This is a genomic window from Acinetobacter sp. ACIN00229, assembly GCF_016106645.1.
GTDB lineage: Bacteria > Pseudomonadota > Gammaproteobacteria > Pseudomonadales > Moraxellaceae > Acinetobacter > Acinetobacter oleivorans.
In genome coordinates this window covers 1-57671 of record NZ_JADWOM010000004.1, presented here as the reverse complement: position 1 = coordinate 57671, position 57671 = coordinate 1, and the positions used below count along the sequence as shown (strand labels likewise).

Below are 57671 nucleotides of genomic sequence, written 5' to 3'. Positions count from 1 at the left end.
TCAGTTGAACCTTCATAGTAAGGATGATACGAAGGTTTAAAGAAATTTTTAGCTGTAGTCATAAACCAGACAGGACTTGGTACTAATTCTTGAGAACTTGCTTTAAACCATTGTTGCCAAAAACCAAAGCGAGCTAAGGTTTGTTGAGATTTAGGTAAACTACGATCTACTGCTGCAAGCTCTTGCGTGCCTTTAACCATTAAATAAGTGAAAATTGGTGCCACCATACTCATGATTGCAGCACGTAATGCATAATTGCCGCCTAAGTGCTCAAATAAATCGAAAGCAACCGTTCGATGCTCAACTTCTTCGGCACAGTGCCAAGTAAATAGATCACTTACTGCTGGGTCACAGCCTTTTTCTTCCCAGTGTGCTTTCGTCAAAGCGTATTGCCCTAATGCACACGTATAATGTTCAGCAGCAGCAACAATGCCTACACGAAACAATAACCAAGACTTTTGCATACGCTTTGGTAGAGCTTTTCTAAACGGCTTGTCTGCAAGCATGTAATCAAAAAGTTCAATTACGCGCTCATACTGTTCTTCAATATCAACGCCATAACGCTGTATATATTTTTCGATAGATTCTTTGTGCGCTTGAGCATGAATCGCCTCTTGGCGGATAAAAGTTTCTACATCTTTTTTTAATTTTTCATCGGTTACAAATGGCAATGCCTTATTAAAAATACGGCAGAAAAAGTACTCTCCTCGCACAAGTGTAAAACTGAAATGGTTTACAGCATGACTTCCTATTGGAGATTGTGGCATCCAGTGGAGTGGTGATTCATTCCAATTAAAAGCAACACGACGTGGAAATAAAGGCCATAAAGTTTTAGAAGCCATATCTTTGAATGTGTTTGGGTACATGTTCTTTTTCTCGTCCTCAAGATAGCTACACATTAAGTTCTAAAATGGAACTTGTTAATATCATTAAAGGACAATTCCGATGTCAGAACGGTCAAGAACTAATATTTAACGTTTTAAAATAAGGGTTAGCACAAAAAATTCAGAGTTAAAAAAGTTTAAAAGCCCCCATCTGGGAGCTTTTAAAAATAGTTGAGAACACTGTGATTTACAGCTAAAAACTTAACTTGGATTAATCTCTGTGGTTAATCTCTGCAAATCATGACCTGAAGGTGCTTGGTAAACACGTAAACCAAATTCAGGAAGAATCGCAATTAAGTGGTCAAAAATATCTGACTGAATTGCTTCATAAGAAACCCATGCAATCGTATTAGTAAATGCATAAATTTCTAAAGGCAAACCTTGGCTAGTCGGCTGTAATTGACGAACCATAATGGTTTGATTTTGGGCAATCCCCTTGTGTTGGCGCAAATAAAATTCAACATAGGCTCTAAATGTCCCAATATTGGTTAAACGGCGCTTGTTATAACGAGATTGATTGCTTAAATGCTTATTGAACTCTTCAATTTCAGAATTCTTTGCATCGAGATATTGATCTAATAATAAAAACTCTTTGAGCTTTTGTTGCTCTTCGTCACTCATAAAGTGAACACTGCTTTGATCGAGAAAGAGTGAGCGCTTCATTCGACGGCAACCCGAATTGCTCATGCCTCGCCAGTTTTTAAACGTATCGGTAACGAGTTTATTAGTTGGAATGGTGGTATAGGTTTTATCAAAATTTTGCACAGTTACCGTATGCAGCGAAATATCAATTACATCACCATCTGCATTAAGCGACGGCATCTCAATCCAGTCTCCAATCCGCACCATGTCGTAAGAGGCAATTTGTACACTCGCCACTAAAGACAAAATGGTGTTTTGGAAAACCAGCATTAATACCGCTGCCATCGCACCGAAACCAGCCAATAAAGTGAACACATCCTTTTTAAGGAATGTTCCCAAAATCATCAGGCCACACACAACAAATAAGATTAACTTAACCAGTTGTAGGTAACCTTTAATCGGCTTGTTTCTAGACTTCGGATTACGCTGATAAATAAGATTAAAGATATTTAACAGCTCGCTGACCGTAAGCGCGAGTGTAAGAAAGATAAATGCTTGCGCGCCCATTTCTACAAACGAAATGAACTTTGGAGTTAAATGAGGAACCGTTGCAATACCGTTCATAATCACAACAGCAGGAACAATATTTGCAAATTTCTTTATGACGCTATGCTGGGCAAAAATAGATTGATTGGGTGATTTTAGCTTGGTCACCAAGTGACGGACGCCCCGAACAATAATGCGTTTAGCAATAAAATTTGCTATTGCTGCAAATAAAATCAAAATGGTGAGTGAAACAAACATTTCTAGCCAAGGATAATGGCTTAACTGAACCCGAATATCGCGGAAAAAACTTAAAAAATCCAAACCTATACACCTTAAAACTTTCTTTTCTAGAATTTTAAGGGCTAAAGCATATGTTAATAAGACTTGTTTACATATGTAGGCATAAATACAACAACTAAGTTATATACCCTGCTATTTATCTCATTATTTTTGACGCTTAGCTATAAGGTTTTATCTGCTTATGTTTTAGATCACGTACATAAACTAGATCGAATAAATCTGTTCATCTAGAATAATACGTTAAACGAATAATTCTGGTTTTAGTGAGTGAAATTTTCTGATTTTTTGACTTTTATTGGAGTGGTTTGGTTCAGCTTATTCTTTGTCTATATTGCTTGGATCTTTTTTCTTAAAAGTCTGGTTCATAAATTTTTAATTTATAAACGAGGAATTACGACTTCTGCTGAGGTCGTATATTTTCAGGAATCATTGGCTAAGGTGCAATATCGCCCGTTATGTTATATAAAATTGAAATTTCAAACTGAGCAAGGCCAAATCATTACTGAAAACCTTAAGGTGCTTATTGCTAAACAAAATCACGATCAATATAAGGTCGGTAGCATCATCAAAATTAAATATGACCCTAAAAATTTAAAGAATATTTCGATATTGGGAGAGGTCATGGTTTAAGTCATTAGAGATTATTTAAAAAGTACGATAAACCCTGAGGCGCACGCCCGTTCAAGCGACTACTCGTTGTCACTCGAACCAGATTACTCCAAGTAATATTGCAACAATGCTTGATCAGTTTTTTGATTAAAGATACATCTTCATGACATGAAATAGGTTCAAAGCCACCTACCAAAAGATAGACCTCCGCACTAAAACTTAAATTCGCCCCATGAATATGCGCGTGATCCATCTGATCTTTATAATGCGCTAAATATTTTTGCTGTTTGGTTATAGAGAGATGACTAAAATCATCTAGCGTTACAGTGCCGCAAATTGCATCTGTGGGTTGGTGCTGGATTTGATAGCGCAGCCAATCAGGACTGACCACCGTATCTGCATCTGTACATGCAATCCATGTCACACCACGGCCAATTAAATGGCGAATTCCTAAATCTCGTGCTTGCCCAACACATGCGTAGTTACATTCAATCCAATTGATTTGATGGCTTTGTACAATTAACCGCGACTGATCTGTACAGTTATCCAATACCACAATCACTTCTACGTCATAACCGCTAATGTTATCTATAGCGACCTGAATAGATTGCAAACAGGCAGATAGATAGTGCTCTTCGTTATGCGCTGGAATGACGATACCTATTTTCATCTTAGTTTTTCCTGCTGTGCTAAAGAGGAAGTGTTCGCCGTCCATAGATCAATCATAAAATCTGGATCGTTTAAACTGAGATAGTGATGAAATGGAAAATGTTGCTGAAAGCCTTGATGGACTTTTTCTGCATTTAATTCAAAATCTTGAATTTCATGACGCCAATGACAACACAGAATCTCACCGTCATCATTTAAACTATGTTTTAACTTTTCAATAAACTGCTGCAACTCATCAGCAGATAAGTAATAGGCCATCTCACTAATTAAAATGAGGTCGAATTTTTGAATTGAGTAGTCTTCAGGTATTTTTCTATTTTCAACAACCACATGCTCAAATTCTTTTAAGCGCTCGGACGCTAAGCGAACAGCACTCCCAGAGACATCTATACACAGCAATTGCTCGGCTCTTTGCGCCAAATGAAAACTTAAATGTCCATTTGAACAGCCCACTTCTAACACTTTTGAGTAACGAGGTTTTGTCAACAGCGCGAGACAAATTTGTCTTTTGCGAGCTTCATACCAATGAGAGTCATAGCCCCACGGATCACTGTTATGACGATATAAATCTTCAAAGTACATGCGAGAATGAATCACTCAAATAAACCTCATAAGGCATTAAAAGACGTTTAATTGCACTTGAAGAAAGAACCGCAGCATTACCCGTGGTTTCATCTGCTTCAAGTTGGGTTTTAAACTGCAAAATTGCTTGATGTTTTTTAGTTAGCTGTTCTTCGGTTAAGTGATAGGCTTTTGCTCGGTACCAATCAATTCGTGAGTCTAACGGCTTTGCCCAATGCCAAGCCCAAATTAATACGTGTAAACATAGAAGTTGCTTAGCGGTTGCATAAGCTTGTACGGTTTTACCTACGGCTTCGTGGTCTGGGTGACCATCAAAGGCATAGCTACAAACTAGAATGTCATCGGGTTGAACGATCTGCTCTAAACTCTGCCACAGTTGATCGGTTTGTAAATGAATCTGACCATCTAACAAATTAAGCTCTACATGCTCGGTTGACTCGGCTACTCCTAAACACTTTAAGGCTGCCAAGCTTTCTTGCGGACGAAGAATATTGAGCTGATCTGGAGGATATTTTGTAGAGTTAGGATGGCTTTGTGTGCCGTTACTTACCGCTAAAATGAGAATCTTACAATTTAGCGCAATAAGTTGCTGCATTAAACCACCGCAACCAAGTACCTCATCATCAGGATGTGGAGCGACTATCACCACCCTTTTTGAGCGAAACAACTCAAGATCTAAAGCTGCTAAAGGTTGTTGTTGAAATGCATTTAACCATTGCTCTTTTGACGTACCCTCACCAAAAATAATGCGGTCTTCGACCAAAGGATGTTTTAAAGTTCCCATAGGCTTTGGTCCGATAAACAGAGTTCTGTAATTTGCTGGTAGTCAAAAGCAGCATGACTTTGTCTGATAAACACAGGCAAATCAGCCATGAGCTGTGCAAAAGTTGCATCTTCACAAAAAGGACGAGCACCTAATGCTTTGCCTACTCGCTCAACCACACTCAGACAGCATTGTTCTGTTTGGGCACGTAGTATTCGTATTTCCCGCTCATGATTTAGCATGGGTTTGCTGTCAATCAGTTCAGCAACATATTGAAAATATTGCTTAGTAATTTCTAATTGATGAGCGACCTCTCCCAAGTACAATTTTTTAAAAGGATTCGGACTGACCTGACAACTTTCTTGTAAAAAACCAGCTAAACCCACGGCGGCACCATACCAACAAGCCGCAACACCTGCTGCACCATGCCAAAAACCTGGGCGTTTTAAATAACTATTTGGATGACCTATCAATTTAACAGGTGTATTTTCAAAACTTACTCTTGCAGTCTTTGTCGCATTCATCCCGACTGCATGCCAGTGGCTTGAGTCCGTGCTAATAGAGGAATGACTTAAGTCAACAATACAAAGCTGCGCCTGCCCTTGTTGATTTTTATAACTCATCAAAACTTTTTGAATAAACTCTGCACCAGAGCACCAAGGCTTTATGCCATTACAAAGGTTATCTTTTACTTGCAATGGAGCTGGTCCACCATCTGCTGCCCAAACAGCCCAAAGTTGGTCATCTATTTCTGGGTGATAACCCAATTCACTTAAAATGCTTAAAGCATCGCAGTGTGATTCAAAAAGCTTCGCCAAACTTAAATCGACTCCAGCAATTTGAGCAAAAAGCTGCCAACGTTGATAGGTCTGACCCGAAGCTGGATGAGGCAAATTTTTCGCTAAATTTACCAATTGAGAGAGTAAATCTATACGAAGCTTGGTTTTATCTTCAGCTAAGGCAGATTCAAATTCACTCAAGGCACTTAATATCGTCACATTTATAGGTATTTTAATATTCATTGCAAATAATTATTTATAAGACTTGGTTTAACCTTATCTAAATACTTCTGTTTAAATAAACATGTAAATTGTAATAAAAAGATAAATATTATTAGTTTTATATCTAATTATTTCATTGTTACTCGAATATATTTATTAAGTGAACTTATAAACCCATCCTGTAAGGTTTATTAAAAACCCCTGATTTATCCAATTATTTAAAGTAATTTAAGTCTTACCGTTTTTCTATTTCTAAAGAAGAGGTCTAAAATGAGCACTTTAAATATTAATGATATTAAAAAACACGCAGACGTTATTGCTTCTTGTGGTACTAAAGTAGGTACAGTCGACCATCTAGATGGTGAAAACCAATTAAAGCTGACTCGAGACGAAAGCGGTCAACATCACCTTATTCCTACAGGATGGATTGGTGAAGTGAAAGAAAACCAAGTCATTCTGAATAAAAACTCAGAAGAAGTTAAAGATCAGTGGCAAGCGATCTAGACTTTTAAGCACGATACGTGACTTAACGTGAAATTTATAATAAAGCGATTTAGCTTAGAAAAATAAAGAGGCTTAGAAACTTTAAAGCCTAACTCCCCAAACTGAAGGCTCCTTTTCATAAGGAGCCTTTTTTATTGATATTTAGTTAGTTACAATGATAATAGAGTCTGATGTAACCTTAAAGACGATACGATTTTCATGATTAATACTGCCTTGACCAATATCCTGATAAGTCATGTTTTAGAGGTTCAAAACCAGCTTTTTGAAAACTAACTTAGCGGTTTTTATTCAAAAGAAATTTTACAATTTCATCGATAAATTGGCTTCTCCCCCGTTCAGGGCGGTCAAGATGAGCATAATGGGTCGCGTTGGCCAATGTAACCTCGCGAATACTTTTCGCATGCACCGCATCATGAATAAAGTTTTCAGTATCCTCAGGTCGACTCCAAAAATCGTGCTCGGAGCGGACTATAAGCACGGCAGCCTTAATGCTTCCAGCATCAAATAGATGTCGTCCTGTCGCTTGGTAAAAACTGTCCTCCATAGCACCTAAGGGCGCGCGGAATGCTGGAGGTTGATGCCTACTAGACTGTGGATCACTAGCTAGCGCTGCTCGCGTATAAGCTTCAACAACCAAAGGATCTCGCCACTCCGTCTTATTTTCAATTGGAATTGTTTTATCCCATGAGGGCAAAAGCGAAGCAGCCGTATTTAATGCATATCCCCCCATCGCAGGATTGAAGCGCCCCGAATTGTTAGGATCATCATTTGCTGAACCGAGACCGATCCCATCATGTTGTCGTGATCCACCATATAGCGCATTAAACATTATGAGTTCGCTGACACGTTCGGGCCAGAGCGACGAATAATAAGCTGCCCACATTCCCCCAGTTGCCCAGCCCAACAGAGCGACCTGCTCATTACCAGTATGTTGCCGTGCAAACGTTACAACAGCATCAATGTCACGTACAACTTCATAAGCACGCGAAAGCGGCTTAACTTTGTTTGGGGAGTGATCCATAGCTGTAGGACGATCCGATTGACCGTAACCCCGAGCATCAAGAATAAAGATTGTTCGCCCTGTTAACCGCGCAAGATCTGCTGCGAGTGATCCGTTTGACACATCCAAATCAAATGATCCAATACCAGGAACGCGTGCACCATGTACAAGAATGAGCGCAGGTCGTCCCTTAGTTCCATTCTCGCGAACCTCCCGAACATGTAACCCAACACCATCTGCCGTAAGGACTCTGAAATCCTTCCGAATAAGTTCCCCTTCACTCTGTTGCCGCGCCGCCGAAGCAATCGTACCTATCATCAATGTAGTTACGAGAACGAACATTATCGCGATTGGCACACTCTTGGGAACTTTTCTTCTTTCTCTTGTCACTCCACATCCTCCGCTAATGTACTATCAAGTTAATCCAATAACGTAAGTTTGATCTGGGTCAACTTGGCCTGATGCAATGAGCTAATAAGGGATTCAGCAGTTCTTTTCCCGAGGAACGACTGGACTAAATCTTTATTATAGCTTCTGAAACAACATCGAATATCTTCACATAGTTCCCACCACGTAAGATCCTCAGCTTAACAATACCCGACATATTGCTCATAAAATATACACGCATACGAAACGAGTACATTTTTTAAGCTATTACAGAATATTCAGGACTAAAAGTTTATCAATTCCATCAAAAGGTGAGCGCTTTTATCAATAATGAGTGGTACATAATATAAGAATGTGCATTTTTGTCCCTTAAGCACATGGTGATCGATTTTACTTAATGCTAAAAATTGTGCATTCGCATTAAATGAATAATTATGAATAGGGTGACGTATATGATCACAGGGAATCATCAGCTTAAAGCTCGAAAAGTACATTTTGATTTCGCGGAGTCGTCTGTGTGTTGGATGCCGAATGATCCGCTATGCTCACACGTAGCAAATGGTATTAATATGCTCTTGCCAGCTGGTGAATTTTGGTTTTGCCGCGTGTTTAATAAAACCCTTCCCTTGATTACCGATGAAACCTTAAAACAAGAAGTGATTGGCTTTGTTCGTCAAGAAGCAGCACATGCACGTGCCCATGAAAAGGCTCAGGACTTCTTACGCGAAAATGGCTACGACATTCAAGAAACACTCAACCGTGCCCATTTTGTGTTTAACATTTTATTAGGTGACAAACCTTTAGGTATGCCCTTTTTAAAAGGCGAAAAGCTCGATGAATATTGGTTACTTTTTCGAGTTGGTGTGATTGCTGCAATTGAGCACTTTACCGGAACCATTGGTCAGTGGACACTCGACAGTAAGTCTTGGGACAAAGCCGACCCTGCCATGGCAGACTTGTTCCGTTGGCATTTGGCTGAAGAAGTTGAGCATCGTTGTGTTGCCTACGACTTATTTGAGCACCTCTTAACAAACAAGTTTGGTTTTTATGTGTCGCGCCAAGTGATTATGGCAGCTGTTTTCCCGCTGTTTATTTATTTCCTTGCTGACTTTGCGCGTAGTCTAGGCAAGCAAGATTTAGAGCACGAAGACATTCAAAAATTGATGCGTCGTGGCTTCTTTAATTTCATTCGTGAATTTGAAAAAACGGCTACTCGCTCAGACAACCTACCGACCATTAAATATTTATGGAAAGCGACATTAAGATGGGTTTCTCCAAAATTTAACCCACTTCATGAAGGTGACACCGAGCAAGCTTTAGCTTATATGGCTCGTTCGCCTGCTGTTCAATATTTTGAAGGAATGGCTCAGACTGCAAAACCTGCAACATTAAGCTAAGCAGCTATTTTATTTAAAATGAAAGCCTCCTTGATTGGAGGCTTTTTCTTTAGTAAGTTTTGTCGCTTAAGCAAAATTTAAAAAGAAATAATCCAACAACCGATCTCTTTCATCGACCGCATTTTTATCTAAAAGCTGGACCATCGCCCCATCAATCATAAATAAAAACATGTAAGCATCTTGGATTGAAGCCGTCGTTTTTAAGGTTAAAAGCAACTTATGAATTTCGCCAATAAACCAGTTTCTATAATCAACTACAACCTTATAGGCAACAGGATAAAGCTTTTCAATTTCAAAAATTGCCTTAAATGGCAAATGATAAAAGCCATTTAAGTCGGCATGTAGAAAATAAATCTCCTTGAGTTTATCGAGCACCATTTGTTCACGGTAAGAATTAACGATGGAAAATACTTTTACTTTGAGCGCGTCTTTTTGAAAAGTAAGACACATCTCGATGAGTCGTGCTTTTGAGTGAAAGTCGTTGTAAAAAGTAGCCTTGGCAACTTTGGCTTCTGCAATAATTTGGTCGACCCCGACCTTATGAAACCCATATTGATTAAATAAGTCTTTTGCGATGTGAAGCACTCTGAGTGCTCTAAATGAAGATTCTAAATTTGGCATAGGAAGACCGTTTAAATAATTTTTTGTTGTATCTAAAAGAGATAGAAATGCCGTCACTCTTAAAATGAGTGCTAAAAAACAGGCATGCAAAAGCAGCACAAAAATGTGCCTAAGCTATCTCAGATTTTATTGTTGCTATGATTTTTTAGTCGTAACGAGCTAAGGTTGTAGAAAACCTAGAGTCGGTTAAACCGTTTTAAAGACCAGTTGGGCGGTATGGCTAGAGAGAGTTTGGCAAAGACCAATAAATGAGAAGAAATAGTACGCATGAGCGAACTCCTTGTGTGTAAAGAAGTTCTACCAGATCACTGTCAAATGATTATGGTGGTAGAACGAGAGAAGGTTGACAGACTGACACACAAGAATCAGCACGCACAAGGCGTCCCTCCCTCGCCCTACCGCTACGAAGGGGGACGAACGAGTTCGCCACCAAAAAGAGAACTTTTTGATGTCTTGTGTGTTAAATCGATCTGTCAAAATCGACTGGCAATGTGGCCAGCACGCAAAGCATAATCGGAGGGGTTTTAGGTGTCAATGTGATATTGGCTAGAAAATAATTGAATAAATATTATTTTTCATTGGATTAGAATATTTAATTACTTCATTAGAAATTGATTATTTAGTAAAAATAATAATAGAACGAGAAAGAGTTGACAGACTGAACCCAAAAGATCAGCACGCATTAAGCGTCCCTTTCTCATCCTGAAACGAAGAATAATAAGAGAGATTTTAAGTGTCAATGTAATATTAAGCGAATTATTAAAGTTTATTTTTTTATTTTAAATTATATGCTGTGATACACCGATAAAATGAATAAATAAATCCATTTTATCGGCTTGCTAGAAGAGGTTTTTAAAACCTTATTTTATTTTTTAATATAGTTTGGAAACTCTTTTAAAACCGTACTACATAATTGGCCTTTCATATCTCCTCTCTTGCGTGCTTCAAATTGGTCCATACCTAATCTCATAACTTCTCTACCATATTTTTCACCTAGTTCATGTTTAGTACATTTGTCAGATTCATGAACTAATTCTTGTGAAGTATAGTGATAATTACAATCAAGTTGAGCACGGCTTAAAAAACCATGTAGCTGTACTGTTCTCTCGCAAGTTGTTCGCTGTATATAAGTTTTGGGCTCTTGTTCAGCATAAACTGATGTTCCTACCAATAAAGTGAAAACTGTTACTAAAATATTACGCATTATTTCCCCGACAAAGTTATTAAAAGTATTAGTGATAATGTTGCGGGCGTATTAAATAATAATTACTTATAAGTGTCTATTAATAATAAGGAAATTAGATAAATCCCCTTATCTTTTGAATACTTAATCACCTTAAAAAAATTGTGTGATTAACTTTTATCAAATAAATGATATTAAATTTTTTCTAATCTTCTTTAATATAATCCAAGTTATTCAAGTAAAGAGTTTTAGTGATATTTCATAGATTTCTTATCGACTAAAACCCTTACTCATTAGCACTTTAAAACCCTAACTTCTTAAAGACAAAATAACCCACATGGCTTTCAAAGCTACCGTCATTTTGAATTTTGAAATACTTCTTAACGAGGTCAGATGAACCTTCCTGCAAATAGCGTAAAGTTTTAACTTGATCTTCAGGAGTTTTCATACGCTTTACCCAACTATCAAAGTCTAATGAAAGCGTTTGCTTGTCTAAAGCTACTAAGTCAAAGCCTGCATCTTCGATAAAATAAACCCACTCTTTCACACTATAGTTTCTTACGTGACTCGGGTCTCGAATCGTTTCGATCGTCTGTAAAAACGTATCTAATATAGGTGAGCTAGAACTAATAATGTCTACAAAAATAACAATGCCATCTGGCTTAAGAACACGATTTACTTCTTTCATTGCAGTCGGAACATGCTGCCAGTGATGAGCTGAATATCGGCTAATCACGACATCAAACTGCTGATCACTAAAAGGCATATCTTCAGCAATGCCCTGCTGCACAAAGATGTTTTTTAATTTGCGCTGGCTAGCGGCTTTAGAGACTGTGTCTAACATTTCATGAGATAAATCGTAGGCAAAGACTAGGTCAGCATGCGGAGCAACATTATAAGAGACATGACCACCACCACAGCCTAAATCTAGAACCACAGCCTTTTCATATTTCTGAATTTCATGAATAAATTTATTAAATTCAATTCCTTCAGAATGTGCTTGGCTATTCAAATAGTCTAAAGATTTATTTTGATATTGTTTTTGATTTATATCGTGCTGGGTGATCATAACCTTGCTTCCTACTTTGCAATGAAATCACCATAAAGCAAAAGTTAGATAAAAAATAATGATTAGTTTTTCTTCAATTGATAAATAAAAGTTATTATTTAATTTGTTTTAATACACAGTAAGCACAAAATTTTAAAATCCTTAAATCCAATAGACAGCTATACTGGCTTTATCTAAAAATTCTACAAAAACAGAAAATGCTAAAAGCTATTTTATTTGATTTAGATCAGACTCTACTTGACAGAAATACATCACTTAAAAAATTTGTTGAATGGCAAGTAAACTTTTTCCAATTGGTATCACAGAAGAATAAGCAAGACTTTATCACTCGATTTATTGAATTAGATAATAATGGAAATGTTTGGAAAGACTTGGTTTATACCCAATTGCTTAAAGAATTTAATATCAAAAATTTTAACGTCGAGACCTTGCTGAACTCCTACGTTAATGACTTTAATAAGTTTTCTTCTTCATTTGAAAGAGTTCCTGAAACAATTCAAAATCTTTATAACAAAGGATATAAATTAGGCTTAATTTCTAATGGGAAATCCCCTTTCCAAGAAAATAACTTTTATGCACTAGGTCTTAAGGAATTTTTTTCTACAATTATTGTTTCAGAAGCTATAGGCTTACGAAAACCCAATATACAAATATTTGAGCATGCATGTAAAGAGCTTGGCTTTATCCCTGATGAATGTATTTTTGTAGGTGATAATCCGAAGGCCGATATTGAAGGTGCTAACAAAGCTGGAATGAAAACGATCTTTTTCCATCCTGATCCTTCCATTGATTATCCTTTCGCAGATAAAAAGATTCACCATTATGATCAGCTAGAAATAGCAATTAACAAATTAGAGAATTCTATTCTTTAAAAATAGATTTAAGAACTTAGAAGAGATCCGCAAAGAGCACTGTTTAGTCACCCTTACTGAAACAGTGCTCTTTGCTCCATCACAACCCTTATCCAGAGAGTTCGATGCATAGAACTAGTGTATGTACCTTTAACTCAAAATGTTTCCTGTATTTTTTAATATTTTTAAATGTTCACAGCATAAAAATGAAGTATATTTAATTTTATCAGAAGATTCTTCTTTGGTTTATATTTTGAACAGAACAGAATACACACTAGATCGTATAGATCGGAAAATTTTATCTGCCTTACGGGGCAATGGCCGTTTAACTGTTGCTCAATTAGCAGAAGAAGTCGGTCTTTCATCTTCACCATGCTGGACACGACTGAAACGTCTGGAAACTTTAAAAATTATTGAAGGCTATACGGTAAACGTAAACCCAAAAGCGATCGGTATTCATGAAGTATTCTTCATAGAAATTACTTTAGAACGCCATGACGATGAAATGCTGGAAAATTTCAGCGAAGCATTAGCTGACATACCTGAAGTTGTAGAAGCTCATCTCGTCACAGGTGATTATGATTATTTGGTTAAAGTAGCAGTAAAAGATGCTGACCATTACGAACGTTTTTTACGAAAAAAACTCTATTCAATTAAAGGAATTCGACACACCCGTTCGACCTTTGCCCTACGCCCTCTTAAATCTGCCAATACCGCCGATTTAATGTTAATTGAATAAAAGGTGTAATGCCTATAGCGCATCGACGTAAACTATTGATTTTAAAATGCTTATTTAGTTAAGCGGCTTAAGCGATAACAGATTTAGGCTCTGTTATATTTTTTTTAAAAAATTCTGTATCTATGATTACAGCCTCCTCATCTCCATAATAAAATTAATCTGAATTGGAGGCATCGCCATGAACATTTTGAAGAAAAAAAATAAGGCCAGTTTTGTATTCTTTATTATTACTCTCTACTCTTTTATTGGGTTTGGCTTAGGTTTCATTATTTGGGAATACTTCTTAAAGGCCTAGTTTGCTAAAAAGCGTTAACGAGCCTCAGAAATAATTTCTGAAGTAATTTCTTTGCTACGATGATATGCGGCCCTCATTGCTAAACGTATATCATCAGACACATTGCCTAATTCAAACATTCGTAAAGCAGATTCGGTAATCCCATTTGCTAAAGTGACCTTTCCACATAACTCCGCTGGTGGAACATTACTTTTACGAATCATTTCGACTGCGCCAGTAGCCGCTTGAAGCGCAAGATCTAAGGCAAATTGTTTATCTAGCCCTAATGAAACACCTGTCTTAATCATGCTATCTAAAATATAGAAAAAGTAAGCTGGCCCTGAACCTGATAATGCAATAATGGCATCACTTTGTGTTTCAGACGGCGCCCAAAAAGTCTGGCCCGTTGCAGAATACAAGGTTTCAATTAAGTCTTTATCAAGCTGGTCCATTTGCTCTGAAGCAATCAGCACGTGAGTACCAACATGGGTCAGTACAGGCGGATTTGAAATCACACGAACGATTTTCTTTGAACCTGTAAAACTGGATAGGTGCGCAATATCAATCCCTGCCATCATAGAAACAATAATCTTATTTGCTAACCATTTTTTAAACGGCGCAAGTATCTCTTTTAATTGTTTTGGATCGAGTAACAACACAACAATATCAGCTTTTTTTAAACCATTTTCTTTTTGCTTCAAAGCATGTGTATCATTAATTTTTTTCTCTTCAATTAAGTGTATTTTTTCTTTGTTAAACCCTTTTAAAACCATTCCTCCGATTAAAGCCAAAGCTAAATTACTACTGCCAATAAAGCAAATATTAGGTTGTACTTCACTTAACATTTAAAATGTTTTCCTTTCTAAGCGAGGCTATAACAATAAATATTATCTATAGTTTAATTATGAATGTTGAATTAAAGATGACCGTCTGAATAAAGAGCCCACTTTAATAAAAGATTTTATTAAAGTGGGCTTTGTTTTATTTGCGCAATAAATAAAACAACTTTAGCTTACGCCTAATGTATAACTATATTTACCAAATTCCACTCACAAATTGTAATGGTCTGTAACTAATACTAAAATATTGTAAATACCATTTGAAGCTATAAAATAAAATCATTGTTTTTCAAAAATTAAAGTTTACTCATTAAATCTATTTCAATTAATTTAATAAGAAAATCTTTAAAATAATAGACAGTAGTAAAATTATTTTAATTTATTAGCTAAATATTTTCATTTTTCTTCTTTAAAATACTCTCGGCTCTTCTCATTGCTTGACTTAAATCAACCTCATCACACACCCAAAAGCTAAAAATTTGTCCAAACAAGTGGAAGTGTTGCCTAATATATTTAGAACTATTGTCTGAATAATGCTCTTCAACCTTAAAGAAATCATTATTATTTTCTATTTTCTGACCGTCAAAAATACCGCCAATACAAATATCCATTTTAATACCATACACCTAATTCGTTATATTTTAACATAAAAATTTAGAAGCACTTTGATAAGAGTATTTTTATACTTCTTTTTTTAAATATAAGTTGAATTAAAACTTATAAAAAACCCACAAGACTAAAGTGGGCTTTTTTAAACTCTAATAAAATGCTTTAGACTTAAATATATTTTATTTAAACAATATATTCAAATCAATTAAACGCTTTATTTATGAGTTTTGAAGAATCACAATATTTGAAGCTTGAGGGCCTTTTTTACCTTGTACTACGGTAAACTCAACACGTTGACCTTCTAATAGAACTTTAAAACCTTGTGTTTGAATATCAGTAAAATGAGCAAAAATATCTTTACCTTCATCAGTCACAATAAAACCAAAACCTTTAGTTTCATTGAACCATTTTACTGTACCAGTACTAGTAGACATATGTTATATCCTAAATCTTAAAATATTATAACTTATTATTGGGAAACCAATTTAACTAAAAAATAGATGTCAAAAATTAAATATCTGAAGAAACCCAAGGATTATAAATATAAAACTGCGCAAATAGAAATTTATTATGACAAGAATATTTTGTTAGTTATGCTCGATAATACACGCTTCATAAGCATTTGCAATCGATATTCAAAATAATTAAAGCAAGAAAAACTCTACCCACTCCCCGATTCATCTTTCATATTGATTTAATTAAGATTCCTTTCAATTAAAAGTCAAATTTTGTTTCATTTTAATCGAAAGAAGTCAAATATCAGTGCTATTTCTCCATAAAAACCATCAATAAAATTTCTTTTCGCCAGCAGGACGCGTCTTAAAGCGTCGATGGAACCACATGTATTGCGTAGGGGCAATACGAATTTGATTCTCAATAATCTTATTGACTCTTTCAGCATCACTCACTTCACATCCACTCGGAAAATTTTCTAATTTAGGTTCCACGAGTACATGATATTGAGGGTTTCTAATATCGCCACTTCTATAAAAGTATAAAGGTACTGCTGCTGCTTTTGAGATATCCATCAATCTACGGTGAGCGGTCACGGTAGCCGCCTGTATTCCGAAAAATGAGGCCATTACACCTTGTTTTAAGCCAAAGTCCTGATCTGGGCTATACCATATGGCATGACCATGTTTAAGGTTTTGGATAAGTCCACGCATGTTGTCTCGAGCAATCTGGTTTTTATAGACTCTTGCGCGGCTGCGATGAATTAGAAAATCTAAAAAGGGATTATTTTGAGGTCTGTAAACCACGTCCATATTAAAAAATAAGGTACAAGCTGCTCCACCAGCGTCTAAAAGCGTACTATGGGTGCCTAATAGTAGTACGCCATTTTCCTGATTATTTGTTAAATTCTCTAATCCATCTATGTGAACACGGCTTTTAAACCAGTTTGGACTGTACCAAGCATTTAAGGCTTCAAATACACCCGTGAGAGTATCTACAAAAACCTGTTTGGCTTTCACCTCAATTTGCATAGGTGTTTTTTCAGGAAAGCAGGCTTCTAAATTACGTAATGTTGTTTTTCGTCTTGAACCTAAAGATTTCCATGCTATTTTTGATAAAAGATCGGCAAGACGCCATTGAATTGCCCAAGGTAACATCGCAAAACACATCAGAATAAATGCTAAAAACCATATACCCCAATATTTAAACGATAAAAAGGAAAATCGAAATTCGCCAGATTTAAACTGCCGTTCTTTTTTCGTCATGCTGTATATTTCTTGAGGTATAGGTTTAGCATACTAACACCCCCTGCTGTTGGGGTTGTATGTTTATGTTGCTTTGAGTAATAAGCTTTTTATTACCCTACCTATTTATCGAAATGCATATTTTAAACATTTAATCTATTTAAGGCTTAAATATACATAACTGTCTGTATACATAACTTATTTTCTCATTTAAAGTAATCGCATAATCTTGTCTCATTGATAAATAGGATATATCAGCGTGAGCGGTCTTTTAGTCTTTATAACAATTGCATTTCTTACTCTCTTAAGCCCCGGACCTGGCGTTTTATTTACTGTCACAAATTCAATCAATTATGGTGTTAAAACTGCTCTATTCGGTATTAGCGGCTTAATCATTGGTATGTTTGTAATTGCTGTAATTTCCGCTAGTGGTGTAGGTCTTATTATTACCAGCAACCCAACTATTTTTACGGTTTTAAAATTTATTGGTGCATTTTATTTAATGTATCTTGGATATAAAAATTTCAGCAAAAAAACGCCATCGCAAGATTTAATCACTGATCAACAAAGCGATAAAAATGTAAGTAAATCGAGACTCTTTTATCAAGGCCTACTTGCATCTTTGCTTAATCCTAAAACAATCGTATTTTTTATTGCTCTATTCCCTCAATTTATTGATATCAAGAAAGAAATTTTAACTCAGTTTTTAGTTCTATCTTTAACCTTTTGTTTTATTGGATTTTTAATTCATTTGGTCTATGCAAATTTCTCTTCAATTTTTAAAGAAAAGATGTTGGCTGGAAATAATTTTTCTATACTCAATAAAATTAGCGGTGCTATTTTCTTTCTTCTTGCCGTTTTACTCATTGCACAATAAATCATTACTCGACATATGATTATTTGAAAAGCCTCAACTCATGGTTAGGCTTTTCAAGTCTTTTGTCTATTAACATATTTTTATCTAACTACAATTTTTACAACGCTACCCTGTTTAAGATCCATCCATAAAAGAAGTCTTCGTAATTTGGGTTCTTCTCTGTAATTTCGATATAGTGCTGCCCTTGCATAATATTTAAAACGCGTAGTAAGACCGTTTCTCCGTCTTTATTACGCCTGTTCAAATATGTACTCAGTGCTTGAATAGTGCGAGGTCCATATTGACCATCTAAGGTAAGATTTGGCCAGCCCTCCTCACCCTGCTTATTTAGCAGATTTAGAGCACGTTGTAATAAAGGTTTAGTAAAGTTGACTCCACAATTTATAGCCGTATCAAGTAACTCTTCTGCAATAGCAGGGCTAATTTTATTGATCTGGTCAAATTGGGGTTCAAACCAATATTGTTGTTTATAAATAGACTTGGCTACGCTTAATGGTAAATCTCTCATATCACCTTGATATCCGTTCGATCGAGCGACTGCCTCGGTAATGCCAAATTTGGTGGCATGCCCATGGTCTGATGGATGATTAATATATCCACCTTCTCTGTCTATGATTGCTTCTAAGTATTGGTCAATATTCATTTTATTTTACCTATATCATTGAAACTGTTTTAGCTATTTTGCAGATCATCTTTCGCTTTTTTTAAGTCTTTGATGACTTCCACAATCGTTTTCCCTTCTTGTTTATTGATGAAATTAAATATCCATCTCACAATCGCCCAGCCCGGCAAACCGCAAATGAAGAAGAATCCACATAGTGTGATCATTCCCCAAATATCCGATACCCATTCATGTAAATTCCATTTCATGATGATAAATGAGCCTCCAGTTAAGCTTGAAACGACTGTGCATATCAGCCCAACAATCCATTCTTGTGGTGAGCGAGGGAAACGCATCATCAACACGACTGCCACAACTAAGCTGACTGCTAAAGCCACCATAATTGCAATGCTATAAAAATCTAAAAATGTGGCTAAACCACCCGTTGGAACTGTTTTCATCATCTTGTCCTGCTTTAAAGGGTAAAACTTGAAAACTCGCTATTCTTAATCGCTTGTTGTTTTTCAGGTTTCATCAATACCCTTAGTTTTCTTTATTACAGCCAATAAAAAACACTAACGCTTTTTTTAACCGCGCTAAATTGCAAGACGAACTGATCCTTGACCCCATATTTCAGGGGTCCAAGAAAGAATGTTTGTATGCTAAAGCCTGTTAGTGTGCACTGTTTAAGGCTTGTTCAATCAACTCAATCACGGTGATTGCACCTATCGCTTTTTGCATTGAGACTTGATCATCGAATTCGAATGCATCATCTTCAAGCTCACTTGCAATTAGCTTTGCCTCTTCAAGCGCCCTTTTTATTTTTTGTACCTTGTATTTGTTTACGTCTTTTGCAATTGTCGGGACATATCCTCCACGTTTTGCATTTTTAAGTTGTTTAGCTCTGTTCTGCATTGCTGTAGTCATTCACTATCTCCAACTCACACGTTTAATAAGGCATCTTTATCGTTTGTTATTCTTGAAGTTTTGATCCATTCTTTGAGCAATATAGCTAAGCTATGACTACAAATGTGTGTTCAAAACGTTTCATCTGGTACAACAAACCTAAAGAACTAAACGGTATGCATTTAAAGTATTCATTTAAAAGTAGATATTCCTTTTTCTAAAATTGTAAAAAAGTATGAAAGCTCTTACGTTTATGTCTTTTTCAAACTTTAATTTTTTGACCAAAAAGTTCAAATAAGACTTTGCCGTATATCGGAAACTTTTGTTACGCCTCACAATCTTTGCTAAATTCTTCATGTTCTTGATACCCTTTATCGACGAACATTAAGCCTGATCCACGGAATCGGGCTTTTTTTTATTCTATTTTTTGTTTTGATAGCCTATCTGTAAATAATAATTGAGCTATCTCCCTTCTATTTTGCTTCCTCTAGAAACAAAATAAATTTAGCTTTCATCTCAACATGCTGATAATTCAATAAATAGTGGTTCAAATACGATTTAAACTTGATCTATTCATTTGAAGATATAACCGATATTATAACTATAGTTATTATTAGTCAATAACTATAGTTGTTTTACTCGATATAACTTTAGTTATATATTTGTTATAAGTTTGCTGGTGTAACCGTTATGGCTCTTAAAGACCGTTTAAAAGATTCTAGAATTAAAGCCAAAAAAACTCAGGCTGAAGTAGCAGAAGCAGTAAAAATGTCTCAGCCAGCCTATCAGGCTTTAGAGTCTGGGAAAAATTTAAAATCTGCGTTTCTTCCACTTATTGCCCAGTTTTTAGGTGTAGATGGTTATTGGTTAACGACTGGAAATACAGAAGATGCTTTTAGAGAAAGTGATGTATTTAGCCCTACAGTTGTGAGTGCTGAATCCACCGATCAATATGCTTGGATTGAAGTGGTAGAAGCTAGTTTTTCGTGTGGTACTGGTGAGTCTATTGAGTTCCACTTCGATGCAATTAATGGAAAAATTCCTTTCCCTGCTTCATTCTTTAAAGAAAAACGGGTTGCTCAAGAGTGCATGCGTATTATCAAAGCTAAAGGCGATAGTATGACAGACTACATTAAAGATGGAGATCTGGTCGGTATTGATATCTCTCAAACTGAAGTAATTGATGGCGAGATTTATGCGGTTTACTTTGCAGGCGAAGGAATGATTAAGCAAATTTTTAAAGAAGCTGATGGCTCTTTAATTTTGCATAGTTTGAATGAAAAATTTAGAGACCGCCGTGTAACCGAAGAAAATGGAAAGAACTTTAAGGTCATGGGGCGTCAATTCTGGCGAGCGGGTTAAGGTCGTTATAAATATAATTAAAATAATAATTTTATCAATTTAATACGTTTTTGTTTTTTATAACTTTAATTGTTTATTATCCATATAGATATAAAAAAACCTATCTCTTTTAAAGGAGATAGGTTTTTTAGCTTTAGAGCCAAGCATTTTATTAACAATACGTCGTTAAACGATAAAGCTGATTAAATCCAGCATAAAAGCTTTTACCATCTTGGTTTAATTCGATTTCTTCACCAGATTGAAGTTGAATTTTCTTACCAACTTCGACCCAACGATAACCATCTTGAGAGTTTTGCTTACGCACATGAGGAACGATCCTCACATTAATCTCATTGCCATTTACGGATGTAGCAATATGCCACTCATTTACTATATTCACAATCATTCACTCATCACTGAGCTCATGTGATTTAACGGTATTTAATTAGAACGCTAGATTTAAGGTATGGACAGTCAGTCTAGAATTTAATATTTAGCTTTATATAGGGTTATTTATAAGCTAATTGCTTTTCATAATTTTCGTATTATGAAAAGTGGTACATCACAGAGCATAATATTTTGGTTGCGGGGGCCGGATTTGAACCAACGACCTTCGGGTTATGAGCCCGACGAGCTACCAGACTGCTCCACCCCGCAATTGGAAGTAAGCTTTATACGCTCATATATTTCATAAAGCAAACTTTATTTTTTAATCAGTTGTAATTATTAAGAATTATCTTTTTATTAATTTTTCATTTTAACCGTTTGGTCTAAATAACCCTATCAATTTCCAATTTTTAATTCTTTAAATTGTTGTATTTATTTTAAATAGAACCCGATATTCATAGACAGCAATTGCCTTGGTTGGATGGCTTTTATACTATCTAGGTTGGTCCTTTAATGTTTAGTTCGTATGTCTGAACCTCAGTTTTCCCTTAGTGAATATCTCGGCACAGTTCAGGAAGTCATACGTTTGGCTTTTGATGAGCCAGTCTGGGTAAAAGCAGAGATTCGAAATTTAAATATTAAAGGCGGCCATTACTATTTAGAGCTTGCAGAAAAAGATGCAGAGACTGATAAAGTCATTGCCAGTTGTAAAGCTACGATCTGGAAGTTCTCAGCAAGTAAAATTGTTTTAAAGTTTGAACGTGAAACTGGTATTGAGATTTCAAGCGATTTAAATGTGCTCATCAAAATTAGAGCGCGTTTTGATCCTCAATATGGATTTTCGGTCAATATTGAAGAGATTGATTCAAGCTTTACCTTAGGTGAAATTGCTAAACGTTATCAGCAAATTATTGAACGCCTCACACAAGAAGGGTTAATTCATAAGAACAAACTCCTGCCTACTCCTTTTGACATTCAAAATGTTTTAGTCATTGCTCCTCAAAATGCTGCGGGCCTAGGTGACTTTAAAAAAGATGCCGATGCTCTAGAGAGAAATGGTGTTTGCCATTTTGTGTATCATACCGCTACGTTTCAAGGGAACACCGCTGCAACTAGCTTGATTGAATCTTTAGGTTCGGGTTTAAGACAATGGGCCAGCACATTTAAATTTCCACCAGACCTTATTGTAATTATTCGCGGTGGCGGATCTGTGAATGATTTGGCTTATTTAAATGATTATGAACTTGCAGCCCTGCTCTGCAAACGCACTGTACCGATTTGGGTTGGTATTGGTCATGAAAAAGACCGTACTATTCTTGATGAAATTGCCCATCGTTCATTCGACACGCCAAGTAAAGTGATTGCTGGCATCCGTAACCATATTGTTGAACGCGTACAAGAAGCCGTCGATAGTCTGCAAACCATTAAGCTTCTTTCGCAGCATCAAATCACGACTTATCAAAGCAAGAATGATCAGCTACTTCATCAGATTAAATCTTCGGTGCAAGGTCAACTTAACTCGGCACATCGCCTACTTGACCAAATGAAAGAGCGTATTCAGTTTAGTTCACAGCAACAGGTTAAATTTTCATTAACTCAAATCGAATCATTAATGAAAGAAGTCCTTTTACAAAATCCGAAACAAGTTCAAGCCAAAGGCTATGCAATTGTTAGATCCGAAGGAAAAGCGATTCGGTCTATACATCAAATTTCAAACCCTGCCATTGCGATTGAAATGCAAGATGGTGTGATTGAAGCCAACATTACACAGGTAATTCCAAATGAACAATGAAGAGTTAACGTTTAAAGACGGCCATGACATTTTGAAAAAAAATGCAGAACTACTTGAGTCTCAAGAAAGCCCAGATATTGATAATTTAATGAAGATTGTTGAAGAGTCGATTACTGCTTATAAAGCATGTAAATCCCGTATAGAAGCCGTTCAACAAGCTTTAGATGAAACATTTAAAGAATAATTTGCAATAAAAAAAGCCCATTCCTACTTCTCATTGAAGGAATGGGCTTAGTGAAAACCACTTAGTCCTGAAATGCAAAAATGTGGATTAGGTCACATTTTTGCAAAAGCATAGTCCCACAAGTATTGGGCATCTTCAATATTTTAATTGTGTCTATTACGTAGTTTGGCTTTATTTTCAGCACTTCTTAGCTAAAAGCTATTCCTCGCTGAATGCTCCAATCAATTGATAAATTTTACCGTCTTTAGGGTTTTCATAAAGCAAATCCATGTTTGGCAAAATAATATCGTCATCAATTTCAATATGTTCAACGCTTTTGTGAAGTTCAAGGGCGTGATCATTCATAGGTCGAACTTTTGCCAAAGCAATCGTTTCTTGGTTAAACTGATCCTTAATAATTACTTTTAATCTTTTCATAAAAATCTCCTGAAAATTAAATTTTTTAATATAAATAACGAGTTAAGTTTAAAATGAGCTAATCGCTGAATAGCCGATTGGCATAGCAAAAAAAGTTAAAATAAATGCAGCCGTACGTTGTAAATTACGTTGGTTTAACCAAGTTACTTTGTTTGAAATTAATACGGTTCCAAAAGCAATCCATAAAAAAGCAATGGGTGTAATTAATGATAAAAAAAACAGCAATATGAATAAAATATACGTGAAACACTTCCCATGCTGCATGTGGAAAAATAGCAGAAGCAAAGAGTAAAGCTTTAGGATTTAAAAGTGTCGCGACAAATAAAGCCTTAGGCGTAATCAGTGGATTGTCTAATTTGATGTCGTTTGTCGATGTTGTCCAAAGTTTAAATGCAAGGTAGAGGATAAAAGTTGCACTTATTAACTTTAATACAGGTGGAAGCCATGGAATAAAATGTGAAACGGACTCAAGTAAAATACCCCATGAAGTAATTGCAATGAGATAACCCATCACCTCAGCAGGAATAAGTTTCAGAGACTGCTTCACTCCTGCCTGTATTCCAGCAGAGGCTAACAATGTATTTGTTGGGCCTGGAGTCAACAAAATGGTGACCACAAGTCCAATGAACATAAATGACACCATAGGCAACGAACTCTTTAATTATGCTAGGCGAAATATGTCAAAAAGGTGCATCTATTGTCGACAAAATGGTTGTAACAAGAAATATTAAAACTTAATTATTTATTTTTAAAACAAATAATTAACTAAAACTGACCTTAAATTCACTTACGATTTAATCAATTTTAAATATGCAAAACCGATCACACAAATACGGAATAATGAGCTATTCTTTCTTGCCTACAAGGAATGAACTTGAAAATTTATTACTCAAAAAAATAAGCTTTTTTTTAATATTTTTGAGGGTATATAACTCAGTAAATAATAGCTTTCCGCCTCACTTGAAATTTGAAAATTGAACAATATATAAACAACTAGAAATCGTAATTTTACTGAATATGATGTCTCACTCCCCATCAATTCATTGATTGTCGCTTTCATCAAATAAATCAAATGATGGAGGATGCATGATGAATGCTTATGTTCGCCCTCATCCCGATGGTTTTAAATCTTATTTAGGTAAAAATCAAAAAACCGGACTCTATGCTGTGCGGCTTGGTTGGATGGTTTATGAAACAAATGGCAATGGCTCTGTTCTATACATTGTCAAGAATGAAGATAAGATTCCATTAGATGTAGATAAGTTTAAAACTGACCGACCCAAAATTTATGCTGCTCTTCTTAATGAAGTTCAGTTTCAACGCAAGAAACAACTGGCGATTGATCTCCAGCAATCAAATATCCCTTCTTATGACCGTAAAGCCTACAAAAAACGTCGTGGTTTTATACACTCTTAAACCTATCTATTTATAGTACACCTATAGAAAAAGCACCCTCGGGTGCTTTTTCTTTTAACGACCAGTTGTAATTAATACAAACATGCTCAGTATTAATGTGCTTAATGATCGTTTGCAATGGATGTGGACTTCATGCTCAGCTCCGTGAGCGTATTGATTAACGTTTTCCATTTCGTGTCCTTCAAAGTTCACATTCCTAATTTGCCTAATATTCACACAATAAGAAATTAGCCAAAAGTATTATATGCAATTAAATTTAACACAATCCTTAAATTTAAATCCCCTATCAATATCAAAAAATACGAGCATTTAAAGCTAAAAGCTGGATGTAACATTCTACTACGAGGTTAATTATGTATTAGCGATTTGTAGCCCTTTCATCTCAAACAGCCATGCCTTAAAAATCATCTTCTAAAATAGAAAATATAACGATATTCCATTTTTTAATAATAGTCTTCGATAGGAGAACTCTTATGGAAATTCAACAAGAAACAAACTCAGCTTTATTTTGTGACACCTCTACCTCAGTTCAAGCCTGTATTGAATGTATGATTGCTTGTAAAACGTGCGCAGCTGCATGCTTGCAAGAGGAACATGCCCATATGATGCGAGAGTGTATTAAGCATTGCATGACATGTGTAGAAACCTGCCAACTGTGTACATCTTTAGAGTTAAGAAATTCTGAGCTTGCTGAACAAGCCATGCAATTGTGCGCCAATGCCTGTCAACTCTGTGCAGCAGAATGCAGTAAACATGAACATGAGCACTGTCAGATCTGTGCTAAAGCATGTTTGGCTTGTGCTCAAGCGTGTTTGGCCTATCGCGCCTAAATTTTTAAACATGTAAAGCCTACGCAATCTTTAGATCGTAGGCTTATTAAAACTTAATAAATAACAGAAAATTATATGTTTTTTATTTAAATCGAGTTAATCGTCACTTTTCTATAGGCATAAAAAAAACCCGCATCTTGGGGAAGAATGCAGGCTCTTAGATCTCCCACAACGACCATGAGTCCATTATTAAACTTGAACTTTAAACCGTTAAGTAAATGTACCTATAAATAAATTAAATTGCAATACAGAATAGTCTGTATGTTTAAAAAATTTTATTATTTCTACATCTTTTTATTTGCTTAAGAACGAATGGTAAAAAAAGACGTCATAAAAAAACTTTATTTATAGTCTGATCATCCACTAAATAGCTTTTTACAGGCATTAAAAAAGCCCGTTTCACGGGCTTTTCTGCAACGGTGAGCAATCTAAGATTTGTGTCTATCCATCTCTTACATGCTCTTTGCTAGCTATATGTAAGGTCCTATCGTATCTTTTGCCCTGTCCCAAGTTTCCCTGTGGATCGAGGAGATATTACGATTACCTTAGGTACAGTTATAGCACATTATTTATTCATGGCTAGTCTTGTTCACGTTTTTTTACAAATGAATAAAATACGGTCTAACCTTAATATTTAAGGGTTTTCTACCCCATTTTGATATTGGCGAGCACTATCGCAAATTGGATACCAGTTCACTTTTGAAGACACAAAAGCATGAGAAATGACAGATGTCGATATTTCTTCATTAATCAGCCCTACCCTTAAACGCACCATTTCAGGCTTATCTAAACGTTCACTCCAGATCGGTGAACCACAGGTTTTACAGAACACTCTCTTTTTATTAGGCGATGCAAAATAGGCCTGTAACAGGTTTTCACCTTGCACAATATTTAAGTCATTTTTTTGTACTTGAGTAATGGCAGCGAAAGCAGCACCTTGGGCTTTTTGGCACTGCGTGCAATGACAAACCATGATGGGTTCTAATTCGGCATTAATGTGCAGTTGAATCCCATTACAAAGACAAGAAGCTGTATAAGCCATGATTTTTCCTTTTTTATTTTAATCAAACTTAGCTTACACCCACACCTTTTTCAATGTGATCTAAGATCGCACAAGAAGCTTGCTGGTTACCGCAGCAATCATCGGCTGAAGCCTGCAAAATATTGACCATTTCTTGGAGATGGGCAATTTTCTGTTTTAATTCGGCAATGTGTTTTACGGTTAAGGCTTTCACCTCTGCACTATGCCGATCTGTATTTTTCCAAAGCGAAATAAGCTCTTTCATTTGTTCAGATGAAAAACCTAACTCACGAGCATGCTTTAAGAAGTTTAAAGTTTTAAGGTCTGTTTCTGAATAAATGCGATAGCCAGAAGCAGAACGCTGAGCTGCTTCAAGTAGACCGATTTCTTCATAGTAGCGAATCATTTTCGCCGAAATGCCTGAATGTTTGGATGCCTGACCGATATTCATCTCACACCTCAAATATTAAATTTGGTTTAAGACCTGCTGTCATGATCTTAAACCAAAAGTTGATTTTCAGCACCCTTACTGTACGGGCGCATGAAAACGTTTTAAGCGTAATGCATTGCCTAAAACAAAAACCGAAGAAAGTGCCATCGAGCCTGCTGCAAACATCGGTGAAAGTAACACACCAAATGCTGGATAAAGTGCACCTGCTGCAATTGGAATTAGAGCAACGTTATATACAAATGCCCAGAACAGGTTTTGACGTATGTTTCGCATGGTTGCTTTACTTAATGCAATTGCGTTCGGTACGCCTTTTAAACTACCTGACATCAATACAACATCGGCAGCTTCAATGGCAACATCTGTTCCTGTACCAATGGCTAAGCCAACATCTGCTTGCGCCAAGGCTGGTGCATCATTAATACCATCGCCTACGAAAGCCAAACGACCATATTGTTTTTGTAGTTGGCGAACTGTATCAACTTTGCCTTCGGGTAAAACCTCTGCCACAACTTCATCAATATTCAGCTTTTTGGCAATTGCTTGCGCCGTATGACGGTTGTCTCCTGTAATCATGGCAACTTTGAGGCCTAATTGATGCAAGGCCTCAATCGCAGCATAGGTTGTCTCTTTAATGGGGTCTGCCACAGCAATGATTGCAGCTAGTTTCTGATCAATAGCGACATATAGCGGTGTTTTTCCTTCTTCACCTAACTGAGCAGCAATCGCTTGGAATGAGTTGGTATCTAAACCAAGTTGGTGCATATAACGGTCTGCGCCAATTTGTACTTTTTGGCCTGAAACTTCCGCTTCAATACCTGAACCTGTAATCGAGTTAAATGCTGTTACGGGTAATAAGTTTAAGCCTTCACTTTCTGCTGCTTGAACAATCGCGAGGGCAATTGGGTGTTCAGACTTGGCTTCGACCGAAGCAACTAAAGTCAGCACTTGTTCACGTTCAAAACCTGATTGCACATTAAAGTCTGTCAGTGTAGGTTTACCTTCGGTGAGTGTTCCGGTTTTATCAACTGCAACAACCTGTGCTTCTTGCAAAAGCTGCAAAGCTTCACCTTTACGGAACAAGACACCTAACTCAGCACCACGTCCAGTACCGACCATAATAGAAGTTGGCGTTGCAAGCCCCATCGCACAAGGACAAGCAATAATCAGTACCGCAACAGCATTCACCAAACCAAAAGTCAACGCAGGTTCTGGCCCAAAAATAAACCAAACCAAGAAAGTAATTGCAGCAATTAACATGACAGCCGGTACAAACCACATGGTGACTTTATCGACTAAACCCTGAATCGGAAGTTTAGAACCTTGGGCTTGTTCAACCATGCGAATAATTTGTGAAAGTACAGAAGAAGAACCAACGGCGGTTGCCCGAATGTTCAGTGTTCCGTTTTGATTGACCGTACCACCGACCACCTGCTCTCCTATTTTCTTTTCAACAGGAACAGGCTCACCCGTAATCATAGATTCATCAATGTAGCTGTGCCCTTCGACTACTTCACCATCGACTGGTACACGCTCACCCGGACGAATTTCTACAATAGTTCCACTGACCACTTCGGCAACTGCAACTTCCACTACTTGTCCATCACGCTGAATACGAGCAGTTTTAGGTTGCATTCCCACTAGGTGTTGAATAGCTTGCGAGGTTCGTCCTTTGGCTTTGGCTTCAAAATATCGCCCAAGCAAAATTAAACTGACAATAACGGCAGCCGCTTCAAAGTAAACATTGACTGTGCCTTGTGGTAAAACCTGTGGCATAAAGGTTGCCACAACTGAAAAGCTATAAGCAGCCAAAGTTCCAACAGCAACCAGCGAGTTCATATCTGGCGCTAAACGCCATAAGGCTGGAATCCCTTTTTGGTAAAAACGGCGGCCAGGGAAAACGAGAACTAATGTGGTCAAAACAAATTGTAAAAGCCAGCTATTGTATTGACCAATCGTATGCATGACCCACATGTGAAAAGCTGGAATGAGATGTGAACCCATTTCCAAAATAAACACAGGTAAAGCCAACACAATCGAAATGATCAAATCTTTTTTAAGCTGATCTAACTCTGACGCTTTTTTATCGAGCTGCTCATCTTGATTTTTTTCAGATGCTTTTGCATCGTAACCTGCTTTTTTAACAGCGCGAATTAAGTCTTCGACATTGACCGATGCATCTGCTTGTACCCAAGCCTGCTCTGTTGCTAAGTTGACTGTGGCTTCTTGAACGCCGTCTACCTTTTTAAGGGCTTTTTCAACACGTGCAACACAAGATGCACAAGTCATACCCTCAATAGACAACTCCACTGGCGTAGCTTTTGGAACATCATAACCTGCTCGTTCAACTGCTTTAACCAATGCTTCACGCTGAATCGGTTGATTTGAATAAACAACAGCTTTTTCTGTTGCCAAATTAACGTTAGCAATTTCTACATTTTCAACTTTCTTAAGTGCTTTTTCGACACGACCTACACACGAGGCACAGGTCATGCCTTCAATTGGAAGTGTTTCACTATATGCTGGCAATTTTGTGTTTTTTGAGTCCATCAAACACCTCTGCAAATTTGCAAAATTTAATATTCTGTATTGAGCATACAGATTCCCATCATGGGAAGGTCAAGCATATTTTTTTAAAAATTTGGTCTTGACCTTACAATGATGACAAGGTTTAGACTCAGTGTTATCCAAACAAACATCTCATTCTTGATGGAGTATGAACATGAAACTACTTATTGAAAATATGACTTGTGGTGGCTGCGCTCGTGGCGTGACTGCAACGATTCAAGATATCGACCCAAATGCAAAAGTAGATGTAGACTTAGCGACCAAAATCGTAACTGTTGAAAGCAGTGAAAGCGTCGATAAAATTACCGAAGCACTTGAAGAAGATGGTTTCCCTGCTCAAGTGCAATAATGAATAAGGCCTAACATTTAAAGTTAGGCCTTTATTTTTGAGCGTGTTGATATTGACTCAAAGCTGAAATTTTTTAATTCGATAATCCAGTGCTGCCCGAGTTAGCCCTAATAAACGTGCCGCTTCAGACACATTATGATTTGCCTTTTTTAAAGCCGTTAAAATTAACTGCTTTTCGTGCTCTTCTAAATTAAACTCTGCCTGTAATAATTGCTCAAAGTCAGTTTTAACAGCTACAGCCTGCTCTAGGTCATGCTTGATCTGTGGAAAAATGGCATTTAACTTAATCAGTTGCTGATCGTCCGTTAATAAAACCGCCCTTTCTAATAAGTTTTCCAACTCTCGAATATTTCCCGGCCATTCATATTGCTGCATAAAAACTTTGGTCTTTTCACTTACACCTTGAATGGTTTTGCCGTACATTTTTTCAAAGCGACGAAGAAAATGTTCAACCAGTAAAGGAATGTCTTCACGGCGCTCTCGCAAAGGCGGAATCTGCACTGGGAAAATATTTAAGCGATAATATAAATCTGCCCGAAATCGTCCTGTTTTCACCGCTTGCTCAAGATCTTCATTGGTTGCTGTAATTACACGAACATCTAAAATACGAGTTTGTGAGTCTCCAACTCGCTCAAATTCACCTTCTTGCAAAATGCGTAATAGTGCCGCTTGTGCACGAGGTGAAAGCTCAATCACTTCGTCTAAAAAAATCGTACCGCCATTGGCTCGTTCAAACTTACCCAAGCGAGATTGATGCGCTCCTGTATAGGCACCCTTTTCTACGCCGAATAATTCGGACTCAATTAATTCTGGTGGAATCGCTGCACAATTTACCGCAATAAAAGGATGGTCTTTTCTTTGGCTATTTTCATGAACCCCTCGTGCAAAAGCTTCTTTACCAACCCCTGTTTCGCCTTGTAGCAAAATAGAAACTTTCGAGCCTGCTGCTTTGGTTAATAATGCACAGACCTGTTTATAAGATGCTGACTTACCCACAGAACTAAATAATTGGTAATCGGCTTCACTGTCACTGTAAATTGATTTTTTAAGTTCAAAAAGTTCAGCCTGCAACGCAATCAGTTCTTTTTCTATGGGTTCGGGAGACATGAACTGAATCAGCTCATCAGCATTTTCCCACTCTTCTAAAGGCTTACCAATAATACGGCAATGCTCGTGGCCGCAAGCTTTACACTCTATTTCTTGATAAATAATGGTCATGCCCGTCGCAAAACTGCTGTATCCGCATGCATAACCCAGAAGCATCCAGCACGCAGGTTCATCACTTGGACCAAAATGCTCTAAATGCACATCAGCTTCAAAAGAGTTGAGCCAATTTAAATCGGCATAAAACTGTTTTTTATCGTGGCTTAAATTGAGCTGGTTGGCCTGTACTTGCACCATTCCACGAATCGCATGCATTTGTGGACCCGCCATAAAAGCATCGTGTTCATTTAAATCGGGACGCATTTTTGTTGTCACTTCTGCATCCTTTAACCCAGCTTGATACCCTAAACGAATAAAAAAACGCTTGGTTCGCTCAAGCCCAATCATGTGCGCTAAGTCTTTACGCAAATATCCCATAATGCTGGTGTGTAAAAGCAGCATCCGATATTCATCAAACCAGATTTGGCCGTGGGCCGTATCAAAGTGCAGTTTAGACAACAAATCATGAATTTCTTGCGGATGATCTGCGTATCGTCCCGTTGTATCGTATTTTACTCGAGCCATGAGTGATCTGTTTTAATCCATTAAACACATTTCGGTTTTATCTCATCTTATCGAAGAACAAGATAAATGTCCTAGTACCTTAAAGACATAACTTCATACTAAAAAAGTATTTCTAAATCTCTCCTTTTAAAGCTTCAAACAATCTAAAAAGAAATTTTTACGACCCCCTTCATCAAATCATGAATATCTCTATTTCACCATTCAAAAAAATTCATGAAATGGTGAATTTTAAAAATGCTGCACTTTTAATAAAAATACTAAGCAATTGTTTTTAATTATAAAAATAAAGTTGGCATAGCTTTTGTAAAGCTTATAGCGAGAGCAAGGAGCATTCATCAATTTCAAGACCATGTCTTGATGGAGTACAGCATGACGCAACCTCAAGTCGAAGCATTAACCAAATATATTCGGGTCACTGGCGACTTAAACGCAGAGTTTATCGAATTCGATTTTGCCATTCACGACCCCAGTCTATTTGTGGAACTGGTTTTGCCTAAACATGCATTTAATGATTTTTGTAAGACCAATCAAGTGGTTGAAATGACCCAAGAGCAGCAAGCTTTTAATGATGCTCAGGAAGAAAAATGGCGCTATGGCACTGAAGCCACCTTAGTCGGCACGCAACGTAATAGCAATGATCACGATGATCTGATGTAAAAAATATAAGGAGATAAAGCCATGACTTTAGAAATCAAAACGTCAAATGTCGAACCTATCCGCCAGAACTACGCCTATATCGAAAGACGATTTGGTACTAAGCCAGCAACTCGATATCAAGAAGTAAGTTTTGATGTACAGGCAGAAACTAACTTTCACTATCGTCCTTTGTGGAAACCTGAAAAGACCTTAAATGATAAAACCCATACTGCCCTGCAAATGCAAGACTGGTATGCATTTAAAGATCCACGTCAATTCTATTATGGAACTTATGTTCAACACCGTGCGCGTTTACAAGACACCGCCGAAAGTAATTTTGCTTTTTTTGAAAAACGTCAGCTTGCAGAACATTTGTCTGATGAAGTCAAAGCCAAGGTTATTGAGTGCCTATTGCCATTTCGCCACATTGAACAAACTGCAAACTTACACATGATGTCTGGCAGTGCCTATGGATATGGCACCGTACTTACCCAAGCTTGTATTTATGCCGCGATGGATCATTTAGGAATTGCGCAGTACATCTCACGCATTGGTCTAGCTTTAGATGGTAATAGCGGCGATTCATTACAACAGGCAAAACAGGCTTGGATGCAACATCCTGCGTGGCAAGGCTTACGACGTTTGTGTGAAGAAAGCCTCACCGAGCAAGATTACTTCAAACTTTTCTTATTACAGAACCTTGTGATTGACGGCTTTGTGACCGAGCTTGTCTATCAACAGTTTGATCAGTGGTTAGTGAGTCAAAATGCTCGCGACTTAGCCATGCTGACTGAGTTTATGAAAGACACTTTAGGTGATTTACGTAAGTGGTCAGACACCGTCATTAAAACTGCCGCAGCAGAGTCCGATCATAACAAACAGCTATTAAATGAATGGTTCACTCAGTCTTTAGCTCAAGTAAAAGCAGCTTTTACGCCGTGGGCAACAGCAGCCTTAACAGCAGAGGCAATTGATCAAGCAGAACAAGTTGTGATTGATCGCGCAAAAAAACTCGGTCTACAACCAGAACTGGCAAAAGCTTAAGGAGAAGCAACATGTCTAAAGTCTATCTCGCATTACAAGACAACGATACTTCACGCTACATCCTCGAAGCGATTGAAGAAGATAACCCTGAAGCTTCAATTCAGTATTTACCCGCCATGATTCGCATTGAAAGTGAAACTGACTTGGTGATTAAAGCTGAAACCGTATCTGAAAAGCTAGGCCAAGATTGGGACATCCAATCGTTACAACTCAACATGATTACGCTGGGCGGCAATGTCGAAGAAGATGACGATACTTTCCGCCTTCACTGGAATTAATCACAACATAGACGTTGTTTAACAAAAATTTAAGGATGATCAATCATGACAACTCAAACGAAAGAAACCAGCAAAAAGTTAAATGCTAAAGATCGTTACCGCGCATTAACCCGTGATCTGGACTGGGACTTTTCCTATGCTGACCGTAAAGACGCGTTCCCTTATGAAGAGTTTGAAGGCATCAAAATTACGGACTGGTCTAAATGGGAAGATCCTTTCCGTTTAACCATGGATGCTTACTGGAAATATCAGGCAGAAAAAGAGAAAAAACTTTATGCGATTTTTGATGCGTTTGCTCAAAACAATGGTCAGATGAATGTCAGCAATGAACGCTACTTAAATGCGATCAAACTCTTTTTAACGGCGGTTACGCCACTTGAATATCAGGCTTATCAAGGCTATGCCCACGTAGGCCGCCAGTTTAGTGGTATTGGAGCACGTATTGCTTCTCAGATGCAGTCGATTGATGAGCTGCGTCATGTACAGACTCAAATTCATGCCATGAGCCATTACAACAAGTTCTTTGATGGCTTTCAGGACTGGGCGCACATGCATGACCGCGTTTGGTATTTGTCTGTGCCTAAATCATTTTTTGAAGATGCCCGTTCTGCTGGCCCTTTCGAATTTTTATTAGCGATTAGTTTTGCTTTTGAATATGTACTTACCAACTTGCTATTTGTTCCGTTTATGTCGGGTGCAGCTTATAACGGCGATATGGCAACCGTAACCTTTGGTTTTAGTGCGCAGTCAGATGAAGCGCGCCACATGACGCTTGGTCTGGAAATCGTGAAATTCTTGCTCGAACAACATGAAGACAATGTACCTATTGTGCAGGAATGGATTGATAAATGGTTCTGGCGTGGGACGCGTTTACTTTCAATTGTGGGCATGATGATGGATTACATGCTGCCAAACAAAGTGATGTCTTGGAAAGAAGCTTGGGAAGTTTATTTTGAAAAAGCAGGCGGTGCGCTATTTAAAGATTTGAGCCGTTATGGCATTCGTATGCCGAAATATAGCGATGTCATTGTGAAAGAAAAAGAGCATGTCTCACATCAGGCATGGTGGATTTTCTATAACTTTGGTCATGCTGCCGGTTTCCATACTTGGATTCCAACCGAAGAAGAAATGGATTGGTTATCGGCTAAATATCCAGACACTTTCGATAAATACTACCGTCCAAAATGGGAGCTGGCTCGCAAAATGGAAGCCGAAGGTAAACGCTTCTACAGCGCAGGTTTACCACAGCTTTGTCAGGTTTGTCAGATTCCAATGACCTTTACCGAAATGGGCGATGATCCGACTCAGTTTAGTTATCGCCATAGCATCTACCAAGGCGAACGCTACCACACTTGTTCAGATGGTTGTCATGACATTTTCGAGCGCGAACCTGAGAAATATATACAAGCATGGCTACCTGTAAATCAAATTTTACAAGGTAACTGTGGTGGCGGTGACCTCGAAACCATGCTCCGTGATTATTACCGCATGAATGTCGGCGCCGACAATCTGGATATTGAAGGCTCACCAGACCAACAACGCTGGAAAAAATGGAAAGGTAACGCAGCTTAAGCACAAGGAATTATTCAGGCAGTCATCAAACTGCCTGATAGGAAATAAGGAGATTGAACATGACTGTTCGCGCGATACACAACAACTATCAATTTGAACCGCTTGATCTGCAAAAAAATTATGGCGATCAATTCTTACTTTACGTGGGTTGGGATCATCACACCCTTTTTTGCTCGGCACATGCCATGCTTGCCTCACCTCAACAAACTTTTGGACAGTTGATTGAGCAACAAATTACAGGTGGTTTTGCCCAACATCCAGATTTTGCCAAAATTGATTGGTCAAAAGTGCAATATACCTTAGATGGTCAAACAATAAATCCAGAGGGTACACAAAGCTTGGCAGAGCTTGGTTTTGGTCATAAGTCATTACTTCGTTTCGTTACGCCAGAATTAAATGGCTATAACGACAGCTATGTTTAATTCGGAGGTGTGTCATGAGTTATCAAGTCACCATTGAACCGATCGGAACAACGATTGAAGTAGAAGAAGACCAAACTATTTTAGACGCCGCTTTACGCCAAGGTGTTTGGTTGCCCTTTGCCTGTGGTCATGGCACTTGCGGAACATGCAAGGTTCAAGTCACCGACGGTTTTTACGATGTTGGTGAAGCTTCTCCATTTGCGCTCATGGATATTGAACGCGATGAAAACAAGGTACTTGCCTGCTGCTGCAAACCACAATCCGACATGGTCATTGAAGCCGATGTCGATGAAGATCCAGACTTCTTAGGCCATTTGGTTCAAGACTATCAAGCGACCGTAATTGAAATAAAAGACCTGTCGCCGACCATTAAAGGAATCCGACTACAACTAGATCGCTCAATTGAGTTTCAGGCTGGTCAATATATCAATGTCCAATTTCCAGACATTGAAGGAACGCGAGCGTTTTCAATTGCCAATTCACCAAGTGAAGTGGGCATTGTTGAGCTGCATATCCGTAAAGTTGAAGGTGGTGCAGCGACGACTTATGTACATGAACAACTTGCCACAGGCGATCAGCTTGATATTTCAGGCCCTTACGGTCAATTTTTTGTACGAAAGTCAGATGATCAAAATGCTATTTTTATTGCAGGTGGCTCAGGTCTTTCAAGTCCACAATCAATGATTTTAGATTTACTTGAGTCTGAAGATAGTCGTACGATTTACCTCTTCCAAGGAGCACGAGACTTGGCAGAGCTATACAACCGAGAATTGTTTGAACAACTCGTGAAAAACTATCCGAACTTCCGTTATATCCCTGCCCTGAATGCACCAAAAGTAGAAGACCAATGGACGGGATTTACCGGATTTGTGCATGAAGCTGTTGCCGATTACTTTGAAAATCGATGTGGTGGACACAAAGCATATTTGTGCGGTCCACCAATCATGATCGACTCGGCAATTTCAACACTCATGCAAAGCCGCTTATTCGAAAGGGACATTCACACTGAACGGTTCTTAAGTGCAGCCGATGGTGCTGCTGGACAATCGCGTTCGGCTTTATTCAAACATATTTAAAGATAAACCTTTAAGCAATCTGCTTTTTCAAATGAGCTTTGTATTTGCGCTTTAGCGAAAGTAATACAAAGTTCACAGGAGTTCTGCATCCCAAATTTACAGGTTAAAACAGACTCAACTTTTTGAATACCGTTAAGGAATAACGTTTTTTTAGTGACAAGCGAAACAACACAGAATAGGACATTCTATGAATAACAAAATCTCTGCAATCATATGTGGTGTAATCAGCGCCTTTTACCTTCCCTCTGCATTTGCAACAGAAAATGGCGCAGACTCTTTTGCTTTAGGAGCCGAAGGTATGATGGCAGGTGCCCTACCACCTGCTGGTGTCTATTTACTCAGTTATTATCAAAATTACCACGCATCAGAGTTTCAAAATGGTCCCGATCAGTTCCATGTTGATGTCAACGCCGTGGTTCCGCGGTTGGTCTGGATGACCGATCAAAAAATTCTGGATGGACAACTCGGGTTTTATGCAGCCCAGCCATTGGTTGATCTACGGCTTAAAGTAAATGGAATGGCTGACTCAAACCAAGGTCTCGGAGACTTGATTTTGGGTGGTATGCTCGGCTGGCATCAAGGAAATCATCACTGGATTGCAGCCCTAGAAACCGTACTGGGAACAGGTGAATACGACACTCCAAGTACGACACATCCAGTTGAAGCCAATCTCGGGAAAAACTATCATACCATTCGACCTATTCTTGCCTATAGTTATGCCAACGCAGCAGGTTTAGATCTTTCAACTAAACTGTCTTATAGCTGGAATACACGTAACGACGCGACCGACTACCAGTCTGGACAATACATTGCGGGTGACTATAGCTTAGGTTACCGCATTAACCCCAAACTCAAAGTTGCAGTTGAAGGCTATGCTTTTAAACAAACTACAGATGACAAAGTAAACGGAAGTGACATTGGGTTTAAAGGACAGGCTTTTGCAATTGGGCCAGGCATTCAATATGCCGATAAGAACTGGTCTATTGAAGCCAAATTTTTAAAAGAAACCGAAGTCGAATATCGTCCCGAAGGCCATACTAGCTGGCTAAAACTGATTTGGGCTTTCTAAAACACATCAACGCATAGCTTCAGCTTTTGAGGCTATGCCCTGCTTTATTTAAAAATCAATACCGTCTGAATCATCTATCGGATTCTGATCGAGCGTGAAAACGGTGCGTTTATATGGAATCCCTTCAAGATCATACACCTGATAAATACAATCAAATAAAAGCTGTAAGTCTTCACTTCGGTCCATTGCGCGTGCCGTAATGAAAATCGGACTGACTGCACCGTTATCTAAAATCGGAATATAGTTTAAATGAGGAAAGCGAATGGTATCGGCACTGGCAGGAATAATACACAAACCTTCACCCGCTGCAACCAAGCCCAAAGCCAGTTGAATTTCCCGTATTTCATGCATATTTTTTGGAACCAAACTATGCTCGGCAAAAATATTCAAAAGCTGGGTCGAAAAATTCGGTTTCGGCGAAGTGGGATACATAAACATCTTTTCATCAATGAGATCGGCCAGATATACCCCTTCCGTACGCTGAGCAATTGGGTGGCTCGTATGGGCAGCAACCACCAAGCGTTCTTTACGTAGCAAAATACGTCTCACCGCAGGATCACTAATTCTTAAGCGTCCAAATCCAACATCAATACGTCCTTCTTTTAATGCCTGTAGTTGTTCGGTCGTACTTAACTCCATCAATTGAATATTCAAATGAGGTTGTTGTTGTCGAAATAAATAAATGATTCGAGGCAGTAAGCCATAGAGTAAAGACCCAACAAAACCAATCGTCACACTACGTTCAATCAGTCCAATACGTTTGGTCATACTTTTTATTTCTTCAGCATTCGACAAAAGTTTAAGGGCGTGCTGATAAAAGAAATGTCCGGCTGGGGTTGTCTGTAAAGGACGGCTGCCACGCTCAAACAGTTGAATTCCAAGCTCACTTTCCAAATTTTGAATCTGTCGACTCAAAGGTGGTTGAGCAATAAATAGTTTTTCTGCGGCTTTTGTAAAGCTCTGCTCTTCAACAACAGCCACAAAATACCGTAAATGTCTTAGTTCCATAAGGCTTCCATACCTTTAAGATATAAAAAAATGCAAATTCAGTCTTAGACACAGTTTAACCATTCTTTTAAGGTATATACAAGCAACAAACCGATGAAGTGATGAATTGCTTTGTGAAAAAGCCCTCTTGCCAATCTTCCAGTGATTCATCTTCATCAATTCACGGTTAAACACCCAGCGCACTCATGCGCTTCATTGACAATATTAGGATATCAAGACCTTGTAGATCGTAGCTAAGGCCTTGGTGACTTCCACACTTTTGGAAAGTCGGAGAACGGACATGCCACGTATTCCTGTAATCAATACTAGCCATCTTGACCGTATTGATGAATTACTTGTAGATAATATCGATACAGGTGAATTTAAACTTCATCGCTCAGTGTTTACTGACGAAGCCCTATTTGACCTCGAAATGAAATATATCTTCGAAGGTAATTGGGTTTACTTAGCACACGAAAGCCAAATTCCAAATAATAATGACTATTACACCACTTACATTGGTCGTCAGCCAGTCATTATTGCCCGCAACCGTAACGGCGAACTCAATGCCATGATCAATGCGTGTTCACACCGCGGAGCACAACTTTGCCGTCACAAGCGTGGTAACAAAGCAACATATACCTGCCCTTTCCACGGCTGGACGTTTAACAATTCAGGTAAATTACTCAAGGTTAAAGATCCAAGCGAAGCTGGTTACTCGGACTGCTTTAATCAAGAAGGCTCACATGACCTTAAAAAAGTGGCTCGTTTTGAGAGCTACAAAGGTTTCTTATTTGGTAGCTTAAATCCTGATGTTCCTTCACTTGAAGAATTCTTGGGTGAAACCACCAAAATAATCGACATGATTGTTGACCAGTCTGAACATGGTTTAGAAGTTCTACGTGGTTCATCTACCTATACATACGAAGGCAATTGGAAACTCACCGCTGAAAATGGTGCCGATGGTTACCACGTTTCTGCTGTTCACTGGAACTACGCAGCAACAACTCAACACCGTAAAGAAACACAAGCTGCCGATAACATCCGTGCGATGAGTGCAGGTTCTTGGGGTAAACAAGGCGGTGGCTCGTATGGCTTTGAAAATGGCCACATGTTGCTGTGGACACAATGGGCAAACCCAGAAGACCGTCCAAACTTCCCGAAAGCAGACGAATACACCGAAAAATACGGTGAAGCAATGTCCAAATGGATGATTGAGCGTTCACGCAACTTGTGTCTCTATCCAAATGTTTATTTGATGGATCAGTTCGGTTCGCAAATTCGTGTACTTCGCCCACTCTCTGTAAATAGAACAGAAGTTACCATTTACTGTATTGCTCCTAAAGGCGAAGCACCCGAAGCTCGTGCACGTCGTATCCGTCAATATGAAGATTTCTTTAATGCTTCAGGTATGGCAACACCAGACGATTTAGAAGAATTCCGTGCTTGTCAGGCAGGCTACGCAGGTATTGCACTTGAATGGAATGACATGTGCCGCGGTTCTAAACACTGGATTTATGGACCAGACGATGCAGCGAACGAAATCGGTTTAAAACCAATGTTAAGTGGTATCAAAACTGAAGATGAAGGTCTTTATCTTGCCCAACATCAATATTGGTTACACACAATGAAACACGCGATTGCATCAGAGAAAGAAATTGCTGATCAGGGAGAAACAGCATGAGTGCTCAAGACAAAGCAACTTTAGAAAATATTGCTCAGTTTCTCTATCGTGAAGCTCGCTTTTTAGATGATGAACAATGGGAAGATTGGATTGAATGCTATGCACCCGAAGCTTCATTCTGGATGCCAGCTTGGGACGACGACGATAGATTAACTGAAGATCCGCAATCTGAAATTTCACTTATTTATTATCCAGACCGTCAAGGTTTAGAAGATCGTGTGTTCCGTATCAAAACTGAACGCTCATCTGCAACCATGCCGGACACACGCACAAGCCACAATATTGCCAACGTTGAAGTCATAGAACGCGACGGCGACAAAGTTACTGTCCGCTTTAACTGGAATACCTTGAGTTTCCGTTACAAGACAAATTACAGCTATTTCGGTATGTCACGTTATGTGATCGATTTTTCAGGTGATCAACCAAAAATCTTGAGTAAGTATGTCGTTTTGAAAAATGACTACATCAATCAAGTGATTGATATCTACCACCTTTAAGACATGCCCCCTCAGTTAAACGGACTGTTGGCTGAGGGTAAAAGTTTCAAATATTTTGTAGGATACATGCCATGTCAAACCACAATATCGCACTTCAATTTGAAGATGGTGTTACACGTTTTATTAACGTAGCTCAAGGCGAAACCCTATCTGACGCAGCCTATCGCCAAAAAATTAATATTCCTTTGGATTGCCGTGATGGTGCATGTGGAACTTGCCGCGCATTTTGCGAGTCCGGTAGTTATGACATGCCAGAAGAAACCTATATTGAAGATGCATTAACACCAGAAGAAGCTGAGCAAGGTTATATTCTTGCTTGCCAATGTCGCCCAACCTCAGATGCTGTATTTCAAATTCAAGCCTCGTCAGATGTCTGCAAAACAGCAATTCATAGCTTCCAAGGTACATTAGCCCGCGTTGAAAACTTATCAGACTCAACCATCACATTTGATATTCAACTTGATGAAGGTCAACCAGATATTCATTTCCTTGCAGGTCAATACGTCAACGTTGCGATTCCAGAAACTGGTGAAACACGTTCATATTCATTTAGCTCAAAACCGGGCAATCGCTTAACGGGCTTTGTGGTCCGTAACGTACCGAATGGCAAAATGAGTGAATTCTTGAGCAAAAATGCCCAAGCTGGCGACAAAATGACATTTACCGGTCCATTCGGTAGCTTCTATTTACGTAATGTAGCTCGTCCAGTGTTGATGCTCGCAGGCGGTACTGGGATTGCCCCATTTATGTCGATGTTACAAGTGCTTGAAGAAAAAGGTTCGGAACAGCCAGTTCGTTTAGTCTTTGGTGTAACCAATGACTTTGATTTGGTTGCTCTAGAAAAACTCAATGAATTGCAGGCTAAATTCCCATGGTTTGAATATCGAACTGTAGTTGCAAGCCCTGAGAGCAATCATGAACGCAAAGGCTATGTCACTGGTCATATTGAAAGTGACTGGTTAAATGGTGGCGATGTCGATGTTTATCTATGTGGCCCAGTACCAATGGTAGAAGCTGTACGTGGCTGGTTAGAAACTGAAAATATCAAGCCTGCTAATTTCTTGTTTGAAAAATTCTCTGCGAATTAACAGGTGGAGAAGTTGTCTATGTCAAACCGTCAAAGATTTACCGATAAAGTCGTGATTGTTACGGGTAGTGCTCAAGGTATTGGCCGTGGTGTGGCACTGCAAGTTGCAGCTGAAGGCGGCCAAGTCATCATGGCTGACCGCTCTGAATATGTTGAAGAAGTTCTCAAAGAAATTCAGAGTTCAGGTGGCGATGCTGTTACGATTAATGCTGACCTTGAAACCTATGCAGGTGCGCAAGCGGTTGTTGCAAAAGCCATCAAACATTACGGTCGTGTAGATATCCTGATTAATAATGTAGGCGGCGCGATCTGGATGAAACCTTTTGAAGAGTTTTCCGAAGAAGAGATCATTAAGGAAGTAAATCGCTCATTGTTTCCAACATTATGGTGCTGCCGTGCTGTATTACCTGCCATGATTAAGCAACAAGCGGGTGTTATTGTAAATGTCTCTTCAATTGCAACCCGTGGTATTAATCGTATTCCCTACTCTGCATCTAAAGGTGGTGTAAATGCTCTAACAGCATCGCTTGCTTTTGAACATGCTAAAGATGGAATTCGAGTCAATGCCGTTGCGACTGGCGGAACAGAAGCACCACCTCGCAAAGTACCACGTAATGCTAATCCGTTAAGTCAAAATGAAAAAGACTGGATGCAGCAAGTGGTTGATCAAACCATAGATCGAACATTTATGGGCCGTTATGGCACAATTCAAGAACAAGTAAATGCAATTTTATTTCTTGCATCAGACGAAGCATCCTATATGACTGGCTCGGTTATTTCGGTCGGAGGTGGAGATCAGGGTTAACCCTGATCTTTTTGCATGATTGTGTAAATAATATGATTCGCATGGAGGCAATCAAACATGGCAACCCTGTTAAAGACATTAAAAAATGACTGGTCTATATCAGCAACAGTTGCGGGCTTTCTCGCGGTTTTAATTTCTTACTCAGGCCCACTGATTATTTTTTTCCAAGCTGCTCAGCGTGCCCATGTGTCCACCGACATGATGGTGTCATGGATTTGGGGAATCTCAATTGGTGCCGCCGTTTCAGGTATTTATCTTTCTATTAAATATAAAACACCTGTCATCACCGCGTGGTCTGCACCGGGTACGGCCTTGTTAGTTACCTTATTTCCACACGTCTCGTTGAATGAAGCGGTAGCCGCCTATATTACTTCTGCCATCGTTATTTTTTTAATTGGCATTACTGGTTATTTCGACAAGTTACTGAAGTGGATTCCGCAAGATGTCGCTGCCGGCATGATGGCGGGTATTCTTTTTCAATTTGGTATTGGCCTATTTACCGCGTCTGATAGCATGCCTTTTATTGTCTTTAGCATGCTTATTGTCTTTTTAATTGCCAAACGTTTAATGCCGCGCTACACCATGATTTGGGTGTTAGCTGCTGGAGTTTTATTAAGCCTCATTTTAGGCAAGATGAATCCGGTTGATGTGAGTTTTAGTTTAGCTATTCCACAGTGGATTAGCCCAGAATGGACATGGAACTCAACTCTTAACCTTGCTCTTCCTCTCATTTTAGTCAGCCTAACCGGTCAATTTTTACCGGGTATGGCGATAATGAAACTCAGCGGTTATGAAACTCCAGCCAAACCCATTATTACTGTCACCAGTATTGCCTCTTTAGCTGTTGCCTGTGTCGGCGGTATTACAATTGTGCTTGCCTCAATTACCGCAGCTTTATGCATGGGCAAAGATGCACATGAACTGAAAGAAAAACGTTACATCGCAGGAATTGCTAATGGGATTTTTTATATTTTAGGAGGCTTATTTGCTGGCAGTATTGTCATGCTATTTAGCTTACTTCCTAAAGAGTTGGTTGCAGCACTGGCAGGTTTAGCCTTGCTTGGAGCAATTGCCACTAATATTTCTGTTGCCATGAAAAATGATAGTCAACGCGATGCTGCGCTTATTACTTTTTTAGCTACGGCATCAGGCATGCATTTTCTGGGATTAAGCTCAGTTTTTTGGGGTATTTGTATTGGTGTAATCGCCCATTTCATTCTCACACCACGCTCAACGCCAGCCACAAATTAAGTTTTTTATCTAAGCACCCGCCACTAAAATAAAACCTCAATCGCCAAATCAGGATGCAAATAATTTGCTAATTCTGATTAGGCGATTTTTTATTGAATATAGATTAAATTTCATTTTTAAGATCAATTTCTAAAATAATTAAATAATAGACTTTAGTATTTTATTTTTATATTTTCACTTCAACTCATAATACAAATTTAACGATATTTTTAGCTGTGATTATCATCAATAAAATATATAAAAAAACATCTATAAAATACTTAAAATTCTCATCATACAATATTTAACCCCATTTTAAAGACACAACACAGTCAGCTAGAACAATAAAAATAAATATATATTTTTCAAATAATTAAACCAATAAAATCACAATACCTTAAAGACATAAAGATATATCAATTAGGTTTTTGACTCTAATCCAATAACAAAATAGTTTATTAAAAAATAACGCGATGCTTCACAAATTGGAGGTGAAGAAAATGGATATGAGCAAGGTAAATATTAATGAGTTAATTGATAAGGCCAGTTTTACATCTTTTCATTGGAAAGTTTTAATCTGGTGCTTACTTATTATTATTTTTGATGGATATGATTTAGTTATTTATGGGGTTGCTCTTCCTCTCTTAATGCAGCAATGGTCATTAACTGCGGTAGAAGCTGGTTTACTCGCCAGTGCTGCTCTATTCGGGATGATGTTCGGTGCCATGATTTTCGGCACACTTTCAGACAAACTGGGACGTAAAAAAACCATCCTGATTTGTGTCACCTTATTTAGCGGATTTACCTTTATAGGTGCCTTTGCCAAAGGACCAACTGAGTTTGCTATTTTACGCTTTATTGCAGGCCTTGGTATTGGTGGCGTTATGCCAAACGTCGTTGCGCTTATGACCGAATACGCACCAAAAAAAATCCGCAGTACATTAGTCGCAATTATGTTTAGTGGCTATGCAATTGGCGGCATGACATCAGCGCTACTTGGTGCATGGCTCGTGAAAGACATGGGCTGGCAAATCATGTTTTTAATTGCGGGTATTCCTCTGTTATTGCTCCCACTCATTTGGAAATTTTTGCCAGAGTCTCTCACCTTTTTAGTGAAATCAAACCATAGCGAGCAGGCAAAAAGTATTGTTTGTAAAATTGCGCCAGAAACGCAGGTAAACGCCAATACACAACTGGTGTTAAACGAAAGCACAACCACAGATGCACCTGTCCGTGCGCTTTTCCAACAAGGCCGTACCTTCAGCACATTTATGTTCTGGATTGCTTTCTTTATGTGCTTACTCATGGTGTATGCCTTAGGAAGCTGGTTACCTAAACTCATGCTGCAAGCGGGCTATTCATTAGGTGCGAGCATGTTGTTCCTGTTTGCACTCAATATTGGCGGCATGGTCGGTGCAATTGGCGGCGGTGCTTTAGCAGATAGATTCCATTTAAAACCTGTTATTACGATCATGTTTATTGTGGGATCAGCAGCTTTAATTTTGCTTGGCATTAATAGTCCGCAATTTATTTTATATAGCCTGATTGCGATTGCTGGTGCTGCCACAATTGGTTCGCAAATCTTACTCTACACTTTCGTTGCACAGTTCTATCCAACAGCACTTCGTTCAACTGGCATGGGCTGGGCATCTGGAATTGGCCGTATCGGTGCGATTATCGGACCAGTTTTAACCGGAGCCCTACTCACACTTGAGCTTCCTCACCAAATGAATTTCTTAGCGATTGCAATTCCGGGTGTGATTGCTGCACTTGCAATATTTATGGTCAATCTTAAAGCCTCTGTTGCCGCACAAACGCCATCAACTTTTAACCCTCAAAACACGCTTACCCAGCAGTAAATATAAATGCGCCGAGGACTGGCGCATCTTTTTGGAAATGGATTATGGAATTATTACACCGCTTTAAGCCACGTGCTTTAACTTTCGCGACTTTAGTGTTGATGTGTGGCAATTCATTCGCTGCAAATCCAAATCAGCAGCCCGAAGATGAATGGAAATTCACTTTAAAAAATGCCTATATCAACCGTAATTTTGATAATGATGCCTTAAAAGATACTGGCAGTTGGTCTCAGGCAGCGTCTTTATTTTATAAATCGAAAATGCATGACACTCCGTTAGTCATAGCAGACAAGCCAATCACAATTGGGGCCGATGCATCGGTTCAATACGCCGTGCGCTTGAGTTCAGACAAACATGTCGCTGACACAGTTTTGCCTTTTAATAAAGAAACTCAGTCACAAGCATCCGACTTTTTAAAATACGGTGTAACTTTAAAACTGGGCTACGACAAAACCCTTTTAAGTGTAGGTGAACTCTGGTTAGACCTGCCTGTAACGGCTGTGGATGCCAGCCGACAATTACTTGCTTCTTATTGGGGAACTAATCTTAAGTCACAACTTTCAGATCAGCTTTATGCTGAAATTGGTCGGGTTGAAAAAGTCTCTCCACGAAATGAAGAAGACTTTAAAAAGTTTTCTTTCACATCAAATGGAATCACTAAAGAATCCGATGGATTGAATTATATTGACCTACGCTATCAATTTACGCCGTCTTTAAAGGGCGAATATTATTTTGGTAATTTAGAAGACCTCTACAACAAACACTATGTTGGACTTGAGCATAATTGGAAACAACCTAATTTTGCCCTCACCTCTAAGTTTAAATACTTTAATGCAAAAGATGACGGCAACACTTTTGATATTGATGCGCAAAACATTGGGGTGTTAGAAACACTTAAAGTAAAAAATCATACCTTTGGTTTAGGTTATCAACAAATTATGGGTGAGTCGGCTTATCCATTACCAGATGGTTTCTTACCAGAGACGTATTTCATTAACTGGAATGCTACTGGCTTCTTTAAAGAAGATGAAAAGTCTTACCATGTGATGTACGGCTATGACTTTAAAGACTATGTACCAGGCCTAAATGCGATGGTGAAATATGTTTACGGAAATGACTTTAAAGCAGCCAATGGTGAGAAAAATCATGAAACCGAGTCTAATGTGATTTTAAACTACGCATTTCAACAACCATTCTTAAAAGGTGTTGCCCTGCAATACATTCGGATTGATTACAACGTAAAACATGGCAATGACTTTGGTGAAGACCGCTTGTTTGTAAACTACACCAAAAAGTTTTAATAAATTTTGATTTAATCTAAGCGGGCCAATTTTGGCCTGCTTTTTTATATTATTTCGCTCATAAAAAAACGCTCTTACGAGCGTTTTTTTAATTAATCTTGTAGCTTAAGCAACATGCTTTTGTACAACAATCGAACCCACTGAATAACCAGCACCGAAAGATGAAATCACGCCATACTCGCCATTATCTACTTCGTGGCCTGTACGGTGTAAAGCAATAATAACGCCTGCTGAAGAGGTATTTGCAAACTCATCTAAAATAATTGGTGCACGGCTTAAATCAGCTTCTTTACCAGCAACATATTTCAAGATTAGTTCATTCATGTTGGCATTGGCTTGATGTAACCAGAAACGCTTAATATCGTTTGCAGTTAACTGCATTTTCTCCAACTGCGCATTAATGATTTTTGCCACTAACGGACAAACATCTTTAAATACTTTGCGGCCATCTTGACGGAATAACTTGTCATCAACCACTGCATCTTCGCTACGGTTTAAGAAACCGAAGTTATTGCGAATGTTGTTTGAAAATTGAGTAAATAAATGAATATCTAAAATTTCAAAACCAGTCTTAGTAGTCGTTTCTTCAATAATTGAAGCCGTTGCAACATCACCAAAAATGAAGTGACAATCACGGTTACGGTAGTCTAGGTGACCCGATGTAATCTCAACGTTCACCAATAAAACACGGCGAGCACCTGAACGAATTGCATCTGCTGCTTGTTTCAAACCAAAAGTAGCAGCAGAACATGCAACGTTCATGTCGTAGGCATAACCTTGAATGCCAAGTGCCGACTGAATTTCAATCGCTACAGCTGGATAAGCACGCTGCATGTTTGAACATGCCAAAATCACAACATCGATATCTTCAGCAGTTACGCCTGCATTTTCCATTGCCTGTCTCGCAGCAATGACGCCCCACTCTGCTTGAAGTGAAAGTTCATCATTTGAACGTTCAGACAAACGAGGACGCAAACGATTTGGATCAAGGATACCTGATTTCTCAATCACGTAACGGCGCTTAATACCAGACGCTTTTTCAATAAATTCAGCACTAGAACCACGTAATTCTTCGAGTTCACCTGCTGCAATTTTCTCTGCATTCTCTTGGTTATATTGTTCCACATAAGCATTTAAACTGTCGGCCAGTTCTTCATTAGAAATGATTTCTGTTGGGTGAAATAACCCAGTACCTGTGATACGAATGCCCATGTAAAACTCCTAAAAAAATGAATAGGGTCTGTTAATCTTTCATTTATAAATTGCGTTGTAGGCTAAACAACAACATAAACAGACCCCGATCTATCTTAACTGATTCCCAAACGATCCCATAACTTTTGCAGTCGAGTTGGTGAAATAGGCATCTTGGTTTTCATCGGTTGAGAAAATAAAGAAATGCGGAATTCTTCCAACATCAAATACAATTCTTTGATTTTTGGATCGTTTTTGAATTTAAATACCTTGTCCATCCATGGATCGACATTATCAATAGCGGCATGATCTCGCTGTAGATTATTTGGCAATCGATCTAAACGCAATAGCAGCGCTTTTAAATATCGCGGATATTCCTGCCAAAGATCGACTGGTTGGCAATAAACAAAATTACCAAGTGACATTAAATCTAGCTGATCTTCAATATCATCAATGCTACGGCCAAATATGTCTCGGTCAAGCACTAAAAGCTGACGGCGAATTTGCTGCCACTGTATATAAATATCACTTAATTGCTCAAGTGCTTGCTGACCATGGGTCAAAAATTGCTTTTTAACTTGCTCAAGCAGTTTATTAAATTCATCTGCATTAATTGGCAAAGTTGTAATTGCCATTTGCAACGTAGCATAGACCAACATCTGCTCAAGCTTAGCTTTATCACCCAAAGGTGAATATGCCAAAGCAAGCGGTTTTGAAATCTGCTTTTTCAACTGGCGAACCAAATCGCCAAGTTGCATATGGACCAGACGGATAATCCCTTCACGATGTTGCTTAATGGCTTCAGCCTGATCATTAAAAGTCTGAATAACAACGCCTGAGTCATCTTTAGCTTCAATTTCAGCAAAAGCTTTTGTAGGGACCAAAGCCTGATATTGTTTCACAACAACACCCGTCACTTTATGTGAAGCCTCAAAAGTAAAATTATCAGGGAAGTTTTTAAACTCACCTTTTTGCTGTTTCACTGGGCGATGTGTTTCTACGCGGCAACGCGCTTTTAACTCAGGTAAATCACGCCCTTTTGCAATCAACTTCCCTTTTTCATCAATAACCTTAATGAAAGGCACCAAATATGGATCAATGCGTTCAAACGAGAAATCTTTGTCAGTAATTTGCTCACCACGTAAGGCAAAAGCTAAATAACTAAAAATATGTTCACGCAAATGTACTGCATCAATGCCTTGCATGAGCTTACGAGCCGTATCTGGAATAGGCACTACATTACGACGCTTGTCTTTAGGTAAAGCTTTCAGTAATGCCTCAATTAAATCTTGGCGCCAACCCGGAATTCCCCATGACCACATATTTTCATCAACTTGAGGCAGCGCCTGCACAGGAATTTGAACAGTGGCACCATCTTCATCATGACTCGGGTCAAAATGATATGTTGTTGCTAAACGTAGCTGCCCATTGTGTAGATGATCTGGGAATTGCTGCGTTGTTGGTCGGTCATTTAGCCAGAGTGAATCATCTTCAATAAATAAATAACGCGGATGATTTGCTTCTACCGTTGCACGCCAGTCTTCAAAACTACGACGGCTTGCGATTTCTTCAGGAATCTTAGAGGCGTAAAACTGATAAATCGTTTCTTCATCGACGACTAAATCACGGCGACGCAATTTATCTTCAACTCGCTCCACTTCTTCAAGTTTAAGCAAGTTGTGTTTTAAAAATGGTGGAATCGTACCCAAATTACCAGTGGTTAATGCATCGCGTAAGAAAATTTCATGAGCAGCAGGCTGGTCAACTTTCTCAAAATTAATTAAGCGCTTTGGTTCAATAATTAAACCAAACAGCGAAATTTGCGCATACGCATTTACGATCCCAGCTTTCTTGGACCAGTGCGGCTCAAAATAGTGATATTTCAATAAGTCACGTGCAGCAAGCAAAATCCATTCAGGGTCAATTTTGGCTAAAGTACGTAAGTACACTTGAGAGGTTTCGACCATCTCAAAAGCCATCACCCAAGAGGTATTGGTTTTGTGCAAAGTACTTGCAGGAAAAACTTTAGCCTTTTGCTGACGCACTGCCATAAAGATATTGCGCTCATCAGTTTTATTGGCAATAAAAGACAATAAACCTGTCAGCAATGCACGGTGCAAGTTTTCATAATTTGCAGCTTTTTCATTAAAGCTTAGTTTTAAACCTTCTGCTAACTCAACCAATTGCTGGTGTGTCTGCTTCCACTCACGTAAACGTAACCAACTTAAAAAATTCTGCTTAGCAAACTGACGTCGTTTATTTTCAGACATCCCTGCTTCACCTTTAGGATTTAAAGTATCCCAAAGTTTCAAATAAAACAGAAAATCTGAATCTGCTTCTTTAAACAAAGCATGCTTTTGGTCAGCCTGCATTTGTTTGTCGGCTGGTCGCTCACGCGGATCTTGAACTGCTAAAGCACTCACGACAATTAAGATTTCTTTGAGTACGCCAAAATGAGCACCACCCACGATCATACGAGCGAGTCGTGGATCAATTGGCATACGTGCCATCATTTGCCCGACTTTAGTCAGCTCATTTTTCTTTTCGTTAAGTGCCCCTAACTCAATGAGTAACTTACGACCATCATTTACAAGACGGAAATCTGGTGGCTCAATAAAATCAAAGTTTTCTAACTCACCCAAACCTAAACTGTGCATTTGCAAAATAACAGAAGCCAAATTGGTTCGTTTAATTTCAGGTTCGGTAAATTCGGGGCGGCTTAAGAAGTCTTCTTCGCTATATAAACGAATACAGACACCCGCCGCAATACGACCACAACGCCCTTTACGCTGATTGGCAGCAGCTTGAGAAATTGCCTCAATTGGTAAACGTTGCACACGTGAACGGTAGTTATAACGAGAAATACGGGCAAAACCGCTATCAATCACATAACGAATATTTGGAACTGTAAGCGCTGTTTCGGCCACGTTAGTCGCAATAATAATACGACGCCCTTTTCCACCCGGACTAAAAATCTTTTGTTGTTCAGAAACAGCTAAGCGCGCATACAAAGGTAAAATTTCGGTGTGTCTTGGCCCATACTTTTGCAAGGTTTCCTGCAACTCACGAATTTCTTGTTCTGTACTTGAGAAAATTAAAATGTCGGCATGTTCGGGGTGACCTTTTGCTTCTGCGTCAGCAAAGCATTCTTCTACTGCCTGTACGACTGCTCGAGGTAAGTTTTCTTCGAAATCATCAAATTCATCGTCATCACTTCCGCCAATATTCATTTCTGAAATTGGACGATAAAGCACTTCAACTGGATAACTACGACCTTCTACTTCAAAAACTGGTGCATTATTAAAGTAATTACTGAAACGATTTACATCTAAAGTTGCCGAAGTCACGATAACTTTTAGGTCTGGGCGTTTTGGCAGTAACTGCTTTAAATAGCCCATAATAAAATCGATATTGAGTGAGCGTTCATGCGCTTCATCAATAATGATCGTGTCATATTTAGACAAGAAACGGTCATTGCCTAACTCAGCAAGCAAAATACCATCGGTCATTAACCGTACAATTGAATCTTGCGAACCTTGTTCATTAAATCGGATTTTAAAACCAATCGATTCACCAAGCTTTTCTCCGACTTCTTCTGCAATACGCTGAGAAACACTACGTGCAGCTAAACGACGAGGCTGTGTATGACCAATCATACCTGTTAAGCCACGGCCTGCTAACATGGCAATTTGAGGAAGCTGAGTGGTTTTACCTGAACCTGTCTCACCTGCCACAATAATGACCTGATGTTTTTGAATCGCATCAATTAAACGGTCAGCATATTGAGAAACAGGTAGTTCCTGATTCAGTTTAATTTTAGGGAGACGTTCAAATCGCTGCCTTACTTTGGCATTCGATTGTTCAAATAATTTTTCAATCTCTGCTGTATTGGCTTTTTTATCTTTACGCAAACGATTTAAACGGTAACGATCTCTTGCCATTACCCACTGATCAATATTTAAATCATTCTGCACAGACAAATTTTCCTGAAAATACAACAATCCTCTATTTTACGCTCTAATGCCCTTCAGGTAAAACACTTGGTTTTTTATATATTTTTAATTTTTTAAAATTTTACCCTTGAATTTTGACTAGGTAGACTTCATGTTGTTATGCAAGTTTCTTTTACTATAACTGTCATTTGATTTACATGTTTTTGCAGTCAAATCGAATACAGTGTTTGGGGACTTAAAAATCGTAAATTTATCACTTATTCAATTTTCCGATTTTAGTCATGTAAAAATACTATTTCCCCAATAAAGAATTTTTATTTATTCTACATCTCGTAAACAAGTTTAAATATAAACCTCAATCATGGAGACAATGATGAGCTTGATTAATACTGAAGTTAAACCATTCCAAGCAACTGCTTACCACAACGGCCAATTTGTTGAAGTTAACGAAACTAACCTTAAAGGTAAGTGGTCTGTTGTATTCTTCTATCCAGCTGACTTCACTTTCGTTTGTCCAACTGAACTTGGTGACTTAGCTGACAACTACGCTGAATTCCAAAAACTTGGTGTTGAAATTTACGCTGTATCTACTGATACACACTTCACTCACAAAGCTTGGCACGACACTTCTGAAGAAATCAAAAAAATCCAATATCCATTAGTTGGTGACCCAACTTGGACTCTTTCTAAAAACTTCGACGTTCTTATTGAATCTGAAGGTTTAGCTGACCGTGGTACTTTCGTTATCGATCCAGAAGGTAAAATCCAAATCGTTGAACTCAACGCTGGTGGTATCGGCCGTGACGCGTCTGAACTTCTTCGTAAAGTAAAAGCTGCTCAATACGTACACGCTCACCCAGGTGAAGTTTGCCCAGCTAAATGGAAAGAAGGCGAAGCAACTCTTGCTCCATCTATCGATCTAGTTGGTAAAATCTAATTTTTTAGATTAGACCAATACGTCTGAAACCACCCTTTTTAGGGTGGTTTTTTTATTGGTTATTTTTATAAATCTAAGCCCTATTCTCTACTCAAATTTTATAGCTAATTTTTTACAATTCTTATACTTATAAATTTATAGCAATATTCATTTATGAATTGTCAGCCTGCTTAACTTAGAGTACTGTCGAATTATGAAACAAAAGAGCTTTATATATGTATTAAAAGATCAAACAAAAGTAGGAGTAGTTATATGGAAAAATCTGTTGTTGTAACCTCTTGGAAATACGATGTTTCTTCACGCTATTTAAAAATTTTCTATAGCAATGGCTCAGGTGAGCTCTACCATCCAGTTCCAGAGTTTATCTACAATAATTTGTTACGTACCAATGATAAAACTGCATTTGTTCACAAATATCTTGAGTTTGATCTGCATTTTAACAGGCTCCGTATTTCTGCTTAATCATAAAAAATCAGCCCAATGGGGCTGATCTGTTTTTATATCTTTTGGCTATTAAGCCGCGTCATTTTGCCCAATATATTTTTCTAGCATTTTTTCCTTCACATCAATATGCATATTGATTTTACTAAGGTCACCCTTATAGTGCTCGACAACGCGATCATCCATAATTTTTGACCACCAAGATGGAATAAATGCAGGCAAAATCATTGCACCATAACCTGCTGGTAATTGCGGCGCATCTTCAAAGTGACGTAAAGTCTGAAAGCTACGAGTTGGATTGGCATGATGATCTGAATGGCGTTGTAATTGATACAAAAATAGATTGGTCACCACATTATTATTGTTCCAGCTGTGCTCTGGCAAAGTACGTTCATATTGGCCATTTTCTTTCTTTGCACGCTTTAAACCATAATGTTCAATGTAATTCACCGATTCAAACAAAGTTATTGCATACGCAGCCTGAGTAACTTGAAATGGAATCGAACGCGCACCAAATTTCGCAAACATGGCTGCATGGTACACAGCCGACATTGCCCAGCCATGAATCAGCTCATTTTCCTTACAGAAGAAAGGCAATTTTTTACGTTCTAAACGATTTTTTTCAATTTCAATCGCCGATTTAAAGCTGCCAATTACAGTACGTGGTAAGAACTTCCAAAAGGTTTCGCCAAATTGTGAAGATGCAGGGTCTTCAGGTGTCGCAACGCGGCGGTGGTGTCCATAAGGGTGTTCGATTCGGAAATGGTTATAACCCGAAGGCGCTAAGGCTAAATGAGATAAATAATGTTCAAGCTGCCCATTCTTGTGGCTAAGTTCATGTGCCGTATTAATAGCAATCCCATTAACCATTCCCACCAAAGTTCCAAGTAAAACCTGATCAGCAAGAGGTGTATTTTTACGACTGGCTAAATATGCTCCATAAATATTGGTCGCATATTGCAAAGGAATAAAAAGTTTAACAATGCGAGCATAATACGGATCTGCTTCTAAATCCGCGATTGCGTCTAATGGCGGATTTTCCTTGTCTTCTCCAATCAGTTTATCTAATGCTGGAATAACACCATGAAGAAATAATGGCCCAAATGAAGCGAAGAATTTTTTAGTTTTTTTAGGACCAAATTGATAGCCTGCTAACCCACCCATTGCAATGGTCGGTACAGCCAAACCCAATAGCCATAAATGACGTTTCTTATCCTTAAATGTTGTTGTCGCTTGCTCGACATCCAGTTGAGTATGCATATTCATTAGAGACTCCAATCAAACACAAAATGTTTTGCTTGAATTGATTGTGCTCGTTCATAGCCCCTCTATATTATCATTTTAAGACTTGCTATTATCATTTTAAGACTTTGCTGAGTTTTTCTTGTGCAGAAGCAACAGATTCCTGTTATCCCATCACGTTATTATTTACGACTGATTGAAATTTTAATCGGTACGCATCAATACGATAATGATTTATTGGCGGCATTCCAACAAGAACTATCAAAAACAGAATTATTATCGATTCAACAAATTGAACAATTCATTGAGATGGGTTTAAGTCTACCCAATACCCAAGACCTAGCATTTGAACTGGGTAAAAATATCAAGCTCAGCTCACATAGTCTGGTCGGTTATGCGCTAATGACCAGTCCTAATTTGGAACATGCTCTTAGGCTCATTGCACAATATTTTAGACTGATTATGCCCAGTTTTAAGCTCAGCATTCAGTTTCCGACCAATCAGCAAAAGGTTGAACTATTATTTGAACCGATTTTGCAGATGAATAAGCAATGTTTGGCCTTTCATATTGAAGCGATTGCCGTGGCATTTTACTACAGCCTGTTAGAATTGGCAGGTCAACAATTACAACGCTACCAAGTGTATTTGAGTGTTCCAGAGCCGAGCTATCAAGAACGTTACATATCCTTAGTAAAAGCTAATTTTCACTTTAACTATACGTGGCTTTCAGGTATACGCGTGGTGATTGATCAGCAACAATTAGCACTACCCTTGCCTCTAGCTGACGCACATAGTCTAAAAATAGTTGAACAACGCTGTCAGGAACAAATCCAGAAGATCTATCATCAAGGTGAAATTGTTGAATGGGTTAGCATGATGTTGCGGCAAGCCAATCAAGTCCCAACCCTAATGGAATGTGCCAAAGTATTAAATATTTCGACCAAAACTTTGCAACGCTATTTACAACAGCAAGGCGTTGAATTTCAAAATTTAAAGCAACAGATCAGCACTGAGCGTGCCATTGATTTATTAGAGAATTCTACCTTTACCATTACCCATATTGCCTATGAACTGGGCTATTCCAACCCTGCCAATTTCACCCGTGCATTTAATAAAGTACACAGCTGTAGTCCACAAGCTTATCGCCAAGAATATATTAAGAAAGCGAATCTACTTTAAAACCACCAGACTTAAACCTGCGCCTACCGGCAAAATACTGCTCATAAAATTTTCATCTTTTTTAATTAAAGATAAGAATGAACTTACTTCCGCCGCATGTGAAATAACCTTATCAATAATAAGAACACCACCTTTGGGCTTCACCAGACGCTTTAAATCGGGCCAATAATTTTCGTAAGCATTACGCTCAGCATCTAACAAAATAAAATCGAACGTTTCGTGAGTTTCTTTTAAATAATCAGCGGCATCCCCTATCCAAAAATCAACCACTTCATCTAATGCTAATTCAGTCGCATGGCGTTTCGCCTCGGTGCTACGATTGGCATCAATTTCAAGCGTGGTTACTTTTCCGTGAGTCGATTGTGCAGCCTCAGCAAGCCATAGAGTAGAATAACCCGTTGAAGTCCCGATTTCTAAAATTGATTTGGCTTGCTGCATTCGGATAAATTGCGACAGAAGTTTTGCAGATTCAGCCTCAATATTTCGATAGCGTAGCAAGCGATCTGACTGCTGGGCATCATGTCGTTTAAAGGTGTCATATAAATCTGCAACTCTTTGTAAGAAAAAAGTATTTGGCATATCTTCACCCTTTAAAATCGTTATTTTATATGACAGCCGTTTGAGTTAAGTGCTTTGAATTAACTTGAATCTTGGCACGATACTTCCATCAGCCATTTGAACCGTTTCAGTAAACATATCAAGCGGACGTACCCAAGTTGAATAGTCACCATAAAGACACTGATAAACCACGAGTTGCTCTTCAGTCTCGCTGTGTTTTGCCACAGAAAAAACTTGATAGAGATTACCTTTATAATGCTGATAAATGCCGCGTTGCAATGACATGAAAGTACCTTTTAATGTTATGACATAAAATCTTTACAGCCATATAACATATATAAATTTTTAAACACTTTCACTTTAAAAGATAAAAAAGAGTAATAAAGACTACCTAAAGACAAATTCCACTTTAACTTCTTGATATTACTTATAAGTGCCAATCAACATTCAAAAAACCGATTAAATCTATAAAAACATACTGTTTCACCTATTCTGTGTTTTAACGTACTATGCATCTATTGAAAGAATTTGGATGCATTGGAGTAAAAAACAGATGTTAGATCAAAACATTAAAACTCAATTAAAAGCTTACTTAGAACGTTTAGAAAGTCCAATCGAATTAGTTGCTGCTTTAGATGAGTCAGATAAAGCT

At 38.3% G+C, this 57671-nt stretch carries 59 protein-coding genes, 1 tRNA gene and 2 pseudogenes (1 of these 62 running past the window's edge); 30 read left to right on the top strand and 32 right to left on the bottom strand.

What is annotated here, in order from left to right; translation table 11 throughout:
- Together I7H67_RS04525 and I7H67_RS04520 are read right to left on the bottom strand one after the other, a co-directional pair.
- Positions 1 to 866, bottom strand: partial view of a metal-dependent hydrolase gene (locus I7H67_RS04525; RefSeq protein ID WP_198307181.1) — the 5' portion only. The gene continues 76 nt to the left of window position 1, outside the view; the window shows 866 of its 942 coding nt (coding positions 1–866); it begins with the start codon at positions 864 to 866; the stop codon falls past the left edge of the window.
- Between the two features lie 219 nt (positions 867 to 1085).
- The gene (locus tag I7H67_RS04520; protein ID WP_005303717.1) at positions 1086 to 2333 is read right to left on the bottom strand and encodes a mechanosensitive ion channel family protein; all 1248 of its coding nucleotides are present in this window, start codon (positions 2331 to 2333) and stop codon (positions 1086 to 1088) included.
- 246 nt (positions 2334 to 2579) lie between these two features.
- Here I7H67_RS04520 and I7H67_RS04515 point away from each other — a divergent pair, with 246 nt between their 5' ends.
- The gene (locus I7H67_RS04515; protein WP_198307180.1) at positions 2580 to 2942 is read left to right on the top strand and encodes a DUF3592 domain-containing protein; all 363 of its coding nucleotides are present in this window, start codon (positions 2580 to 2582) and stop codon (positions 2940 to 2942) included.
- 4 nt (positions 2943 to 2946) lie between these two features.
- Here I7H67_RS04515 and I7H67_RS04510 read toward each other — a convergent pair whose 3' ends face one another.
- From I7H67_RS04510 to I7H67_RS04495, 4 genes are read right to left on the bottom strand one after another with little or no spacing between them, the layout of a single operon-like run.
- Positions 2947 to 3591, bottom strand: a complete 645-nt coding sequence (locus I7H67_RS04510) for a glycosyltransferase (protein WP_192837257.1) — start codon at positions 3589 to 3591, stop codon at positions 2947 to 2949.
- Positions 3588 to 4187, bottom strand: a complete 600-nt coding sequence (locus I7H67_RS04505) for a class I SAM-dependent methyltransferase (protein WP_192837258.1) — start codon at positions 4185 to 4187, stop codon at positions 3588 to 3590. The genes I7H67_RS04510 and I7H67_RS04505 overlap by 4 nt, the downstream gene beginning before the upstream one ends.
- Positions 4162 to 4956 (bottom strand): PIG-L deacetylase family protein, encoded by a 795-nt coding sequence (locus tag I7H67_RS04500; protein WP_192837259.1) that lies wholly within the window; start codon positions 4954 to 4956, stop codon positions 4162 to 4164. The genes I7H67_RS04505 and I7H67_RS04500 overlap by 26 nt, the downstream gene beginning before the upstream one ends.
- Positions 4944 to 5957: an acyl-CoA dehydrogenase gene (locus I7H67_RS04495; RefSeq protein ID WP_192837260.1), complete on the bottom strand. Its 1014-nt coding sequence runs from the start codon at positions 5955 to 5957 to the stop codon at positions 4944 to 4946. The genes I7H67_RS04500 and I7H67_RS04495 overlap by 13 nt, the downstream gene beginning before the upstream one ends.
- Before the next feature lie 249 nt (positions 5958 to 6206).
- Between I7H67_RS04495 and I7H67_RS04490 the strand changes: the two genes are divergently transcribed.
- Positions 6207 to 6440 (top strand): DUF2171 domain-containing protein, encoded by a 234-nt coding sequence (locus I7H67_RS04490; protein WP_004793546.1) that lies wholly within the window; start codon positions 6207 to 6209, stop codon positions 6438 to 6440.
- A 274-nt stretch (positions 6441 to 6714) separates the two neighbouring features.
- On the opposite strand, the gene I7H67_RS04485 is transcribed toward I7H67_RS04490, so the two are convergent.
- Positions 6715 to 7830: an alpha/beta fold hydrolase gene (locus tag I7H67_RS04485; RefSeq protein ID WP_192454908.1), complete on the bottom strand. Its 1116-nt coding sequence runs from the start codon at positions 7828 to 7830 to the stop codon at positions 6715 to 6717.
- A gap of 449 nt (positions 7831 to 8279) precedes the next feature.
- Here I7H67_RS04485 and I7H67_RS04475 point away from each other — a divergent pair, with 449 nt between their 5' ends.
- Positions 8280 to 9224 carry a metal-dependent hydrolase gene (locus tag I7H67_RS04475; RefSeq protein ID WP_198307179.1) on the top strand — a complete coding sequence of 315 codons (945 nt, stop codon included), beginning with the start codon at positions 8280 to 8282 and terminating at the stop codon, positions 9222 to 9224.
- Between the two features lie 66 nt (positions 9225 to 9290).
- On the opposite strand, the gene I7H67_RS04470 is transcribed toward I7H67_RS04475, so the two are convergent.
- The 3 genes from I7H67_RS04470 to I7H67_RS04460 all read right to left on the bottom strand — a co-directional run bounded on the left by I7H67_RS04470 (position 9291) and on the right by I7H67_RS04460 (position 12097).
- A complete protein-coding gene (locus I7H67_RS04470) occupies positions 9291 to 9845 on the bottom strand; it encodes a TetR/AcrR family transcriptional regulator (RefSeq protein ID WP_198307178.1) in 555 nt (184 codons plus the stop codon).
- Between the two features lie 865 nt (positions 9846 to 10710).
- Positions 10711 to 11049 carry a hypothetical protein gene (locus tag I7H67_RS04465; protein WP_111854754.1) on the bottom strand — a complete coding sequence of 113 codons (339 nt, stop codon included), beginning with the start codon at positions 11047 to 11049 and terminating at the stop codon, positions 10711 to 10713.
- A 280-nt stretch (positions 11050 to 11329) separates the two neighbouring features.
- A complete protein-coding gene (locus I7H67_RS04460) occupies positions 11330 to 12097 on the bottom strand; it encodes a class I SAM-dependent methyltransferase (RefSeq protein ID WP_151823266.1) in 768 nt (255 codons plus the stop codon).
- A gap of 197 nt (positions 12098 to 12294) precedes the next feature.
- On the opposite strand from I7H67_RS04460, the gene I7H67_RS04455 reads away from it, so the two are divergent.
- The 3 genes from I7H67_RS04455 to I7H67_RS04445 all read left to right on the top strand — a co-directional run bounded on the left by I7H67_RS04455 (position 12295) and on the right by I7H67_RS04445 (position 13982).
- Positions 12295 to 12969: an HAD family hydrolase gene (locus I7H67_RS04455; RefSeq protein ID WP_198307177.1), complete on the top strand. Its 675-nt coding sequence runs from the start codon at positions 12295 to 12297 to the stop codon at positions 12967 to 12969.
- Between the two features lie 232 nt (positions 12970 to 13201).
- Complete coding sequence (locus I7H67_RS04450) at positions 13202 to 13687, top strand: Lrp/AsnC family transcriptional regulator (RefSeq protein WP_031945309.1); 486 nt, start codon at positions 13202 to 13204, stop codon at positions 13685 to 13687.
- A gap of 178 nt (positions 13688 to 13865) precedes the next feature.
- A complete protein-coding gene (locus I7H67_RS04445) occupies positions 13866 to 13982 on the top strand; it encodes a hypothetical protein (RefSeq protein WP_004793556.1) in 117 nt (38 codons plus the stop codon).
- A 14-nt stretch (positions 13983 to 13996) separates the two neighbouring features.
- Here the strand turns inward: I7H67_RS04445 and I7H67_RS04440 are convergent, their stop codons facing one another.
- From I7H67_RS04440 to I7H67_RS04425, 4 genes are all read right to left on the bottom strand, one after another.
- Positions 13997 to 14806, bottom strand: a complete 810-nt coding sequence (locus I7H67_RS04440; protein WP_151987405.1) for a pyrroline-5-carboxylate reductase family protein — start codon at positions 14804 to 14806, stop codon at positions 13997 to 13999.
- A 380-nt stretch (positions 14807 to 15186) separates the two neighbouring features.
- Complete coding sequence (locus I7H67_RS04435) at positions 15187 to 15411, bottom strand: hypothetical protein (RefSeq protein ID WP_151987403.1); 225 nt, start codon at positions 15409 to 15411, stop codon at positions 15187 to 15189.
- 216 nt (positions 15412 to 15627) lie between these two features.
- Positions 15628 to 15843: a cold-shock protein gene (locus tag I7H67_RS04430; protein ID WP_005303678.1), complete on the bottom strand. Its 216-nt coding sequence runs from the start codon at positions 15841 to 15843 to the stop codon at positions 15628 to 15630.
- Between the two features lie 351 nt (positions 15844 to 16194).
- On the bottom strand, positions 16195 to 17127 hold the full coding sequence (locus I7H67_RS04425) for a lauroyl acyltransferase (RefSeq protein ID WP_013198449.1): 933 nt from the start codon (positions 17125 to 17127) through the stop codon (positions 16195 to 16197).
- Between the two features lie 238 nt (positions 17128 to 17365).
- Between I7H67_RS04425 and I7H67_RS04420 the strand changes: the two genes are divergently transcribed.
- Positions 17366 to 17983 carry a LysE family translocator gene (locus I7H67_RS04420; RefSeq protein ID WP_013198450.1) on the top strand — a complete coding sequence of 206 codons (618 nt, stop codon included), beginning with the start codon at positions 17366 to 17368 and terminating at the stop codon, positions 17981 to 17983.
- 97 nt (positions 17984 to 18080) lie between these two features.
- Here the strand turns inward: I7H67_RS04420 and I7H67_RS04415 are convergent, their stop codons facing one another.
- The 3 genes from I7H67_RS04415 to I7H67_RS04405 form a co-directional block, all read right to left on the bottom strand.
- Positions 18081 to 18626 carry a glycoside hydrolase family 108 protein gene (locus tag I7H67_RS04415; RefSeq protein WP_198307176.1) on the bottom strand — a complete coding sequence of 182 codons (546 nt, stop codon included), beginning with the start codon at positions 18624 to 18626 and terminating at the stop codon, positions 18081 to 18083.
- Between the two features lie 29 nt (positions 18627 to 18655).
- Entirely contained in the window at positions 18656 to 19045 is a 390-nt protein-coding gene (locus tag I7H67_RS04410) for a hypothetical protein (protein WP_005303665.1), read from the bottom strand.
- Positions 19046 to 19256: 211 nt separating this feature from the next.
- Positions 19257 to 19511 carry a hypothetical protein gene (locus I7H67_RS04405; RefSeq protein WP_005303662.1) on the bottom strand — a complete coding sequence of 85 codons (255 nt, stop codon included), beginning with the start codon at positions 19509 to 19511 and terminating at the stop codon, positions 19257 to 19259.
- Positions 19512 to 20180: 669 nt separating this feature from the next.
- On the opposite strand from I7H67_RS04405, the gene I7H67_RS04400 reads away from it, so the two are divergent.
- Entirely contained in the window at positions 20181 to 20852 is a 672-nt protein-coding gene (locus tag I7H67_RS04400; RefSeq protein WP_005303661.1) for an XRE family transcriptional regulator, read from the top strand.
- 151 nt (positions 20853 to 21003) lie between these two features.
- On the opposite strand, the gene I7H67_RS04395 is transcribed toward I7H67_RS04400, so the two are convergent.
- Together I7H67_RS04395 and I7H67_RS04390 are read right to left on the bottom strand one after the other, a co-directional pair.
- The gene (locus I7H67_RS04395; RefSeq protein WP_005303658.1) at positions 21004 to 21237 is read right to left on the bottom strand and encodes a hypothetical protein; all 234 of its coding nucleotides are present in this window, start codon (positions 21235 to 21237) and stop codon (positions 21004 to 21006) included.
- A gap of 174 nt (positions 21238 to 21411) precedes the next feature.
- Positions 21412 to 21488 (bottom strand) — tRNA-Met (locus I7H67_RS04390).
- 256 nt (positions 21489 to 21744) lie between these two features.
- Here I7H67_RS04390 and xseA point away from each other — a divergent pair.
- The gene (gene xseA, locus I7H67_RS04385) at positions 21745 to 23010 is read left to right on the top strand and encodes an exodeoxyribonuclease VII large subunit (RefSeq protein ID WP_198307175.1); all 1266 of its coding nucleotides are present in this window, start codon (positions 21745 to 21747) and stop codon (positions 23008 to 23010) included.
- Complete coding sequence (gene xseB / locus I7H67_RS04380) at positions 23000 to 23194, top strand: exodeoxyribonuclease VII small subunit (protein ID WP_004793582.1); 195 nt, start codon at positions 23000 to 23002, stop codon at positions 23192 to 23194. Before xseA ends, xseB begins: the two co-directional genes overlap by 11 nt.
- Before the next feature lie 198 nt (positions 23195 to 23392).
- Here the strand turns inward: xseB and I7H67_RS04375 are convergent, their stop codons facing one another.
- A complete protein-coding gene (locus tag I7H67_RS04375; RefSeq protein WP_004793583.1) occupies positions 23393 to 23611 on the bottom strand; it encodes a hypothetical protein in 219 nt (72 codons plus the stop codon).
- Positions 23612 to 23659: 48 nt separating this feature from the next.
- Positions 23660 to 24254 (bottom strand): annotated as a pseudogene (locus I7H67_RS04370) (LysE family translocator).
- Between the two features lie 443 nt (positions 24255 to 24697).
- Between I7H67_RS04370 and I7H67_RS04365 the strand changes: the two are divergent.
- A complete protein-coding gene (locus I7H67_RS04365) occupies positions 24698 to 25027 on the top strand; it encodes a hypothetical protein (RefSeq protein ID WP_198307174.1) in 330 nt (109 codons plus the stop codon).
- 473 nt (positions 25028 to 25500) lie between these two features.
- The gene (locus tag I7H67_RS04360; RefSeq protein WP_192833701.1) at positions 25501 to 25857 is read left to right on the top strand and encodes a four-helix bundle copper-binding protein; all 357 of its coding nucleotides are present in this window, start codon (positions 25501 to 25503) and stop codon (positions 25855 to 25857) included.
- A 634-nt stretch (positions 25858 to 26491) separates the two neighbouring features.
- On the opposite strand, the gene I7H67_RS04355 is transcribed toward I7H67_RS04360, so the two are convergent.
- The 3 genes from I7H67_RS04355 to I7H67_RS04345 all read right to left on the bottom strand — a co-directional run bounded on the left by I7H67_RS04355 (position 26492) and on the right by I7H67_RS04345 (position 29876).
- On the bottom strand, positions 26492 to 26899 hold the full coding sequence (locus tag I7H67_RS04355; protein WP_198307173.1) for a GFA family protein: 408 nt from the start codon (positions 26897 to 26899) through the stop codon (positions 26492 to 26494).
- Between the two features lie 28 nt (positions 26900 to 26927).
- Complete coding sequence (cueR, locus tag I7H67_RS04350; RefSeq protein ID WP_005070253.1) at positions 26928 to 27329, bottom strand: Cu(I)-responsive transcriptional regulator; 402 nt, start codon at positions 27327 to 27329, stop codon at positions 26928 to 26930.
- 75 nt (positions 27330 to 27404) lie between these two features.
- Positions 27405 to 29876: a heavy metal translocating P-type ATPase gene (locus I7H67_RS04345; RefSeq protein WP_198307172.1), complete on the bottom strand. Its 2472-nt coding sequence runs from the start codon at positions 29874 to 29876 to the stop codon at positions 27405 to 27407.
- A 166-nt stretch (positions 29877 to 30042) separates the two neighbouring features.
- On the opposite strand from I7H67_RS04345, the gene I7H67_RS04340 reads away from it, so the two are divergent.
- Positions 30043 to 30243 (top strand): heavy-metal-associated domain-containing protein, encoded by a 201-nt coding sequence (locus tag I7H67_RS04340; RefSeq protein ID WP_077162564.1) that lies wholly within the window; start codon positions 30043 to 30045, stop codon positions 30241 to 30243.
- A gap of 57 nt (positions 30244 to 30300) precedes the next feature.
- On the opposite strand, the gene mobR is transcribed toward I7H67_RS04340, so the two are convergent.
- Positions 30301 to 31971, bottom strand: a complete 1671-nt coding sequence (gene mobR / locus I7H67_RS04335) for a phenol degradation transcriptional regulator MobR (protein ID WP_019457425.1) — start codon at positions 31969 to 31971, stop codon at positions 30301 to 30303.
- 369 nt (positions 31972 to 32340) lie between these two features.
- On the opposite strand from mobR, the gene I7H67_RS04325 reads away from it, so the two are divergent.
- The 7 genes from I7H67_RS04325 (at position 32341) to I7H67_RS04295 (ending at position 38068) form a co-directional block, all read left to right on the top strand.
- On the top strand, positions 32341 to 32628 hold the full coding sequence (locus I7H67_RS04325; protein ID WP_077168217.1) for a phenol hydroxylase subunit: 288 nt from the start codon (positions 32341 to 32343) through the stop codon (positions 32626 to 32628).
- A 21-nt stretch (positions 32629 to 32649) separates the two neighbouring features.
- Positions 32650 to 33651, top strand: coding sequence for an aromatic/alkene monooxygenase hydroxylase subunit beta (locus I7H67_RS04320; RefSeq protein ID WP_192836408.1), 1002 nt, complete (start codon positions 32650 to 32652; stop codon positions 33649 to 33651).
- Between the two features lie 11 nt (positions 33652 to 33662).
- Positions 33663 to 33929, top strand: coding sequence for an MmoB/DmpM family protein (locus tag I7H67_RS04315; protein WP_000049450.1), 267 nt, complete (start codon positions 33663 to 33665; stop codon positions 33927 to 33929).
- Positions 33930 to 33974: 45 nt separating this feature from the next.
- Positions 33975 to 35501, top strand: a complete 1527-nt coding sequence (locus I7H67_RS04310) for an aromatic/alkene/methane monooxygenase hydroxylase/oxygenase subunit alpha (RefSeq protein ID WP_198307171.1) — start codon at positions 33975 to 33977, stop codon at positions 35499 to 35501.
- 59 nt (positions 35502 to 35560) lie between these two features.
- Positions 35561 to 35923, top strand: coding sequence for a phenol hydroxylase subunit P4 (locus I7H67_RS04305; RefSeq protein WP_198078862.1), 363 nt, complete (start codon positions 35561 to 35563; stop codon positions 35921 to 35923).
- Positions 35924 to 35937: 14 nt separating this feature from the next.
- Entirely contained in the window at positions 35938 to 36999 is a 1062-nt protein-coding gene (locus I7H67_RS04300; RefSeq protein WP_198307170.1) for an NADH:ubiquinone reductase (Na(+)-transporting) subunit F, read from the top strand.
- 187 nt (positions 37000 to 37186) lie between these two features.
- Entirely contained in the window at positions 37187 to 38068 is an 882-nt protein-coding gene (locus I7H67_RS04295; protein ID WP_198307169.1) for a transporter, read from the top strand.
- 48 nt (positions 38069 to 38116) lie between these two features.
- Here I7H67_RS04295 and I7H67_RS04290 read toward each other — a convergent pair whose 3' ends face one another.
- Both I7H67_RS04290 and I7H67_RS04285 read right to left on the bottom strand, forming a co-directional pair.
- Complete coding sequence (locus tag I7H67_RS04290) at positions 38117 to 39076, bottom strand: LysR family transcriptional regulator (protein WP_004702719.1); 960 nt, start codon at positions 39074 to 39076, stop codon at positions 38117 to 38119.
- A 44-nt stretch (positions 39077 to 39120) separates the two neighbouring features.
- Positions 39121 to 39250: pseudogene (locus tag I7H67_RS04285) on the bottom strand (hypothetical protein).
- Positions 39251 to 39356: 106 nt separating this feature from the next.
- Here I7H67_RS04285 and benA point away from each other — a divergent pair.
- From benA to I7H67_RS04250, 7 genes are all read left to right on the top strand, one after another.
- Positions 39357 to 40739, top strand: a complete 1383-nt coding sequence (gene benA / locus I7H67_RS04280) for a benzoate 1,2-dioxygenase large subunit (protein ID WP_009389073.1) — start codon at positions 39357 to 39359, stop codon at positions 40737 to 40739.
- The gene (gene benB, locus I7H67_RS04275) at positions 40736 to 41236 is read left to right on the top strand and encodes a benzoate 1,2-dioxygenase small subunit (protein ID WP_174728966.1); all 501 of its coding nucleotides are present in this window, start codon (positions 40736 to 40738) and stop codon (positions 41234 to 41236) included. The genes benA and benB overlap by 4 nt, the downstream gene beginning before the upstream one ends.
- 71 nt (positions 41237 to 41307) lie before the next feature.
- Positions 41308 to 42324, top strand: a complete 1017-nt coding sequence (gene benC / locus I7H67_RS04270; RefSeq protein WP_004702725.1) for a benzoate 1,2-dioxygenase electron transfer component BenC — start codon at positions 41308 to 41310, stop codon at positions 42322 to 42324.
- Between the two features lie 18 nt (positions 42325 to 42342).
- Positions 42343 to 43128 (top strand): 1,6-dihydroxycyclohexa-2,4-diene-1-carboxylate dehydrogenase, encoded by a 786-nt coding sequence (locus I7H67_RS04265; protein ID WP_198307168.1) that lies wholly within the window; start codon positions 42343 to 42345, stop codon positions 43126 to 43128.
- 57 nt (positions 43129 to 43185) lie between these two features.
- Positions 43186 to 44379, top strand: coding sequence for a benzoate/H(+) symporter BenE (benE, locus tag I7H67_RS04260; protein WP_198307167.1), 1194 nt, complete (start codon positions 43186 to 43188; stop codon positions 44377 to 44379).
- Between the two features lie 479 nt (positions 44380 to 44858).
- Positions 44859 to 46217, top strand: a complete 1359-nt coding sequence (locus I7H67_RS04255; protein ID WP_198307166.1) for an aromatic acid/H+ symport family MFS transporter — start codon at positions 44859 to 44861, stop codon at positions 46215 to 46217.
- Positions 46218 to 46261: 44 nt separating this feature from the next.
- Entirely contained in the window at positions 46262 to 47518 is a 1257-nt protein-coding gene (locus I7H67_RS04250) for an OprD family outer membrane porin (protein ID WP_198307165.1), read from the top strand.
- 105 nt (positions 47519 to 47623) lie between these two features.
- Here I7H67_RS04250 and I7H67_RS04245 read toward each other — a convergent pair whose 3' ends face one another.
- Complete coding sequence (locus tag I7H67_RS04245; protein WP_198307164.1) at positions 47624 to 48730, bottom strand: beta-ketoacyl-ACP synthase III; 1107 nt, start codon at positions 48728 to 48730, stop codon at positions 47624 to 47626.
- Positions 48731 to 48825: 95 nt separating this feature from the next.
- Complete coding sequence (gene hrpA, locus I7H67_RS04240) at positions 48826 to 52683, bottom strand: ATP-dependent RNA helicase HrpA (RefSeq protein ID WP_198307163.1); 3858 nt, start codon at positions 52681 to 52683, stop codon at positions 48826 to 48828.
- 352 nt (positions 52684 to 53035) lie between these two features.
- Between hrpA and ahpC the strand changes: the two genes are divergently transcribed.
- Both ahpC and I7H67_RS04230 read left to right on the top strand, forming a co-directional pair.
- Positions 53036 to 53599, top strand: coding sequence for an alkyl hydroperoxide reductase subunit C (gene ahpC / locus I7H67_RS04235; RefSeq protein ID WP_003652649.1), 564 nt, complete (start codon positions 53036 to 53038; stop codon positions 53597 to 53599).
- Between the two features lie 252 nt (positions 53600 to 53851).
- Entirely contained in the window at positions 53852 to 54061 is a 210-nt protein-coding gene (locus tag I7H67_RS04230; RefSeq protein WP_004793625.1) for a KTSC domain-containing protein, read from the top strand.
- Between the two features lie 51 nt (positions 54062 to 54112).
- Here the strand turns inward: I7H67_RS04230 and I7H67_RS04225 are convergent, their stop codons facing one another.
- Positions 54113 to 55306, bottom strand: a complete 1194-nt coding sequence (locus I7H67_RS04225; RefSeq protein ID WP_198307162.1) for an alkane 1-monooxygenase — start codon at positions 55304 to 55306, stop codon at positions 54113 to 54115.
- 120 nt (positions 55307 to 55426) lie between these two features.
- Here I7H67_RS04225 and I7H67_RS04220 point away from each other — a divergent pair, with 120 nt between their 5' ends.
- A complete protein-coding gene (locus I7H67_RS04220) occupies positions 55427 to 56461 on the top strand; it encodes a helix-turn-helix domain-containing protein (RefSeq protein WP_198307161.1) in 1035 nt (344 codons plus the stop codon).
- Here I7H67_RS04220 and I7H67_RS04215 read toward each other — a convergent pair.
- Both I7H67_RS04215 and I7H67_RS04210 read right to left on the bottom strand, forming a co-directional pair.
- Positions 56453 to 57040: an O-methyltransferase gene (locus I7H67_RS04215; protein WP_198307160.1), complete on the bottom strand. Its 588-nt coding sequence runs from the start codon at positions 57038 to 57040 to the stop codon at positions 56453 to 56455. The genes I7H67_RS04220 and I7H67_RS04215 overlap by 9 nt on opposite strands.
- A gap of 45 nt (positions 57041 to 57085) precedes the next feature.
- A complete protein-coding gene (locus I7H67_RS04210) occupies positions 57086 to 57304 on the bottom strand; it encodes a DUF1653 domain-containing protein (RefSeq protein ID WP_049837791.1) in 219 nt (72 codons plus the stop codon).
- Between the last annotated feature and the right edge of the window lie 367 nt (positions 57305 to 57671).

Excerpts from the sequence above, each read along its gene's own strand:
- I7H67_RS04510 (WP_192837257.1), bottom strand. The coding sequence starts at position 3,591 with ATGAAAATAGGTATCGTCATTCCAGCGCATAACGAAGAGCACTATCTA.
- I7H67_RS04500 (WP_192837259.1), bottom strand. The coding sequence starts at position 4,956 with ATGGGAACTTTAAAACATCCTTTGGTCGAAGACCGCATTATTTTTGGT.
- I7H67_RS04495 (WP_192837260.1), bottom strand. The coding sequence starts at position 5,957 with ATGAATATTAAAATACCTATAAATGTGACGATATTAAGTGCCTTGAGT.
- I7H67_RS04490 (WP_004793546.1), top strand. The coding sequence starts at position 6,207 with ATGAGCACTTTAAATATTAATGATATTAAAAAACACGCAGACGTTATT.
- I7H67_RS04475 (WP_198307179.1), top strand. The coding sequence starts at position 8,280 with ATGATCACAGGGAATCATCAGCTTAAAGCTCGAAAAGTACATTTTGAT.
- I7H67_RS04470 (WP_198307178.1), bottom strand. The coding sequence starts at position 9,845 with ATGCCAAATTTAGAATCTTCATTTAGAGCACTCAGAGTGCTTCACATC.
- I7H67_RS04465 (WP_111854754.1), bottom strand. The coding sequence starts at position 11,049 with ATGCGTAATATTTTAGTAACAGTTTTCACTTTATTGGTAGGAACATCA.
- I7H67_RS04460 (WP_151823266.1), bottom strand. The coding sequence starts at position 12,097 with ATGATCACCCAGCACGATATAAATCAAAAACAATATCAAAATAAATCT.
- I7H67_RS04455 (WP_198307177.1), top strand. The coding sequence starts at position 12,295 with ATGCTAAAAGCTATTTTATTTGATTTAGATCAGACTCTACTTGACAGA.
- I7H67_RS04445 (WP_004793556.1), top strand. The coding sequence starts at position 13,866 with ATGAACATTTTGAAGAAAAAAAATAAGGCCAGTTTTGTATTCTTTATT.
- I7H67_RS04440 (WP_151987405.1), bottom strand. The coding sequence starts at position 14,806 with ATGTTAAGTGAAGTACAACCTAATATTTGCTTTATTGGCAGTAGTAAT.
- I7H67_RS04435 (WP_151987403.1), bottom strand. The coding sequence starts at position 15,411 with ATGGATATTTGTATTGGCGGTATTTTTGACGGTCAGAAAATAGAAAAT.
- I7H67_RS04430 (WP_005303678.1), bottom strand. The coding sequence starts at position 15,843 with ATGTCTACTAGTACTGGTACAGTAAAATGGTTCAATGAAACTAAAGGT.
- I7H67_RS04425 (WP_013198449.1), bottom strand. The coding sequence starts at position 17,127 with ATGACGAAAAAAGAACGGCAGTTTAAATCTGGCGAATTTCGATTTTCC.
- I7H67_RS04415 (WP_198307176.1), bottom strand. The coding sequence starts at position 18,626 with ATGAATATTGACCAATACTTAGAAGCAATCATAGACAGAGAAGGTGGA.
- I7H67_RS04410 (WP_005303665.1), bottom strand. The coding sequence starts at position 19,045 with ATGAAAACAGTTCCAACGGGTGGTTTAGCCACATTTTTAGATTTTTAT.
- I7H67_RS04405 (WP_005303662.1), bottom strand. The coding sequence starts at position 19,511 with ATGACTACAGCAATGCAGAACAGAGCTAAACAACTTAAAAATGCAAAA.
- I7H67_RS04400 (WP_005303661.1), top strand. The coding sequence starts at position 20,181 with ATGGCTCTTAAAGACCGTTTAAAAGATTCTAGAATTAAAGCCAAAAAA.
- I7H67_RS04395 (WP_005303658.1), bottom strand. The coding sequence starts at position 21,237 with ATGATTGTGAATATAGTAAATGAGTGGCATATTGCTACATCCGTAAAT.
- xseA (WP_198307175.1), top strand. The coding sequence starts at position 21,745 with ATGTCTGAACCTCAGTTTTCCCTTAGTGAATATCTCGGCACAGTTCAG.
- xseB (WP_004793582.1), top strand. The coding sequence starts at position 23,000 with ATGAACAATGAAGAGTTAACGTTTAAAGACGGCCATGACATTTTGAAA.
- I7H67_RS04375 (WP_004793583.1), bottom strand. The coding sequence starts at position 23,611 with ATGAAAAGATTAAAAGTAATTATTAAGGATCAGTTTAACCAAGAAACG.
- I7H67_RS04365 (WP_198307174.1), top strand. The coding sequence starts at position 24,698 with ATGATGAATGCTTATGTTCGCCCTCATCCCGATGGTTTTAAATCTTAT.
- I7H67_RS04360 (WP_192833701.1), top strand. The coding sequence starts at position 25,501 with ATGGAAATTCAACAAGAAACAAACTCAGCTTTATTTTGTGACACCTCT.
- I7H67_RS04355 (WP_198307173.1), bottom strand. The coding sequence starts at position 26,899 with ATGGCTTATACAGCTTCTTGTCTTTGTAATGGGATTCAACTGCACATT.
- cueR (WP_005070253.1), bottom strand. The coding sequence starts at position 27,329 with ATGAATATCGGTCAGGCATCCAAACATTCAGGCATTTCGGCGAAAATG.
- I7H67_RS04345 (WP_198307172.1), bottom strand. The coding sequence starts at position 29,876 with ATGGACTCAAAAAACACAAAATTGCCAGCATATAGTGAAACACTTCCA.
- I7H67_RS04340 (WP_077162564.1), top strand. The coding sequence starts at position 30,043 with ATGAACATGAAACTACTTATTGAAAATATGACTTGTGGTGGCTGCGCT.
- mobR (WP_019457425.1), bottom strand. The coding sequence starts at position 31,971 with ATGGCTCGAGTAAAATACGATACAACGGGACGATACGCAGATCATCCG.
- I7H67_RS04325 (WP_077168217.1), top strand. The coding sequence starts at position 32,341 with ATGACGCAACCTCAAGTCGAAGCATTAACCAAATATATTCGGGTCACT.
- I7H67_RS04320 (WP_192836408.1), top strand. The coding sequence starts at position 32,650 with ATGACTTTAGAAATCAAAACGTCAAATGTCGAACCTATCCGCCAGAAC.
- I7H67_RS04315 (WP_000049450.1), top strand. The coding sequence starts at position 33,663 with ATGTCTAAAGTCTATCTCGCATTACAAGACAACGATACTTCACGCTAC.
- I7H67_RS04310 (WP_198307171.1), top strand. The coding sequence starts at position 33,975 with ATGACAACTCAAACGAAAGAAACCAGCAAAAAGTTAAATGCTAAAGAT.
- I7H67_RS04305 (WP_198078862.1), top strand. The coding sequence starts at position 35,561 with ATGACTGTTCGCGCGATACACAACAACTATCAATTTGAACCGCTTGAT.
- I7H67_RS04300 (WP_198307170.1), top strand. The coding sequence starts at position 35,938 with ATGAGTTATCAAGTCACCATTGAACCGATCGGAACAACGATTGAAGTA.
- I7H67_RS04295 (WP_198307169.1), top strand. The coding sequence starts at position 37,187 with ATGAATAACAAAATCTCTGCAATCATATGTGGTGTAATCAGCGCCTTT.
- I7H67_RS04290 (WP_004702719.1), bottom strand. The coding sequence starts at position 39,076 with ATGGAACTAAGACATTTACGGTATTTTGTGGCTGTTGTTGAAGAGCAG.
- benA (WP_009389073.1), top strand. The coding sequence starts at position 39,357 with ATGCCACGTATTCCTGTAATCAATACTAGCCATCTTGACCGTATTGAT.
- benB (WP_174728966.1), top strand. The coding sequence starts at position 40,736 with ATGAGTGCTCAAGACAAAGCAACTTTAGAAAATATTGCTCAGTTTCTC.
- benC (WP_004702725.1), top strand. The coding sequence starts at position 41,308 with ATGTCAAACCACAATATCGCACTTCAATTTGAAGATGGTGTTACACGT.
- I7H67_RS04265 (WP_198307168.1), top strand. The coding sequence starts at position 42,343 with ATGTCAAACCGTCAAAGATTTACCGATAAAGTCGTGATTGTTACGGGT.
- benE (WP_198307167.1), top strand. The coding sequence starts at position 43,186 with ATGGCAACCCTGTTAAAGACATTAAAAAATGACTGGTCTATATCAGCA.
- I7H67_RS04255 (WP_198307166.1), top strand. The coding sequence starts at position 44,859 with ATGGATATGAGCAAGGTAAATATTAATGAGTTAATTGATAAGGCCAGT.
- I7H67_RS04250 (WP_198307165.1), top strand. The coding sequence starts at position 46,262 with ATGGAATTATTACACCGCTTTAAGCCACGTGCTTTAACTTTCGCGACT.
- I7H67_RS04245 (WP_198307164.1), bottom strand. The coding sequence starts at position 48,730 with ATGGGCATTCGTATCACAGGTACTGGGTTATTTCACCCAACAGAAATC.
- ahpC (WP_003652649.1), top strand. The coding sequence starts at position 53,036 with ATGAGCTTGATTAATACTGAAGTTAAACCATTCCAAGCAACTGCTTAC.
- I7H67_RS04230 (WP_004793625.1), top strand. The coding sequence starts at position 53,852 with ATGGAAAAATCTGTTGTTGTAACCTCTTGGAAATACGATGTTTCTTCA.
- I7H67_RS04225 (WP_198307162.1), bottom strand. The coding sequence starts at position 55,306 with ATGAATATGCATACTCAACTGGATGTCGAGCAAGCGACAACAACATTT.
- I7H67_RS04215 (WP_198307160.1), bottom strand. The coding sequence starts at position 57,040 with ATGCCAAATACTTTTTTCTTACAAAGAGTTGCAGATTTATATGACACC.
- I7H67_RS04210 (WP_049837791.1), bottom strand. The coding sequence starts at position 57,304 with ATGTCATTGCAACGCGGCATTTATCAGCATTATAAAGGTAATCTCTAT.